Origin of the sequence: Dactylosporangium siamense (genome assembly GCF_016862795.1) — a bacterium.
Classification (GTDB): Bacteria; Actinomycetota; Actinomycetes; order Mycobacteriales; family Micromonosporaceae; genus Dactylosporangium; species Dactylosporangium siamense.
This window is the reverse complement of the sequence record NZ_BONQ01000155.1, coordinates 56242-113912: the sequence shown is the minus strand read 5'-3', so window position 1 is coordinate 113912 and position 57671 is coordinate 56242. Positions and strand designations below refer to the sequence as shown.

Annotated in this window: 32 protein-coding genes (2 of these 32 only partly in view); 11 read left to right on the top strand and 21 right to left on the bottom strand. The window is 75.0% G+C overall.

Annotation, left to right across the window (positions count from 1 at the left end; genetic code table 11):
- Both Dsi01nite_RS47645 and Dsi01nite_RS47640 read right to left on the bottom strand, forming a co-directional pair.
- A protein-coding gene (locus Dsi01nite_RS47645; RefSeq protein ID WP_239136822.1) for an ABC transporter permease crosses the window boundary here: on the bottom strand, positions 1-369 show its 5' portion. It extends 2016 nt beyond the left edge of the window; 369 of the gene's 2385 nt are visible here — the first part of the coding sequence; the start codon lies at positions 367-369; the stop codon falls past the left edge of the window.
- Entirely contained in the window at positions 366-1085 is a 720-nt protein-coding gene (locus tag Dsi01nite_RS47640; RefSeq protein WP_203853104.1) for an ABC transporter ATP-binding protein, read from the bottom strand. The genes Dsi01nite_RS47645 and Dsi01nite_RS47640 overlap by 4 nt, the downstream gene beginning before the upstream one ends.
- Positions 1086-1270: 185 nt before the next feature.
- Between Dsi01nite_RS47640 and Dsi01nite_RS47635 the strand changes: the two genes are divergently transcribed.
- The gene (locus Dsi01nite_RS47635) at positions 1271-2560 is read left to right on the top strand and encodes a sensor histidine kinase (protein ID WP_203853103.1); all 1290 of its coding nucleotides are present in this window, start codon (positions 1271-1273) and stop codon (positions 2558-2560) included.
- Entirely contained in the window at positions 2557-3234 is a 678-nt protein-coding gene (locus Dsi01nite_RS47630) for a response regulator (RefSeq protein ID WP_203853102.1), read from the top strand. The genes Dsi01nite_RS47635 and Dsi01nite_RS47630 overlap by 4 nt, the downstream gene beginning before the upstream one ends.
- 6 nt (positions 3235-3240) lie before the next feature.
- Here the strand turns inward: Dsi01nite_RS47630 and Dsi01nite_RS47625 are convergent, their stop codons facing one another.
- Positions 3241-3927 (bottom strand): SDR family NAD(P)-dependent oxidoreductase, encoded by a 687-nt coding sequence (locus Dsi01nite_RS47625; RefSeq protein ID WP_203853101.1) that lies wholly within the window; start codon positions 3925-3927, stop codon positions 3241-3243.
- A 110-nt stretch (positions 3928-4037) separates the two neighbouring features.
- Between Dsi01nite_RS47625 and Dsi01nite_RS47620 the strand changes: the two genes are divergently transcribed.
- Together Dsi01nite_RS47620 and Dsi01nite_RS47615 are read left to right on the top strand one after the other, a co-directional pair.
- Entirely contained in the window at positions 4038-4646 is a 609-nt protein-coding gene (locus tag Dsi01nite_RS47620) for a TetR/AcrR family transcriptional regulator (RefSeq protein ID WP_203853100.1), read from the top strand.
- Positions 4647-4807: 161 nt separating this feature from the next.
- Positions 4808-5071: a hypothetical protein gene (locus Dsi01nite_RS47615; protein ID WP_203853099.1), complete on the top strand. Its 264-nt coding sequence runs from the start codon at positions 4808-4810 to the stop codon at positions 5069-5071.
- 64 nt (positions 5072-5135) lie between these two features.
- Here the strand turns inward: Dsi01nite_RS47615 and Dsi01nite_RS47610 are convergent, their stop codons facing one another.
- The 3 genes from Dsi01nite_RS47610 to Dsi01nite_RS47600 all read right to left on the bottom strand — a co-directional run bounded on the left by Dsi01nite_RS47610 (position 5136) and on the right by Dsi01nite_RS47600 (position 9192).
- The gene (locus tag Dsi01nite_RS47610) at positions 5136-7220 is read right to left on the bottom strand and encodes an AbeC-like domain-containing protein (RefSeq protein ID WP_203853098.1); all 2085 of its coding nucleotides are present in this window, start codon (positions 7218-7220) and stop codon (positions 5136-5138) included.
- On the bottom strand, positions 7210-7647 hold the full coding sequence (locus Dsi01nite_RS47605) for a hypothetical protein (RefSeq protein ID WP_203853097.1): 438 nt from the start codon (positions 7645-7647) through the stop codon (positions 7210-7212). The genes Dsi01nite_RS47610 and Dsi01nite_RS47605 overlap by 11 nt, the downstream gene beginning before the upstream one ends.
- Positions 7648-7725: 78 nt before the next feature.
- Positions 7726-9192 carry a ketol-acid reductoisomerase gene (locus tag Dsi01nite_RS47600; RefSeq protein ID WP_203853096.1) on the bottom strand — a complete coding sequence of 489 codons (1467 nt, stop codon included), beginning with the start codon at positions 9190-9192 and terminating at the stop codon, positions 7726-7728.
- 74 nt (positions 9193-9266) lie between these two features.
- Here Dsi01nite_RS47600 and ilvY point away from each other — a divergent pair, with 74 nt between their 5' ends.
- Positions 9267-10160, top strand: a complete 894-nt coding sequence (gene ilvY / locus Dsi01nite_RS47595) for an HTH-type transcriptional activator IlvY (protein WP_203853095.1) — start codon at positions 9267-9269, stop codon at positions 10158-10160.
- 64 nt (positions 10161-10224) lie between these two features.
- Here ilvY and Dsi01nite_RS47590 read toward each other — a convergent pair whose 3' ends face one another.
- From Dsi01nite_RS47590 to panD, 4 genes are all read right to left on the bottom strand, one after another.
- Positions 10225-14958, bottom strand: coding sequence for a HEAT repeat domain-containing protein (locus Dsi01nite_RS47590; RefSeq protein ID WP_203853094.1), 4734 nt, complete (start codon positions 14956-14958; stop codon positions 10225-10227).
- A 212-nt stretch (positions 14959-15170) separates the two neighbouring features.
- Positions 15171-16058 carry an alpha/beta fold hydrolase gene (locus Dsi01nite_RS47585; RefSeq protein WP_239136820.1) on the bottom strand — a complete coding sequence of 296 codons (888 nt, stop codon included), beginning with the start codon at positions 16056-16058 and terminating at the stop codon, positions 15171-15173.
- A gap of 82 nt (positions 16059-16140) precedes the next feature.
- Positions 16141-16518, bottom strand: a complete 378-nt coding sequence (locus Dsi01nite_RS47580; RefSeq protein ID WP_203853093.1) for a hypothetical protein — start codon at positions 16516-16518, stop codon at positions 16141-16143.
- Between the two features lie 4 nt (positions 16519-16522).
- On the bottom strand, positions 16523-16957 hold the full coding sequence (panD, locus tag Dsi01nite_RS47575; RefSeq protein WP_203853092.1) for an aspartate 1-decarboxylase: 435 nt from the start codon (positions 16955-16957) through the stop codon (positions 16523-16525).
- A gap of 152 nt (positions 16958-17109) precedes the next feature.
- Here panD and Dsi01nite_RS47570 point away from each other — a divergent pair, with 152 nt between their 5' ends.
- On the top strand, positions 17110-18129 hold the full coding sequence (locus Dsi01nite_RS47570) for an ABC transporter substrate-binding protein (RefSeq protein WP_203853091.1): 1020 nt from the start codon (positions 17110-17112) through the stop codon (positions 18127-18129).
- A gap of 53 nt (positions 18130-18182) precedes the next feature.
- On the opposite strand, the gene Dsi01nite_RS47565 is transcribed toward Dsi01nite_RS47570, so the two are convergent.
- The 8 genes from Dsi01nite_RS47565 to Dsi01nite_RS47530 form a co-directional block, all read right to left on the bottom strand.
- Entirely contained in the window at positions 18183-41063 is a 22881-nt protein-coding gene (locus Dsi01nite_RS47565; protein ID WP_203853090.1) for a non-ribosomal peptide synthetase, read from the bottom strand.
- A 37-nt stretch (positions 41064-41100) separates the two neighbouring features.
- Positions 41101-42867: an ABC transporter ATP-binding protein gene (locus Dsi01nite_RS47560; RefSeq protein ID WP_203853089.1), complete on the bottom strand. Its 1767-nt coding sequence runs from the start codon at positions 42865-42867 to the stop codon at positions 41101-41103.
- Positions 42864-44555: an ABC transporter transmembrane domain-containing protein gene (locus tag Dsi01nite_RS47555; protein ID WP_203853088.1), complete on the bottom strand. Its 1692-nt coding sequence runs from the start codon at positions 44553-44555 to the stop codon at positions 42864-42866. Before Dsi01nite_RS47555 ends, Dsi01nite_RS47560 begins: the two co-directional genes overlap by 4 nt.
- 1 nt (position 44556) lies before the next feature.
- Positions 44557-44796: an MbtH family protein gene (locus tag Dsi01nite_RS47550; RefSeq protein WP_203853114.1), complete on the bottom strand. Its 240-nt coding sequence runs from the start codon at positions 44794-44796 to the stop codon at positions 44557-44559.
- Between the two features lie 32 nt (positions 44797-44828).
- Positions 44829-45638 (bottom strand): ABC transporter ATP-binding protein, encoded by an 810-nt coding sequence (locus Dsi01nite_RS47545; protein WP_239136818.1) that lies wholly within the window; start codon positions 45636-45638, stop codon positions 44829-44831.
- A complete protein-coding gene (locus Dsi01nite_RS47540; protein WP_239136816.1) occupies positions 45635-46732 on the bottom strand; it encodes a FecCD family ABC transporter permease in 1098 nt (365 codons plus the stop codon). Before Dsi01nite_RS47540 ends, Dsi01nite_RS47545 begins: the two co-directional genes overlap by 4 nt.
- A 62-nt stretch (positions 46733-46794) precedes the next feature.
- Positions 46795-47799 carry a FecCD family ABC transporter permease gene (locus Dsi01nite_RS47535; RefSeq protein WP_444542525.1) on the bottom strand — a complete coding sequence of 335 codons (1005 nt, stop codon included), beginning with the start codon at positions 47797-47799 and terminating at the stop codon, positions 46795-46797.
- 173 nt (positions 47800-47972) lie between these two features.
- Positions 47973-49325 (bottom strand): lysine N(6)-hydroxylase/L-ornithine N(5)-oxygenase family protein, encoded by a 1353-nt coding sequence (locus tag Dsi01nite_RS47530; RefSeq protein ID WP_203853086.1) that lies wholly within the window; start codon positions 49323-49325, stop codon positions 47973-47975.
- Between the two features lie 200 nt (positions 49326-49525).
- Here Dsi01nite_RS47530 and Dsi01nite_RS47525 point away from each other — a divergent pair, with 200 nt between their 5' ends.
- A complete protein-coding gene (locus tag Dsi01nite_RS47525; protein ID WP_203853085.1) occupies positions 49526-50473 on the top strand; it encodes a methionyl-tRNA formyltransferase in 948 nt (315 codons plus the stop codon).
- Positions 50474-50483: 10 nt separating this feature from the next.
- Here Dsi01nite_RS47525 and Dsi01nite_RS47520 read toward each other — a convergent pair whose 3' ends face one another.
- Positions 50484-51383, bottom strand: coding sequence for an expansin EXLX1 family cellulose-binding protein (locus Dsi01nite_RS47520; RefSeq protein WP_239136812.1), 900 nt, complete (start codon positions 51381-51383; stop codon positions 50484-50486).
- Positions 51384-51449: 66 nt separating this feature from the next.
- A complete protein-coding gene (locus Dsi01nite_RS47515) occupies positions 51450-52283 on the bottom strand; it encodes a PIG-L family deacetylase (protein ID WP_203853084.1) in 834 nt (277 codons plus the stop codon).
- Between the two features lie 61 nt (positions 52284-52344).
- On the opposite strand from Dsi01nite_RS47515, the gene Dsi01nite_RS47510 reads away from it, so the two are divergent.
- Complete coding sequence (locus tag Dsi01nite_RS47510) at positions 52345-55248, top strand: ATP-binding protein (RefSeq protein ID WP_203853083.1); 2904 nt, start codon at positions 52345-52347, stop codon at positions 55246-55248.
- Positions 55249-55495: 247 nt separating this feature from the next.
- On the top strand, positions 55496-55702 hold the full coding sequence (locus Dsi01nite_RS47505; RefSeq protein WP_203853082.1) for a hypothetical protein: 207 nt from the start codon (positions 55496-55498) through the stop codon (positions 55700-55702).
- Between the two features lie 5 nt (positions 55703-55707).
- Here Dsi01nite_RS47505 and Dsi01nite_RS47500 read toward each other — a convergent pair whose 3' ends face one another.
- Positions 55708-56685: an NAD(P)-dependent alcohol dehydrogenase gene (locus tag Dsi01nite_RS47500; RefSeq protein ID WP_203853081.1), complete on the bottom strand. Its 978-nt coding sequence runs from the start codon at positions 56683-56685 to the stop codon at positions 55708-55710.
- Between the two features lie 91 nt (positions 56686-56776).
- Here Dsi01nite_RS47500 and Dsi01nite_RS47495 point away from each other — a divergent pair, with 91 nt between their 5' ends.
- Positions 56777-57466 (top strand): TetR/AcrR family transcriptional regulator, encoded by a 690-nt coding sequence (locus Dsi01nite_RS47495; protein ID WP_203853080.1) that lies wholly within the window; start codon positions 56777-56779, stop codon positions 57464-57466.
- A gap of 37 nt (positions 57467-57503) precedes the next feature.
- On the top strand, positions 57504-57671 hold the 5' portion of the coding sequence (locus Dsi01nite_RS47490; RefSeq protein WP_203853079.1) for a maleylpyruvate isomerase N-terminal domain-containing protein. The gene runs 471 nt beyond the window's last position; only the first 168 of its 639 coding nucleotides appear in the window; the start codon lies at positions 57504-57506; its stop codon lies off the right edge, out of view.

The following is a 57671-nucleotide window of genomic DNA, read 5'->3' as shown; positions in this document are numbered from 1 at the left end:
CCGGCCGACGAGCGCCGCGGGTGGCAGCGTGATGCCGGCCGGGGGGCGGTTGCCGCCGCCGGTGTTCGCGCCCTCGGCGGTCGTCGGGCGCAGCGACACGGCCCGGAACGGCCCGGCGCTGGCGGTCGCCCCGGCCGCGCCGGCGGTGGCGGCCACGGCGTACGACGTCGTCAGGCCGGCGTCGAACGCGGCGGCCAGGTGCGCGCCCTGCTGCTTGGCGAACCCCTTGTCGAACGGCGCCTGCGACGCGACCAGCAGCCCGGCCGCGAGCACCGACGCGGAGACCGCGAGGCACGTCGTCAGCGCCATCACCACCGACTGGACCCGGCGCCGGCCGCCGGCCCGCACGATCCGGCCGACGCCGCTCACCGGGCACCGCCGACCGTGCTCGCCTTTTCAGCAAGTCCGTGCCGGACGTCCCGGCTCAGCCGGCCGTCGACCAGTTCGAGGGTCCGCGTGGCACACTCCTGCGCCAGGGTGACGTCGTGGGTGACCAGGACCAGCGTCTGCCCCTCGCGGTGCAGGGCGGTCAGCAGGTCGCGGACCTCCCGGCCGGAGGCGGTGTCCAGGGCGCCGGTCGGTTCGTCGGCCAGCAACAGCGACGGCCGGTTCATCAGCGCCCGCGCCACCGCGACCCGCTGCCGCTCCCCGCCGGACAGCCGCCCCGGGAACGCCTTGGCGTGCCGCCGCACACCGAGCCGCTCCAGTAGCTCATCCGCCCGCGCGGTGGCCTCGCTGCGGGGTACCCCGGCGAGCTGGGCGGGCAGCAGCACGTTGTCGTGGACGGTCAGGTCGTCGACGAGGTTGAAGAACTGGAAGACCATGCCGATGCGGGCGCGGCGGTACTTCGCCGACGCGGCCTCGCCCAGCCCGTCGACCCGGACCCCGTCGACAGTGACGCTGCCGGCGGTCGGCCGGTCCAGCCCGGCGATCAGGTTGAGCAGCGTCGACTTGCCGCTGCCGGAGGCGCCGAGCACGGCGACGGCCTCACCGGTGTCGATGCGCAGCGTCAGGCTGTCGAGCGCCGGGGGCCCGTCGTCGTAGCGTTTGCTCACGTCGCTGATCTGGATGAGTGGCGCGGTCATCGGGTACCTCCACGGCAGCGGAAACGAATTCGACGCTCCGACCGTATGAACCGGGCGTGCACCGGCACGTCGCCCGTGGTGACGCAATCCGGGCACCGGGTCATCACTTTGGACTACGCCGCGTGGCACCGCGTGGTCACCGAAGCCGATGCCGCCGGACTGGGGTCCTTGGCAGACTGGTCCACATGGACACCGGGCTCGTCAAGCGGCGACTGCGCGCCTTCGGCGCCGAGCTGTGGCGCGTGGTCGGCCCTCCGCCGAAGCTGAGCCGGTGGGCGTGGGCCGCCGACGCGGTGCTGGCGCTCGTGCTCACCATCGCCACCGTCGACTCGGCCAGGAACCGCGGCGACGAGCACGCACCGATCTACATCCCGCCCGAGCGCTTCCCGGTGGGGCCGGAGGTGCCGCAGCCGCCCGAATTCCGGCATCAGGTGCCGTTCGGTCCGGACAACCTTCCCGCCGGCGCCACCGGCTGGCAGCTGGTGCTGGTGGCGTTCACCGCGCTGCCGCTGCTGACCCGCCGCAGGTACCCGCTCGCATCGCTGTGGATCATCGTCCTCGTCGCCGTGTCGCTGCCCTCGTGGCCCGGGTACGACCCGACCCCGACGCTGGTCTGCTTCGGGGTCGCCGCCTACAGCGCCGCCCTCTACAGCCGCCGCCGGATCCTGGCCATCGGCAGCATCGTCGTGGCGGCGGCCGCGCTGGTCTCCGTCGACCAGGAGAACGCGCCGGCGCCGGGGTACGCGACGTTTCTGCTGCTGTGCGCGGTCAGCCTCACCGCCAACGCGATCCACACCTGGAAGCAGCGGGCCCTCGCCCTGCAACGCGAGCAGGCCACGGCGACCAGCCTCGCCGTGCAGCAGGAGCGGGCCCGGCTCGCCGGTGAGCTGCACGACGTCGTCAGCCACAACGTGAGCATGATGGTGGTGCAGGCCGGCGCCGCCCGCACGGTCCTGGACACCGAGCCGCAGCTGGCGAAGGAGGCGCTGCTCGCGGTCGAGTCCAGCGGCCGGGCCGCGATGGTCGAGCTGCGCCACGTCATGGGCCTGCTGACGATGGACGGCGACGGGTTCGACCTCGCCCCGACCCCGGGCCTCGACCAGCTCGGCGTCCTCGCCGACGGGGTCCGGCGGACCGGTGTGCCCGTCGACGTGGTCCAGACCGGCACCCGGGTGCCGCTGCCGGCCGGGATCGAGCTGGCCGCCTACCGCGTCGTGCAGGAGGCGCTCACCAACGCCGTCAAGCACGCCGCGGGCGCCTCGGTGACCGTGACCATCGAGCACGCTCCGGACGCGCTGCGCATCGAGGTCACCGACACCGGCGGCACGGCCGACCTCGCCGCGGACCCCGGCAGCGGCCGGGGCCTGGCCGGGTTGCACGACCGCCTCGACGTGCACGGCGGTAGCCTGTCCGCCGGCCCGACCGGAGCCGGCGGGTTCCGGGTCCGCGCCGTCCTACCGATCGGGGAGCTGTGACCTCTCTTCGTGTGGTCGTCGCCGACGACCAGGCGCTCGTGCGCACCGGGTTCAGGATGATCCTGACCGCCGGCGGGATCGAGGTCGTCGCGGACGCCGCCGACGGCGCCGAGGCGGTCGACGCGGTCCGCCGCACCCGGCCGGACGTGGTGCTGATGGACGTCCGGATGCCCCGGATGGACGGCCTCGAGGCGACCCGCCGGATCCTGGGCGGCCCGGTCAACGCCGCCGCGCCGCGGGTCATCATCCTCACCACGTTCGACCTCGACCAGTACGTCTACGCGGCCCTGTCCGCGGGCGCCAGCGGCTTCCTGCTCAAGGACGTCAGCCCCGAGCAGCTGGTCGCCGCGGTGCGGCTGGTGCGGGCCGGGGACGCGCTGCTCGCCCCGTCGATCACGCGGCGGCTCATCGAGCGCTACGCCGCCCGCGACGGGCGCACGGCCACCCTGCACCGCGACCTGTCCGGGCTGACCCCCCGCGAGGTGGAGGTGCTGCGGCTGCTCGCGCGCGGGCTGAGCAACGCCGAGCTGGCCGCCCGCCTGCAGCTCAGCGACGCCACCGTGAAGACCCACATCGCCCGGATCCTGTCGAAGCTGCAGCTGCGCGACCGTGCCCAGGCGATCGTCGCGGCCTACGAGACCGGCCTGGTCACCCCCGGCTCCGCACCGCCCTGAACACGGCTACCAGGGCAGTTCCCCGTGATCGTCCTGGAAGGTGCCGGTCGGGCCGTCCGGGCCGAGCGTGGCCAGGCGCACGACGCTCCTGGCGCTCTCCACCACTGATCTGCCGATCCCGAAGGCGGCGGTCATGTCGGTGGCGGTGGTGCCGGGCTCCAGTGCGTTGAACTTGATCCCGGGTTGCGACTTGGCGTATTGGACGGTGAGCATGGTTGCCGCCGCTTTGGACGCCGCGTAGAGCGCGAGCGGCATGGTGGACTCCGGCCGCTCGGGATTGGTCACCGCCCAGAACGATCCCATGCTGCTCGAAACGGTGACCACCGTGGGGTTCGACGACTTGCGGAGCAGGGGCAGGGCCGCCTCCGTGACCCGGACGATCCCCACCGCGTTGGTGTCGAACGCCCGCAGGGCCGACGGTCCGTCGACGACGCCGTCGGCGAGGATACCCGCGTTGTGCACCAGGACGTCGAGCCTGCCCTCGGCCGCCTCGACGGTTGCCAGCGCGTCGTGCACCGACGCGTCGTCGGTGACGTCGAGCTGCACGAATCGCACGTCCAGGGCCGCCGCGGCCTTCCTGCCCCGCTCGACGTCGCGGGCGCCGAGATAGACGGTGTGGCCCGCGTCGGTGAGCTGCTTCGCTGTCTCGAAACCGATGCCCTTGTTCGCGCCGGTGATCAGTGTGACGGTCATGCGGAGCCCCCTCTTTTTGTACCGATCGGTTACAGGGCCACCGTAGCAAGTTTTGTACCGTTCGGTCGGTGGTCTGGATCACGATTTGTACCGAGCGGTACGATGGGCTCATGAGCGCCGAGACGCCCACCGTCGGACGACCACGGGCCTTCGACGAGGAGACCGTCCTCGACCGGGCCGCCGAGGTCTTCTGGCGACACGGCTACGAGGGTGCGTCACTGACCGCCCTCACCGGTGCGATGGGCATCAACCGGCCGAGCCTGTACGCGACGTTCGGCAGCAAGCAGGAGCTGTTCCAGCGCGCCTTCGCCCGCTACCACGAGACCCAGGTGGCCAGGGCCCGCGCCGCGCTCGAACAGCCCACCGCCTACACCGCGATAGAAGCGTTCCTACGATCCAGCGCCGACGGCCTCACCGCCGGCGATCACCCCCCGGGCTGCCTCTCCGTCCAGGGAGGCCTGGCCTGCTCGCCGGAGAACGCCGGCATCGCCGAGATCCTGGCCGCCGGCCGGGCTGCCACCGAGTCCGTCCTCGAAGCACGGCTGTCCCGCGCGGCGGACGAGGGAGACCTGCCGCCCGGCATGGATGCCCGGGCGTTGGCACGGTTCGTGATGGCGCTCAGCGAGGGACACGCCGTCCATGCCGCGGCCGGCGCGCGCCGCGAAGACCTCCAGGCCTCCGTCGACATCGCACTGCAAGCCGTCCTGCCCCATTCCTGACGGCGCCCCGCCTGGTGAAAAGGGCGTGTCCGCAAGGAGACTGTCGGCAAGGCGAACGGATCCGGTGCGGCCTCCGGGAGAGCTTCTACGCTGCGCCCATGCGTACGAGTCGCCGTTGTGCGAAGTGTCAATGCCCTCGGCTTTGGCACGTCGACCCCGTCATGGTCCCCGACACCGAGTCCATCAACGGCCTCACGCTGCTGCCCGGAGTCACCCGGTCGTCCTCCGGCGCGGCGAACAGCGGGGGGTCCGGCAGGCGCGTCGAGTCGGGGCGCTTCGAGGTCTGGATCTGCGCGGCGTGCGGCTACACGGAGTGGTACGCGCACGAGGTCAACGAGGCACTCGCGTGGCTCACGCAGCATCCCCACTCCGGCGTGCGCTACTACGACGCCGACGCGGTGGCCCGGCCGGCCTCGGCCGACTGACCCCGGCCGCGTCAGCGGGTGGTCGGCACCTCAGCGGCGTCAGCGGGTCGGCACCTCAGCCGCGTCAGCGGGTGGTCGGCACCTCGGCGCGGAACGTGGTGGCGTCCAGGTCGTAGCGTTCCAGGAAGTCCGCGACCGCCTCGACGACGACGCGCTCCACGATCTGCACGTGCTTCGTCGCCTCCAGCGCGGCCAATCCGGCGGCGGGGCCGTTGGCGATCTCCCGCACGCCGAGGCGCGCGCTGTGGTCGTGCCAGCCCTCCCGGTGCACGCGTCGCGTCATCGCCCGCAGCGATCCGGCCGCCGTCCGGGCGAGCCGCCACGGCGCACCGGTCAGTCGCGTCAGCGTTTCCAGGTGTACGGCCGGCGCCTGCGACCCGTAGTACGCGGCCTGCACCGGCGGCAGGACGTGCGCCGACAGCTCGACGTACACCACGGACGCCTCGATCGACGTGTGCACGAACACCGACACGAGCCCGTCACCGTCGTCGGACGGCACGACGGGCCGGCCCTCCGCCGTGGTGACGCCACGGGCCCGCGGCACGATCACCACCCGGTCGTAGTGGCGCAGCCCCTCCTGCGGCCCACGGACCACGGCGTCCAGGACCTCCCGGGACGCGAGCGGCAACGGCGTGCCGTCGTCGAGCAGCTGGTCACCGGCGCAGCGGACACCGTCGGCGGCGAGGTACGGCGTCACGGCCAGCCCCGGCACCCCGGCGTGACCGGCGCCGCCGTCGCCGAGGCCCTGCAACGCCTGCCCGACGTGCCGGCGCAGCAGGACCGGGTCGAGGGTCGCGGGGCTGCGCGGCCGGTAGACGCCGGAGTCGGTGGCCCGCAACGCCACCGCGACCGACCAGCCCCGCACCCGCGGCCCGGCGCCCACGAACGGATCGGCGCGGCTGAAGGCGACGTTGCCCCGCTGGGCGGCGGCAACGGTTCGCACCCGCCGGGCCGTCGCAGCCCGCAGCGGGGCCGGATTCGCGGCGGCGGTCAGGGTGGCCGCGGTCCACGACAGGTGGGCGAGGTGCCCGGCGACCGCCCCGACGAGCAGGACGGCGACCGCCACCCACACCCGCGGGCCGGGCGCGGCACCGACGGCGGCGGCGAGCCGGTCGAGCTCACCGGTCCCGGGCGGCGCGGGGGCGGCGGCACCGAGCACGGTCAGCGCCGCGCCGACGGCGGTCACGAGACCGAAGACGAGCGCGGCGACGAACAGGGCCCGGCCGGCCGGCGGCACCGCCCGCACCGGGGCGGCCCGGCCCAGCCCGGCGGCGGCGCCGAGGAGCAGCACCGCGGCGGTCGTGCGGGGCGCGAGGACCAGCGCGGTGAGCACGGCCACGGTGAGGAACCCGTCGCGGGCGGTGGCCAGGAGCCTGGCCCGCAGCGCGTGGCACAGCACCGGCTCCAGGTCGAACCCGACCGACGGCGGGACGGCCCGGCGCGGGTCGTCGGTGAGCTCCGCGACGACGCGCCGGGCGAGGTCGGCGTCGAGGTGCACGGCCGCGCACAACCGCCGGGTCGTCGTCGACGGCATGCGGCGCGGCGGGGTGCCGTCCGGCATCGAGAACAGCGGCGGCGGCCCGGGCTCCCGTCTCGCCTGCCGCGGCGGCCCGCTGTCGGTGGCCGGTCGCTGGGCAACGCCGTCGGTGCCGTGCCGATGGTCGCCGTTGCCGTGCCGTTGGGCGCCGTCACCGCTTCCGTGCCGTAGGCCGACGTCACCGCTTCCGTGCCGTAGGCCGACGTCGTTGGTGCCGTGCCGTAGGCCATCGTCGTTCGTGCCGTGCCGTGGGCCATCTTCGTTCGTGCCGCGCCGTTGGGCGCCGTCGTTGGTGCCGTGCCGTGGGGCGCCGTCGTCGTTGGCGTGGCGCGGGGGTTCGGCGCCGGTGGCCTGCCTTGGTGGGCCGTCGGTGTGGCCGGGTCGGTCCAGCGGCCGCTCCGGCTGGTGCTCGGCCGGCGGGGCGGCGCGGCGCAGCAGGGCGGCCGGGAGCGTCCAGCGCGGCCCGGTCCCTCGCGTGGCCACGGCGGTCGCGCCGCCGAACGCGGGGGTGTCCCGGCTCAGCGCGGCAAGCAGCGGATCCCGGGCCCGGCCGTCGTGGTCGTCGCGGGCGAGGGCGGCCAGGACCCGCGCGGCGAGGCGGTCAATCCGCACGGTGGTCGTCGCCGGTCTTCTTCCGGGCCGCGGGAAGCTTGACCCGCAGCCGGGACGGGCGGGCCGAGGCGAGCAGCGTCGACCCGGGGCTACCAGTGGGCGCCGCGGCCGGGGTACCGGCGGAAACCCCCGCACCCACGACCGGCCGGGCGAGCCGGACCAGGTGCGTCAGGAGCAGCGGCGCCGCGAGCCCGACGGCGGCCGCCCCGCCCGCCGTCGTCACCTGCCCGGCGGCGGCCACCGCGGCGGCGAGACCGGCGCCGGTGAGGCAACGGACGGCGGCGGAGATCGCGTACGGCACCACGCCCGGCTCTCCCGCACCCCGCCACGGCGGTCGACCTGCCCGGCGCAGCGCACCGAGCAGGTCGAGGCATTCGAGCGCGAGCGCCGCGAACAGACCCCACATGGCCGCACCGGCTGCGCTCATCGGACCACCATAGGGACGGCCGGGGCGGCGTTCCACGGGATCGACGGGTCATCACCCGGTCGGGTCTGGTCCTTTGGGTCAGACGGAGATGTCGACCGGTGGGCGCAGCGGGGCGAGCGTCGCGAGCGCCTCGTGCATCGGGTTCTTCCGGAACGCGTCCACCAAACGGTGGTCCGGGTCACCGGGGCCGTCGAAGGCGGGGAACGCGAGCTGTTCGCACGCCGCCTGGAAGCGCGGGCCCCACTTGCGGGCGCCGAGCCGGGCCGTGACCGAGCAGTTGTCCACCATGTACGCGACGTCGCGGGCGTGCATGTAGGGCAACAGCGAGTCCACCGCCTCGATGACCGACTCGTTGATGACCTCCGACCACGGGTGGCCACGCTCGGCAAGCAGGTCCACCTGGGCGGTCAGGACGGCGAGGAAGGCGCCCGCGGTGAACGGCTCGACCGCCAGGTCACGCTCGGCGCGCCGGGCCCGCACCGCCGGGCCGGCCGCCCACATCGGCGACCCGCTGATCGGTGCCATCGGCCGGCTGGCCAGCCGCTGGGCGGCCAGCACCACGCTGCGCAGCTCGTTGCCCGAGTCGACCTCGTCGTAGATCTCCGCGATCACGTCGAAGGCCGGCTGGTACGTGGCCGCGTACGCCCGGTCGAAGACGTCCTGCCCCGCCGGGTCGAGCCGGTCACGCACCGCGGCCGGCCCGTCGGCCGAGATCGTCCGCGCGATGGGTCCGGTCACGTTCTCGCAGGACCGCTCGTAGGCCGTCTGCGGGTCGTCGCCGGCGAGCCGGAACCGCTGGTAGAGGCTCTCGACCAGGCCGTGCACGGCGCCGAGGAGGACGGCCCGCTCGCCGACGATGTCGGACCGGTACTCGCTGTCCAGCGTGGTGCCGAACGTGTACGGCGAGCCCAGCCCGATCGACCAGGCCAGGGCGCGCTCGACGGCCCGCCCGTCGTGGTCGCGGTGGACCGCCACGCTGCTGTTGATGCCGGCGCCGTTGATGTGCGCGCCCTGCAGGTACAGCCGCCGCACCGAGTCGCCCATCCCCTTCGGGCAGACCGCGACGACGCTGATGCCGGCCGGGAAGTCACCACCGGTCTGGCTCAGGTGCCCGACGAGGAAGCCGTGCGACAGCCCGAGCGTCGTGCCGGGCCGAAGCGCCGCGAACAGCTCCTGGTGGTGGGCGGCGAGCGCCGCGTCGGAGACGAGCGCGATGACCAGGTCGCTGCTGGCCGCCACGGCCAGCCAGTCGCCCAGCGTGCCGTCCTCGGTCCGGAACCCCTCGCTGCGGGCCGCGTCCGCCGAGGCGGAGCCGGCCCGCAGCCCCACCGCGACCTGGATGCCGCTGCCCTGCAGCGAATCGCGCAGGTTCAGCGCCTGCGCCCGGCCCTGCGGCCCCCAACCGAGCACGCCGATCTTCCGCACCCCGTCGAGGGCGGCGGGAAGCAACGGGAACAGGTGCCGCCCGCCGGGCACGATCGGCTCGGCGCCACCGGGCAGGTCGACGGTCTGGACGGGGAACAACTGCGAGGTGAGAGCGGCCATGACCCCGTTCTATCGGCGACAATCGTCTTGCGGCAAGCGCAATCATCGCAACGACACGTTGCAGGAGCTGAAACATGGACACACTGGAACCGCTGCGGGTGTTCCTCCACCTGGCCGACACGCTCAACTTCGGCCGCACCAGCGTGGAGCGGCACCTCAGCCCGGCCACCCTGACCCGGACCGTCCAACGGCTGGAGACCCAGGTCGGCGCGCGCCTGCTCGACCGCGGCCCGCGCGGCGTCGCGCTCACCGAGGAGGGCCGGCGCTTCGCCGAGTACGCCCGGCAGGCCCTCACCCTGTGGACCGACTACCGCGAACACGGCCGGGACGCGGCGGGCCTCAGCGGCACCTTGCGGATCTTCTCCTCCGTGACGGCGGGGCAGGCGATCCTGCCCGATCTCCTCGCGCCGTTCCGCCGGGCCCATCCACAGGTCCGGCTGGAGCTGCAGACCGGCGACGCGGCCGGCGCGATCGGCCGCCTCGACGAGGGCGCGGTCGACGTCACCGTCGCCGCACTGCCGGACCGCGTGCCCGAGCACCTGGCCAGCGCCCCGGTGGCCGACACGCCGCTGGTGTGCGTCATGGCCCGCACCGCCCGCCCGCTGCGGACCGCCGCCCGCACCGGCGACTGGGCCGCGGTGCCCTTCGTCCTGCCCCGCGGCGGCCTCGCCCGCGACGCCGCCCGCCGCTGGTTCCGCCGCCGGCGGCTCGACCCGACGATCGCCGCCGAGGTGGACGGCCACGAGGCGCTACTCACCCTCGTCGCGCTGGGCATCGGCGCCGGCGTCGTCCCCCACCTGGTCCTGGACACCAGCGCCGTCAAGAACCGGCTCACCGTCGTGCCCACCGACCCACCGATCGGCACGTTCACCATCGGCCTCTGCGCCCGCCGCACCGACCTGCGCCGCCCGATCCTCTCGGCCCTGTGGGCCTCGGTCGCCGCCACCAGACCCCACCAGCCGGCCTGACAGCTCGCCGTGCTTCGTTCCGTGCCGGCGGGCTGTGCAGGACGGGCACTTCGGGAGGGTGAGGTCAGGATGGCGGGTCGGCTGTGGCGGCGAGGACGGCCAGGACGGTGGTGTAGACGGCGCGGCGGTCCGGGCGGGCGCGGGCGGCGGCCTTCGTGACCGCGGGCACGGCGGCCTGGCCGAAGCGGGCCAGGCCGGCCTCGGCGGTCCGCCGGACGGTCGGGTCGGGGTGCAGCAGGAGCCCGGCGACGGCGGCGATCGCCGGGGTCCAGGCGGCGCCGCTGACGGCCCGGATCGCGGCGCGGACGATGTCCGGCTGCGGGTCGGCGAGGAGGATCTCGCTGTGTCGCAGGTACGCCGGGCGGTCCAGCACCTGCCGCGACACCCGGTGCGCATGCAGGCGGACCTTCGGCTCGGGGTGCCGCAGCAGGTGTTCGAGCAGCTCGGCGACGTCGGCGTCACCGTCGCCGCTGGTCTCGGCGAGGGCCGCCAGGGCGACCCGGATCTGCCCGGTGTCGCCGTCCCGGGCCCGGTCGAGCAGGTCCTGGCGGGTCGGCGGGCCGGCGCCGGCGGGTCGCGCCGGGTGCTCCAGCAGCGCGGCCGGCAGCCGTGGCTCGACCGGCGCGGGCACGAGCAGGGGGTCGAGCGGCTCGCCGAGCACGGCCGCGCGGATGCGACCCGGGAGCTGGCGCAGCACCGCGTCGGCGGCGGTCCGGACGTCCGGCGTGCCGTGCTCCCGGAGCCGTTGCAGGGCCGGGATGAGCGGCGCCAGCCCCGCCTGGTCGAGGTGCGCGGCGAGCCGCACCGCCCGGACCAGCACCGCCTCGCCCGTGCCGACCCCATCGGGATCGACGCCGGCCGGACCTGACCGGGCACCGTCGACGGCGGGCAGGCCGGCCGCACCGAGGTCAGCGGCGGCCGGATCGAACCCCGCCACGTCGGCAGCGGGCACAACACTCCCACCGAGAACAGCCGCGGCCCCACCAGTGGCGGCAAGGCCGGCGGCGGTGAGGTCGGCGATGGTGAGGGTGCGAGCCAGGGCGGCGGTGGGTGGCACGTCGGCGTCGCCGCGCAGGTACGCCATCAGCAACCGGCGCTGGATGTCCGGTTCGGGCCAGGACCGCAGCGCCTCGACCGCCCGGCGGCGCTGGGTCGTGCCGGAGGCGGGGTGCTCGAGCAGGTCGAGGAGCCGGGCGCGATGGTTGGCCGAGCGCGGCTGGTCGAGGTCGCCGTCGTGCGGCGTCCGGGGCGGCGGGACGGGACGGTGCGCCTCCTCGTCGATGGTCCACGGTGGGGCGTCGATCGGCTGGAGGTCGGCCATGCGGTCCAGCAGCCGCGGCCGGTCAGCGGGATCGGTCGCCGGCCACGCCTCCACCAGCGCCGCCAGCCGCTCCCGCGAGCCACCTGCGGCAAGCGGCCCACCAGCCGAAGCAGACGACGGCGAACCGGCCCGACCAGCCACCCGCGAACCAGCCGAAGCGGACGACGGCGAACCGGTTCGAGCAGCCACCCGCGAACCGGCCGAAGCCGACGACGGCGGACCCGCCGCCGCTGGTGCCCGCGAACCGGTGGCGGCGGGGACCGAGGGGTCGGGCACGGTGAACGCCTCGCGCAGGACCCGGACCTCGCCCAGCCAGGGGTCGGCGCCCAGCGCGGCGTCGGCGAGGGCCCGCTCGACGTCGGCGCGGGTGAGCACCGCGCCGCACAGCCGGAGCAGGGGCAGCGTGCTGCGGCGCCCGGCCGGTGCCGCCGGCGCCCGCCGCAGCCCGGTGGCAACGTCGAAGGCGGCCGTCGCGGTGAGGTGCGGGGCCAGGTCCTCGAGGACGGCGAGCAGCCGGTCCCGGTCGGCGGGCGGCAGCTCGCCGAGGCCGGCGACGAGGACCTGACGCGATCGGGTGAACCCGGCCCGCTCCGAGTCGGTCCAGGGTGCCGGGCAGCAGCGCAGGACGAGGCGCAGCACCGGCGGGCGGATCGCCGGGCCGGTCGCGGCGAGCCGGAGCCAGTCGGGCAGCAGCCGCCGCAGTGCGGGCAGCAGCGCCCCGGGCAGGTCCGCGGGGTCGTGTCCCGACGCCACCCGGCGGGCGACGCGGTCGTGCCAGCCGTCGCGGGTGAGCGTGACGAGGTCGGGGTGCGGGGCGGTGGCCGGGGAGACGGGCCGTGGGGTCACGCCGTGGGCCGCCATGCGGGTCGCGAGGTCGGCCACGGTGCCGGCGCTGAGGCGTACCCGACCGGCGGCGACGAGGCGCAGCAACCCGGGGCCGGCCGGTGAGCCCTGATCGGCCAGCGCCGCGACCGCTCGGGCCGGCAGGGCGCGGTCGAGGGCCTCCAGGAGCAGGTCGCGGGTCCGGCCCGGGTCGGCCTGCTCGGCCGCCGCGAGGACCGTCGCGGTGGTGGCGTCGGCGAGCAGCTCCCGCAGCGCGGCCAGCAGCGCGGTGCGCAGTCCGGGGTTGTCGTGCCGGCCGAGCCAGCCGAGCAGGTGCGGGACGGTGGTGGGGGTGCCGGCGGTGCGCAACGCCTCGGCGGCCGCCTTCTTCACGTTCATGTTCGGGTGCTCGAGGCAGGCGGCGACGGCGTGGGCGGCCCACCGGGCGCCGACCTGGCCGAGCGCGGTGAGTGCCTGGCGGGCCGTCTGCACGTCGGCGGCGGCGGTCAGCACCGTCAGGGTCGCGGCCAGCGCCTCGGCGCCGCCGCCGTCGTGGGCGAGCAGCCCGATGGTGTGCTTGCGCACGCGCGGGTCGCGGTGGCGCAGCAGGCGGTGGACGCGGGCGCGGGTCGGTTCGTAGGGTGCCCGCCGCAGCACCTCCAGCAGCACGGCGAGTTCGGTCGGGGTGGTGTTCGGCCGGTCCAGCAGGTCCAGCGCCAAGCTCGCGACGAGCGCGTCGCCGGCCTCCGCCGCGGACCCGGCGTCGAGCAGGCAGACCGGACGGATCCGGCCGAGGCGGTGCAGGCGTCCGCCGAGGGCGCTGATCGCGTCGACGACCCGTTGCGGCACGACGGGCATGGGTTGGGTGGCGTCCGCCGGCCGGTCCGGGTCCGCGACCGCGTCGGCCAGGTCGGCGGGGAGCGTGTGCCGCTGCCCCGGCGGGTTACCGCGGGTGTCCCAGGCGGTGGCGAGCTCGGCGACGATGCGGCCGAGGACCTCGGTGAGCGCGGGCACGGTGCCGGTGTCGGCGGTGCGGGCCAGCTCGACGAGGGCGTCGACCGGCCGGTCCGCGGCGACGCGGGCGCGCAGCACCACCAGCTCCCGCTCGTCGGGCCGCCCGAGGTCCGCGGCGACGGCGGCGGGCAGCGTGGCCGGGTTGAGCCGGCGCAGCAGCGCGGCCCGGCGGCCAGGGTCGACGGCGAGCCGCCAGCACAGTTCGAGTGCCTGGTGTCGCCACGGTCGCAGGTACGCCACCCCGTCGCCCTCCAGCGCACCGGCGAGCACGGCGACCGTCCTGGCGCCGCCGATCGCCTCCAGCGCGTGCAACGCGGCGGCGGGCGCCCTGGGCAGGGTCGCGAGGACGGCGTCCTCGGCGGGGGCGTGGCGCAGGTCCCGGAGCGCGGCGAGGAACGGCTCCGGCGCGGCGGCGACCGCCAGCAGGCCCGCGACGGCCGCGCCGACGTCGAGGTCCGGTGGGCCCTGGCGGGCGAGCTCCACCAGCAGTGCCAGCCGCCGCGGCCAGCTCGGGTCGGCCGGCGAGGCGTCCAGCAGGGTGGCCTGGACGGGGTGGCGGGCCGTGTACAGCAGCATCGCCACCGTCGCGGCGCAGATCGTGTGGTCGGCGAGGGCCAGGCCGACGATGCCGGTGGCCGCCTCGCCGGTGGGGAACAGCCCGCGGTGGTGCATGGCGGCGAGGCAGACGACGGCGGGTGGGCCGAGCAGCAGCGGGTCGGCGGCGGCGAGTTCGACGACGGCGGGGATGTCCTCGCGGTCGAGGAGGTCGCCGAGGGCCGCGAGGGCGCGCCGCCGGGCGCGGGGCGGCCGGCCGGTGCCGGTGGCCGTGTCGAGCAGCGCGTCCCGCAGGCCGTGCCGGGCGGCGGCGGCCACAGCGGCATCGATGACGGCCGCGCCCCGGTCGGCACCGGCAAGGAGGCCGCGCAGGCGGTGCGGGGCGGCCGGGTCGACGGCGGCCCACGGCTGCGCCAGCTCGGTCAGGGCGCCGGCCAGGACCGCCGGGTCGGTGCTGTCCAGGAGCCGGACCAGGAGATGGCGGGCGGGCGCCGGGGCGAGGACTGCGGCGTGCAGCGCCTCCCGGCACAGTCGCAGCGCGGCGGCCCGCAGGATGGGGTCGTCGCGGCCGGCGAGTTCCTGGACGAGCCGGGCCGGGTCGGGTCCGTCGGTGCACCGCAGCCCGGCCACGGCCTGATACAGCGCCTCGCCGCGTGGCTCGGCCGGGAGCCGGCCGGGCAGGTGCAGCAGCTCGGCCCGCAGCCACGCGACCCGCACCACCGCCGGGACGGCGGCGGCCCGCCAGTGCGGCCAGGCGGCGGCCGGCAGGTGCCGGCCGTGCCGCTCGAACAGCTCGGCGGCGGCGAGAGCGACCTCCGGTGTCCCGTCGACGCGGCCCGGGTCGTCCGGAAGGAGCAAGCCTGGTTCCTCCGCCAGGACCCGCATGACCTCGTCGCCGGGGTCGGGTCCACCCGCCAGGCGCTCGCCGAGCCAGCGCACCGCGAGGAGCCGCAGCCGCGGGTCGGCGTGCCGGGCGAGGCGGGCCAGCAGGTCGGGCGGGCAGGCGGTGCTGTCGATGTTGGCGGTGAGCCAGTCCACGTCCCCCCGCCCGATGGCGGCGGTCACGGGCTCCGTCGACTGGGTCACGCCACCGATCCTAGGCACGCAACCGCATTCGGGCAGCCTGAGGGACGGCTGACCCAGTCAGCCGGGCGGACGGCCGACCCGGTCAGGCCGGTGGACGGCCCGGTCAGCTGCGGCAGGCGGTCAGCGGTCGGCCGGGCGGGCGACGCCGGGCGGGCCGGTGGGCGGCCAGCCCGGCCAGGCCGGTAGACGGCCCGCTCAGCTGCGGCAGGCGGTCAGCGGTCAGCCGGGCGGGCGACGCCAGCGAGGTCGCTGATCTGGTCGATCATGTCCGACCACAGCGGGTGTGGCAGGTCGTGGCCCATGCCCGGGTAGACGACGAGGCGGGCGCCGGGCACGGCGGCAGCGGTGGCCCGGCCGCCGGACGGGCGGACGAGGGGGTCCGCGTCGCCGTGCAGGACCAGAGTCGGCACCCGGACCCCGGCGAGGGCCGCCCGGCGGTCGCCGGAGGCGCGGATCGCGGCGAGCTGGCGGCGGCCGCCGGCGGGGTCGTGCCCCCGGTCGTACGCGCGGCGGCCCACGTCGCGCAGCCACTCCTCGTTGTGCGGGTACCCGGGAGAGCCGATCACCCGGAACACCCGGACCATGCGTTCGCCGGCCTCGTCCCGGTTGGTGGCGGGGCGTTCACCGAGGGCGGCGAGGGCGCCCGGGCGGGGCCGGCCGATCCGCGGCGACGGCGTCGACATGACCGAGGTGAGGGTCCGCACCCGGTCGGGGTGGCCGATGGCGAGGGCCTGGGCGATCATGCCGCCGAGCGAGGCGCCGACCACGTGCGCGGAGGGCCAGCCGACGGCGTCGAGAACCGCGGCGGCGTCGCCGGCCATGTCGGCGAGGCGGTACGGCGCGACGGCCCGCGGCCGGGCCAACAGTTGCAGGATGCCGGGGTTGCCGGCGTGCGAGAAGTGGGTGGACTGCCCGGCGTCGCGGTTGTCGAACCGCACGACGCTGAAGCCACGGTCGACGAGCATCGCGCAGAGCTCGTCGGGCCACGACACCAGCTGCATGCCCAGGCCCATGATGAGCAGCAGCGGCTCGCCGTCGACGGGGCCGAGCCGCTCGTAGGCGATGGTGACGTCGTCGTGCCGCGCGAGTCCGGTGACCATCGGGCCAGCATCCGCCATGAGAGCGATCTGGCGAAAGGGCCCGGAGCCGGCCGCTCCCGAAGGAGCGGCCGGAGCAGCGGCGTCAGCCGACCTCGGCTGACGCCGCGGAACGGTCGAACAGGTGGCCGTCGAGCCGGCCGGGCATCGCCGCGACGCCGGGCCCGCCCGCGGTGAGCCAGGACGTCACCGCGTCCAGCGCGTCGTCGTCGAGGACGTCGCCCAGGTAGACGGGTCGGGCCCCGCGGCGGCGGGCGGACGGGCACGGCTGCACCACCACGACGTTGGAGCGTTCGCAGACCGAGAGGCACTCGCTGACCCGCACCCGGTGCCTGCCGGCACCGGCCCGCAGCGCGGCGAGGTGCCCGTCGTGATCGACGTCGGGGTGCTTGTCGAGGCTGCCGCAGCAGCAGTCCCGGCACACCGTGAGCGTGCAGATGTCGTCCCTCGACGGCGGGGCCATGGGGTCAGCGGCTCGGCGTCAGGACGGCCGCGTCGCGCCCGGAGCGCTGGTCGGGGGCGCCGGGGACGGGGGCGGCGGGGTCGGCGCCGAGCTCGACGATGCGGTTGGCCTTGTCGACGTGCACGACGCGGGAGCGGTGCCGCGCGATCTCGGTGTCGTCGACGAGCTCGAACGACATGATGATCACGAGGTCGCCGGGTGAGACGAGCCGGGCAGCGGCACCGTTGATGCCGATGACGCCGCTGTCGCGGGCGCCCTCGATCACGTACGTGGTCAGGCGCGCGCCGGTGTCGATGTCGACGACCTGCACCTGTTCCCCCTCGACCAGGCCGGCCGCCTCCAGCAGCGCGATGTCGATGGTGATCGATCCGACGTAGTGCAGATCCGCCTGGGTCACCGTCGCGCGATGGATCTTGCCGCCGAGCAGGGTGCGCTGCATTGAGTCGTCCTCTCCAAAGGGGTGGACACGAGTCCAAAGGGGTGGACACGAGAAGCCCAACCGAAGTTAGGCAATGCTAACCTACATTCCTGCTTCGTCGCGCCGCCCTCCGGCGCGTCGGCTGCGAACCCGAACCCCTCCAAGGAGCCTTGATGATCCGCGCCCCCCGATCCAGGAACTGGCTGCGCCATACGGCGCTCGCCGCCACGGCACTGCTCGCCGCGGCCTCCCTCGCCGCCTGTGGCAGCGACGAGAAGGAGACCGCCGCCCCGGCGAGCGCGTCCGCCGCACCCGCCGCCTTCCCCGTGACGATCGAGCACAAGTTCGGATCGACGAAGATCGAGTCCGAGCCGAAGCGCGTCCTCACCGTCGGCTGGAACGACCAGGACTTCGCGATCGCCCTCGGCGTCACGCCGGTCAGCACCCGCGAGTGGTTCACCGAGTACCCGAACTACCCGTGGGTCAAGTCAGCGCTGGGTGGCAAGGCCCTGCCGACGTTCTCCGCCGAGATCAACTTCGAGGCGATCCTCAAGGAGAAGCCGGACCTGATCCTGGCCATCTACGAGACGATCAACCAGGAGACGTACGACCGGCTCAGCCAGATCGCACCGACCGTCGTGCAGTCGAAGGACTACGCCGACGAGCAGACCCCGTGGGACGTGCAGACCCTGACCACCGGCAAGGCCCTGGGCAAGTCGGCCGAGGCCAAGGCGCTCGTCGACAAGGTCAACGCGAAGCTCGCCGAGATCAAGAAGGCGCACCCGGAGTTCGCCGGCAAGGTGCTCGTCGAGGACTTCGGCCCGGAGAACGGCACGCACTGGCTGATCGCCGCCAAGGACCCGCGCCGCGCGCTGTTCGACGCCCTCGGCTTCGCCGCCCAGACGGACAAGGACGAGATCAGCGAGGAGCGGCTGGACCTGGTCGACAAGGACATCCTCTTCGTCAACGGCGCGACCAAGGCGACGATGACCGCCTCGCCGGTCTTCGCCAAGCTGAAGGTCGTCACCACCGACCGCACCCTCTACACCACGTTCGAGACGCCGCTGTCGGGTGCGCTGTCCTACAGCGGCCCCAACGCGCTGCTCTTCGCGCTGGACATCCTGGTGCCGGCCCTCGCCGCCGCCGCCGACAACGACCCGGCCACCAAGGTCCCGGACCTGGCCGCCGCGTAACCACGGGCACCACACGAGAAAAGGGGGCGTCGCCGCCCCCTTTTCTCGTGCGTTCAGAGCACCCGCGCGAGGATCGGGCCGAGCCGGCCCAGCACGTGCGGGTCGAGCAGTTCCGAGTGCCCGCAGGCGAGCTCGACCGTCTGGAACCGTCCGTCCACAAGGGAGCGCCAGCCGTCCGAGGCGGTGCCGGTGAACCCGGGCTCCGGGACGGTGGCGTCGACGAACAGCACGTCCGCGGCGAGGACGTCGGGCCGCGCGCCGGCCATCATCCGGTCGCTGTCGAGGTAGTTCTCCACGACCCGGGTGATCTGCGCGTCGGAGAGTGCGGCCACGCCGCCGCCGGCCGTCCGCACGAGCTGCACCGCGTCGGCCACGGTCGGTGCCGTGTCGGCCGGCGCGTCGAAGCCGAACTCCTGCAACAGCGCCGCGATCGCCGCCGGACCGTCCCAATCACCGGTGGCCGCCGGCGGCGGAGACAGGTGCGAGTCGAGCATGCCGACGAACGTCACGTCCCGGCCGGCCGGCACCAGCCGCGCCGCCACGGCGTGCGCCACCGCACCCCCGAAGGACCAGCCGAGCAACCGCACCGGCCCGTCCGGGGCGATCTGCGTCACCAACCCGGCATACTCGTCCGCGAGGTCGTCCAGGGTCGCCGGCAGGTCCACGGTCCGGCTCAGCCGCGGCGACTGCAGCCCGATCAGCGGGATCCCCTCGGGCAGGTGCCGCTTCAGCCCGGCGAACTGCCACGCCAGGCCGCTGGCCGGCGGCAGGCAGAACAGCGGCGGCTCGGCCCCGCCCGGGTGCAGCGTGACGACCGGTGCAAGGGCGTCGCCGGGCGGCAGGTCACCGGCGAGCCGGCGGGCCAGCCCTTCCACGGTCGGCGCCGTGAACAGGTCCGCGACGGCGAGGCCGACCCCGAACTCGCGGCGGACCGCGGCGGCGAGCCGGACCAGCAGCAGCGAGTGCGCGCCCAGGGCGAAGAAGTCGTCGTTCACCCCTGCCGCGGCCACCCCCAGCACCTCCGCGGCGAGCTCGCACAGCCGCTCCTCGGTCCGGCTGCGCGGCCGATCCGCAGGACCCGAGGTGAACGCCGGGTCGGGCAGCGCGGCCCGGTCGACCTTGCCGTTCGGGGTCTGCGGGATCGCGCCGAGCACCACGAACGCCGCCGGCACCAGGTAGGCGGGCAGCCGGTCGGCGAGGTACCGCCCGAGGTCCGGGGCACCGGAGGTGGTCACGTAGCCGATGAGCCGGTCGTCGCGGGCGATGACCACGGCCCGGGTCACCTCCGGGTGCCCGGCGAGGACGGCCTCGATCTCGCCCAGCTCGATGCGGTGTCCGCGGACCTTCACCTGGAAGTCCGTGCGGCCGAGGAACTCCAGCGACCCGTCCGGCAGCCGGCGCACCAGGTCGCCGGTGCGGTAGAGGCGGCCGCCGCCGGCCGCGGCGACGAACCGGCCTGCGGTCAGCGCGGCCCGGCCGAGGTAGCCCCGGGTCACCTGGGCGCCGCCGAGGTACAGCTCACCGGCCACACCCGGGGGCACCGGCCGCAGCGCGGCGTCCAGCACCAGCGCCGTAGTGCCGGGCAGCGGACCACCGATGGTGGGCCGGTCCGAGCCGACGGCCGCCGCGGTCGCCCACACGGTGACCTCGGTGGGGCCGTAGAGGTTCGTCACGGACCGGGCCCGCCGGGACAGTGCCGCGGCGAGCGACGGCGGCAGCGCCTCGCCGCCGACCAGGGCACGCACGCCGGTGAGGTCCACATCGGACGCTTCCAGCAGCGCCGCCCACAGCGACGGCGTGGCCTGCATGACGGTCGCGGTGGCGGCCAGGGGCGCCAGCAGCGCCGGGTCGCGGACCTGGGCGGCGGACGCGAGGACGACGCAGCCGCCGGTGCGCAGCGGCTGCAGCAGCTCCAGCACCGAGATGTCGAAGGACAGGGTGGTGACGGCGAGCAGCCGGTCGGCGGCGGTCATCGGCGCGACCTCGTCGACGGCGGCGAGGAACGCCTCCAGGTCCCGGTGCGTGACCACGACGCCCTTCGGCCGCCCGGTCGAGCCGGACGTGTAGATGACGTAGGCCGCGCTCAGGGGATCCGGCGATACCAACGAAACGCCGGAAGGCGGGAACAGCTCCGTCGAGGAGTCCATGACCGTCACGGGCCGGGCATCCTCGACCATGTACGCGAGCCGGTCCGCCGGGAACCCGGGATCCAGCGGCAGGTAGGCCGCGCCGGTCTTGTGCACCGCGAGGACCGCGACGACCAGCTCGGCGGTGCGCGGCAGCGCGATCCCGACGAGCCGCTCCGGGCCGGCGCCCCTGGCGGCCAGCGCGGCGGCGAGCCGGTCGGAGGCGGCGTCGAGCTCCGCGTAGCTCCAGGTCCGTCCATCGTGGACGAGCGCGTCGGCGTGCGGCGCGCGGGCGGCGTGGCCAAGGAACGCCGCGACCCACGAGCCGGTCGGCGGCAGCGGGCCACCGCTCGACCACCGGTCCAGGTCGGCCTCGTCGTCCGCGGTCAGCAGCGCCGCGTCCCGGACCGCCGCGCCGGGGTGGGCGGCCAGGTGCGTAAGGAGCCGGACGAGGCGGGAAACCAGGCGGGCGGCGGTGCCGGCGGTGAAACGGGCCGTGTCGTATTCGAGCGTCACGTCGACGGTGGCGCCGGCGTCGACGAAGGTCACGTTGAGGTCGACCTTCGGGTCGGCGGCGAAGCCGGGCTCGGGGCCGAGCGGCAGGCCGAGGACCGTGCCGCCGGAAGCGGAGGCGGCCGGCCGGTGGTGGTAGCCGATCATCACCTGGAACAGCGGGTTGCGGCCCGGCCCGCGAGCCGGGTTGACCGCCTCGACGACCTGCTGGAACGGCAGCTCGGCGTGCTCGAACGCGGCGAGGTCGGCGGCGCGGACCCGGCGCAGCAGGTCCGTGAACGTCGGCGCGCCGGACAGGTCGGTGCGCAGCACGACGGTGTTGACGAAGAACCCGACGAGGTCGGCGAGCGCCGGGTCGCCGCGGCCGGAGGTGGGCGTGCCGATCGGGACGTCCTCCCCCGCGCCGTGCCGGGACAGCAGGACCGCGAGACCCGCGTGCAGGGCCATGAACAGGCTCGCCGACTGCTCGCCGGCGAGGGCCCGCAGCCGGGTGACGAGCTCGGCGGGCAGCGTCGCGCCGACCTGCCCGGCCGGTCCGGGTGCGGTCCGCGGCAGCGCGCCGGGCAGCTGGATCTCCTCCGGCAGCCCGCGCAGCTGCTCCTGCCAGAACCGCCGGGACGTCGCGTGCCCGCTCGCCGGGTCGGCCGGGTCGCCGAGCAGGTCGGCCTGCCAGGCGGCGTAGTCGGCGTACTGCACCGGCAGCGGCGTCCACGACGGTGCCCGGCCGGCGAGGCGGGCCATGTAGGCGTCCGTGAGGTCCCGCAGCAGCGGCTGGTCGGACCACTCGTCCATCGCGATGTGGTGCAGGACCAGGGCGAGCAGCGTGTCGCCGGCCGGCTCGGCGACGACCGCGGCCCGGATCGGCGCCTCGGCCGCGAGGTCGAACGGCCGGGACAGGGCGGCGTCCAGCTGGTCGTACACCGGGACCTCCACGGATGGCAGCACCCGCTGGCCGTCCAGGGTGACCAGCGTGCGCAGCACCTCGTGGCGGGCGGTCACGTCACCCAGCGCCAACCGCAGGGCGGCCCCGTCGACGCGGCCCCGCAGTCGCATCACGAGGGGGTAGTTGTACGCCGTGGAGGCGGGGTCGAGGTGCTGCAACAGCAGCAGCCGCTCCTGCGCCGGCGACAGTGGGACCCGGTCGGGGCGCGGGCGGGCGGCCAGCGCCGGCCGTCCATCAGACAAAAAAGCAGACAGGCGCAGCGCGAGCCGCTCCGGGGTCGGCGCGTCGAACAGGGCCCGCAGCGGCAGGTCGGCGCCGAGCTCGGTGCGCAGCCGGCCGAGGAGCCGCATCGCGATCAGGGAGTGCCCGCCGCGGTCGAAGAAGTCGTCCTCGACGCCGTAGCCGGGCACGCCGAGGACCTCGCCGAAGACGGTGCACAGCCGCCGTTCGGTGTCGGTGGCGGCGGCCCGACCGCCGGCGGCGACGGACTGCGGCTCCGGCAGCGCCGCCACGTCGAGCTTGCCGTTGACGGTCAGCGGCAGCTCGGGCACGGCGGCGTACGCGGTGGGGACCATGTACGCCGGCATCGTCGCCTTCAAGGCGTTGCGCAGCGCGGCGACATCCAGGGAAGCGTCGGGCACCAGGTAGGTGACGAGCCGCTTGCCACCCGTACCATCGGCGACGGCGAGGACCGCGCACTGCCGGACCCCTGGCTGCGCCGCGATCGCGGCCTGGACCTCGCCGAGCTCGATGCGGTAGCCGCGGATCTTCACCTGGTCGTCGGTGCGGCCCAGGAAGTCCAGCAGGCCGTCGGCGCGGACCCGGACCAGGTCGCCGGTGCGGTACATGCGGCCGCCGGGGACCGCGGGGTCCGCGACGAACCGGTCGGCGGTGAGCGCGGGCCGGTTGAGGTAGCCGCGGGCCAGCCCGGCGCCGGTGATGTACAGCTCGCCGGGGACCCCGGGCGGGACGGGACGCAGCCAGTCGTCCAGGACGTAGCCGCTGGTGTTCCAGATCGGGGTGCCCACAGTGGACGTCGCGCTGTCGGTGGTGCCGCCGCCGAGGGTGTTGATGGTGTACTCGGTGGGGCCGTACAGGTTGTAGCCGAGCACCCCGTCGGTGTCCCGCAGCGTGGCCCACAGCCCCTCGGGCACGTGTTCGCCGCCGAGCAGGACCAGCGCCGGCCGGTGCGCGCCGGTCAGCAGGCCGGCGTCGAGCAGGTGCTGGGCGTAGGTGGGGGTGACGTTGACGACGTCGACGCCGTGCCGGGCGCAGTAGGCCGCGAGGGCGACCGCGTCGCGGCGCAGGTGCTCGTCGCACACGTGCACGTGGTGGCCCTCGACCAGCCACAGCAGCTCCTCCCACGACATGTCGAAGGAGAACGACACGGTGTGGGCGATGGTGAGGGTCCGGCCGCCCTGCGCGGCGATCGTCGGGGCGAAGATGGCCTCGCGGTGGTTCTGTTGCATGTTCGTGAGGCCGCGGTACGGGGTGACGACGCCCTTCGGCCTGCCCGTCGAGCCCGACGTGTAGATGACGTAGGCGGGATGGTCCATGCGCCCCGGGGTCCCCGGCGCGAACGCGCCGAGCTCCGCGGCGGTGAGCGACGAACCGTCCTCCGTGGACACGTCCAACGTGTCCAGACGGATCCCGTCGAGCCGCCCGGCGGTCAGCACCAGCGCGGGCCGCGCGTCGTCCAGCATCGCCTGGAGCCGGTCGTCGGGGTGGTCGAGCTCGAGCGGCAGGTACGCCGATCCGGTGCGCAGCACGGCGAACAGCGCGACGACCATGTCGATCGAGCGGGGCAGGGCGAGGGCCACGATGCGTTCCGGGCCGGCGCCGAGGCGCAGCAGGTGCCGGGCCAGGCGGTTGACCCGCGCGTCGAGGTCGGCGTACGTGACGGTGGTCGCGCCGAAGGTGAGCGCCGGCGCGTCCGGGGTCCGCACCGCCTGCGCCGCCATCAGTTCCGCGATGGTCTCCGGCAGGATCTCGCCCTGGACGCCTTGCAGCACCGCGGTGGAGGCGACCGGCAGCGCGGCGACCGGCGTCGAGACGTCGTCGGCCAGGGCCAGCAGCACCCGTTCCAGGCGGGCCAGCAGCGCCTCGGCGTCCTCGGCCGGGACGACGTCGGCGCGGTATTCGAGGCGGACCCGCAGCCGCCGGCCCGGGGTGGCGACCCACGTCAGCGGGTAGTGGGTGGCGTCGACCGCGGTCACCCCGACGATCCCGTGCTCGGTCTCCAGGTCGGTGAACGTGTCGTCGTCGAGGAAGTTCTGCAGCACGTAGAGGTTGTCGAACAGCGTGGTGCGGCCGGCGGCACGCTGGATCTCGCCGAGGCCGAGGTACTCGTGCGGCATCAGGTCGATCCGGTCGGCCTGGACGCGGCGCAGCACCTCGGCGACCGGCTCGCCGGGCGCGAGGGTGACCCGGGCCGGGACGGTGTTGAGGAAGACCCCGACGACCTCGTCGATGCCGGGCAGTTCGGTGGGGCGGCCGGCGACGGTGATGCCGAACACGGCCTCCTTGCGGCCGGCGGCGTGCGCGAGGACGACGCCGAGCGCGGCGCTGAGCACCGCGTTGAGGGTGACGCCCTGGGCGCGGGCCTGGGCGGTGAGCCGGGCCGTCTGCTCCTCGGTGAGCTGCCGGGCGATGCTGGTCGCGAGCACCGGCCGGGTGCCGGCGGCTGCCGGGTAGAGGATCGTCGGCTCGTCCAGGTCCCGCAGCGACTCCGCCCACGCCCGCGCCGAGGCGCCGGCGTCCTGGGCGGCGACCCAGCCGAGGTAGTCGATGAAGCGGGCCGCCGGCGGCGCCGGGGTCTGCCCGGCGTAGTGGGCGAACAGGTCCCGCAGGACGAGCTCGCGGGACCAGCCGTCCCACAGCAGCAGGTGGTAGGTGAACAGCAGCCGGTCGGTGCCGTCGGGCCGGCGCACCACGGTGAGCCGCGCGAGGGGCGGCGCGGCCAGGTCGAAGGGCCTGGTCCGGTCCTCGGCCATGATCGTGTCCGGGTCGCCCTCGACCACCGCGACCCGCCCTTCCACGGCGGCGGCGAGCACCGCGACGGGCCGCGGCCCGTCGCCGGCGGTGAAGCCGAGCCGGATCGCCGGGTGCCGGTCCAGGACCTCCGTCCAGGCGGCGGCGAGCCGGTCGGGGTCGAGGCGCCCGGCGAAGTCGAACGCGTTCTGGGCGATGTACACGTCCGCGTCACCGGCGAGGCCGGCCTGGACGTACAGGCCTTCCTGCAGCGGCGACAGCGGCCACACCTCGTCGGTGGGCGCGCACAGCTCGCGCATCGCGTCCGCCCAGTGCGCGGCGAGGCCGGGGATGTCGAGGCCTTCGTCGGCGTAGGTGAGCACGGCCCGCAGTTCGGGCCCGTCCGGGGTGGTGTGGCAGGCGGCGTTGATCTCCAGGAGGTACGGCGTGCCGAGGTCCGGGTCGGGTGCGGTGCGCATCGCGTCCGCCTCCGGGGCGGTGTCCCAGTCCGCTTCGGACACCGCCGGGAACCGGCCCAGGTAGTTGAACAGGACCTGCGGCGTGCCGAGCCGGGCGAGCGCGGGCGCGGTGCGGGCGTTGGCGTAGCGCAGCAGCCCGAAGCCGAGCCCGTTGTCGGGTGCGGCGCTCACGAGCCGGTGCACCTCCGCCAGTGCCCGCGGCCCGTCCGGCACCGCCGGCAGCCGGACCGGGGCGATCGTGGTGAACCAGCCGACGGTGCGGGACAGGTCGGTGCCGTCGAGCTCCTCCCGGCCGTGCCGTTCCAGGTCCAGGGTCAGCGGTGCGCCCGGGTCGGCGTCGCGCCCGGCCCGCCAGCGGCCCACCGCGATGCGCAGCGCGGCGACGAGGGTCGCGGTGACGTCGGCGCCGCCGGTGGCCGGGACCGTGGTGAGCAGCGGCCCGGTCACCTCCGGCGGCAGGCGCAGCTCGTGCTCGCGGGTCTGCCCCACGGTCAACCCGCTGGTGTCCTGAGCAGCGTCGAGCTCACCGCCGGGGGCGAGGGTGGCGGCCCAGTGCTCGAACTCGCCGAGCCGCGCCGCCTGGCCGGCCCGCTCCTGCAGGAGCCGGGCGTAGGCACGCAGCGACGTGCCGCCGGGCGCCTCGGTGGAGCCGTCGCGGAGGTCGTCGGTGAGGATCCGCCAGGACACGCCGTCGACGACGAGATGGTGGGCGACCAGCAGCAGCCGGCCCCGCTCCCCCGGGCCGCGGTCGAACCAGACGGCCTGCAGCACCGTGCCGGCGTCGGGGTCGAGCCGGTCCGCCGCGGCGTCGGACTCGACGCCGATCAGCTCGCGCAGGACGGCGTCGCCGAGCCCGGCCGCGTCGACCCGCCGCACGTCCACGGTGGACGCCTCCGAGGAGGGCCGGGCCTCGAGGGACCACAGCATCGGCGACGGGCGGTGCAGCCGGAGGCGCAGGGCGTCGTGGCGGCGCACCAGCCTCTCGACCAGGGCGATGATCCGCTCGTGGGTGCTGCCGGCCGGGGTGATCAGCAGCTCCGCCTGGTTGTGCCGGTGGATCCGCCCGCCCAGCTCGGCGAGGCGCTGCACGATCGGCAGCAGCGGCACTTCACCCACCCCGTCGGACGGCTGTTCCCGCGGCTGCGGCCTTTTCTGCAACGCGGCGAGGGCAGCGGCGGTGCGGTGCACGAACACGTCGCGCGGGGTCAGGGACAGCCCGGCCCGGCGGGCCCGGTTGGCCAGCTGGATCGCGATGATGCTGTCCCCGCCGACGGCGAAGAAGTCCTCGCCGGCGCCGACCTCGGAGACCCCGACGACCTCGGCGATCAGCGCGCGCAGCAGCCGCTGCGGCTCGGACTCGTCGGCCGCGACCTCCACCGGCGCGGCCCGCTCGCCGGTCGGCGCCGGCAGCGCGGCCCGGTCCAGCTTGCCGTTGACGGTCAACGGGAGCGCCGGCAGCGGCAGGTACACGGCCGGCACCAGGTAGGACGGCAGCCGCCGCTCCAGGTCCGCCCGGACCGCCTCGACGTCCACCGTGGACGGACCGACCAGGTAGGCGACGAGCCGGCCGTCGTGCAGGTTGACGGCGGCGTTGGTGACGCCGCCGACGTCCAGCAGCGCGGCCTCGACCTCGCCGAGCTCGACGCGGTGGCCGCGGACCTTCACCTGCTGGTCGGAGCGGCCGGCGTAGACCAGGTCGCCGCCGGCGGTCCAGGTGGCGAGGTCGCCGCTGCGATACAGCCGTCCGGGCCCGAACGGGTTGGCCACGAACCGGGCCGCGGTCAGGCCGGGACGGTCGAGGTAGCCGCGGGCGAGCTGGTCGCCGGCGATGTACAGCTCGCCGGTGACGCCGGCCGGGACCGGCTGCAGCCGGTGGTCGAGCACGTACGCGCGCAGGCTCGGCAGCGCGGCGCCGATGACGCTGCCGGCGGCCGCGTCCTCCCGCCGCAACGCCCGGAACGTCACGTGCACCGTCGTCTCGGTGATGCCGTACATGTTGACCAGCACCGGCGCGTCGTCGGCGTGCGTGGCGTACCAGGGCCGCAGCCGGCCCGGGTCGAGCGCCTCGCCGCCGAAGACGACGTAGCGCAGGGCCAGCCCGGACGTGTCCTCGGCGACGAGCGGGTAGAACGCCGACGGGGTCTGGTTGAGCACGGTGACACGTTCGGCGCGCAGCAGCTCGACGAAGCGGCCCGGGTCGCGGGCGACGTCGTTGCCCACGACGACCAGGCGGCCGCCGTACCGCAGCGCGCCCCACAGCTCCCAGACGGAGAAGTCGAACGCGTAGGAGTGGAACATCGTCCACACGTCGCTCGGGCCGAACGTGAACACCTGGTCGGCGGCGGCGAACAGGGTCAGCACGTTGCGGTGGGTGACCGCGACGCCCTTCGGCTGCCCGGTCGAGCCGGACGTGTAGATGATGTAGGCGGTGTTGTCCGGCCGCAGCCCGGTGCCTTCTAGGGGCCCGTGGTCGTGCGCCGGCAGCGGGCCGTCGAGCAGGATCGCGGGGACCTCCGGGCCGAGCGCGGCCGCGGTCGCGGCGTCGGTGAGCAGGCACACGGGTGCCGCGTCGGCAAGGACGTAGGCGCTGCGGCTGACCGGCGCGCCGGTGTCGACGGGCACGTAGCAGCCGCCGGACCGGATGACGGCGAGCAGCGCCACGACCAGGTCGACGCCGCGGGGCAGCGCGACGGCGACCCGCGACTCGGGCCGCACGCCGCGGGCGATCAGCTCCCGGGCGAGACGGTTGGCGCGGGCGTCGAGCTCGGCGTAGGTGAGCCGGTCGGCGCCGTGGCTGACCGCCACCGCGGCCGGGTCCACCTCGCCGCGGCGCTCCGCGAGGGTGCCGTCCACAGTGTTCGATGCGGCCGGCACCGGGGCGTCCAGGTCGGTCGCGAACCCGCGCAGGATCGTCTCGACGGCATCCAGCAGCTCGGCCGCCCGGGCCGCGCCGACCAGGTCCACGTCGTACTTGATCTCCAGGGTCAGCTCGTCGCCGGGGAACGCGACCAGCGCGACCGGGTAGTGCGGCGAGTCGGTCCCGGTGAAACCGTCCACGGTGAGCGCCGAGTCCACAGTGGACCGAACAGCCGGGAAGTTCTCCACGACCACCATCGAGTCGAACAGCTCGCGGACCCCGGCGAGGCGGGCCAGCTCGGCCAGGCCGATGTGCTGCGCGTCGAGGACCTCGCTCTGCTGGTCCTGCAGGCGGGTGAGGACCGCGCCGAGCGGCTCGTCCGGCCGCCACGCCATCGGTAGCGGCAACGTGTTGATGAGCAGGCCGACGACCGTCTCGACGCCGGGCAGGTCGCCGCCGCGGCCGGAGACGGTCGAGCCGAACACCACCCGGTCCCGGCCGAGGAGCCGGCCGAGGAGCAGACCCCAGGCGGCGTGGACGGCGGTGCTGAGGGTGACGCCGTGCGCGCGGACCGCCGCGGTGAGCGCCGCAGTATCCCGCGTGGACAGTGCCCGGTGGACGCTGTCGTGCGCGGCGACGGGGCTGCCGGACGGGAACAGCAGCGCCGGCACCACCCCGTCCAGGGTGCGGGTCCAGACGGCGCGGGCCGCGTCCCGGTCGCGGGCCGTGACGGCCTCGACGTGGTCGCGGAATGTGGTCGCGGGCGCGGGCAGGTCCGTGCCGAGCTCGTACGCGGCGATGATGTCGCTGAACACGAGCGGGTAGGACCAGCCGTCGGCGAGGACGTGGTGCATCGTCTCGACGAGCCGGTGGTCGGTGGCGCCGAGCGAGACGAGGGCATACCGCAGCGCGGGCGGCCGGGCCAGGTCGAACGGCTCCGCGAGCTCCGACGCGCACACGGCGTCCAGGTCGGAATCCGTCACCACCCGCCAGGGCACCTCGACCGACGGCGCGATCGCCTGCACGATCCGGCCGTCCCGCAGCTCCCGGAAGCCGGCGCGCAGGGCGGCGTGCCGGCGCACGGCCGCCTCGACCGCGGCCCGCAGCCGCACCGGGTCGACCGGGCCGGACAGCCGCGCGACCTGCTGCACCCGGTACGTGTCGGCGCCGGGGTCCGACATGGCCTGGTGGACGTACATGCCCTCCTGCAACGGCAGCAGCGGCAGGATGTCCTCGGCGTCGGCGAGGTCGTCGACGTCGCCCTGGGCGAGGCGGACCAGCGGGAAGTCCGACGGGGTGTGCCCGGCGAGGCCCGCGCAGCGGCCGAGGGCGGCGAGCGCGGCGAGCCAGCGCCGCGCGAGCCCGGCCACGTCGGCCTCGGTGAACAGGCCGGTGGGGAACGACAGCGCCGCGGTGAACGTGACACCGTCGGGCCCGTCGGCGGCGTACGCGTTGACCTCGAGCGTCATCGCCGGGTTCGCCGGGTCGACGCCCTCCTCGAGGGGTCCGGTCGGCGCCCAGTCGGCGGCGGAGCCGGTCGGGAACCGGCCGAGGTAGTTGAACAGGATCTGCGGCACCGGGCCGGTCAGCTCCTGCCGGAGGTGGCGCAGGACGCCGTAGCCGAGGCCCCTGGCGGGCACGGCCCGCAGCTGTTCCTTGACCGCGCGGGCCGCGCCGGCCAGGGCAGGCCCGGCGGCGAGGACGTCGTCCCAGGCGACCGCGCCGGGGTCGAGGCGGACCGGGTGGATGGCGGTGAACCAGCCGACGGTGCGGGACAGGTCCAGGTCGGTGCCGTAGACCTCGCCCTCGCGGCCGTGGCCTTCGAGGCTGACCACGACCGCCGGGTCGGCCGCCGGCCGCCAGGCGCGCACGGCCAGGGCGAACGCGGTCAGCAGGACGTCGTTGACGGTGCCGTGCAGGGCGGCCGGCGCCTGGGTCAGCACGGCGCCGCTGTCGGCGGCCGGCAGCGTGACGGTGACGGTCCGCACGGTGGCGGCGGTGTCGACGGCCGGGTCCGCCGCGCGGGAGCCGAGCAGCGGGTCGGGGGTGGCCAGGACGGCCCGCCAGTGCCCGAGCTCGGCGGTGAACCGCTCCGAATGCGCGGTGGTGAGCCGGGACCAGCCGCGGAAGGAGGTCGGCGCCGGCTCCAGCGCGGCCGGATCGCGCCAGGCGCGGGCCAGGTCGGCGCCGATGATCCGCCAGGAGACGCCGTCGATGACCAGGTGGTGCACGACCAGCAGCAGCTCCCGGGTGCCGGGCGACCAGACGGCCTGGAGCATGACGCCGCGGTGCGGGTCGAGCCGGGCCGCCGCGGCGGCGACGTCGAGCGGGCCCTCGGTGACGGGCACCGGCGTCCCCGGCGGCGGGACGGTGATCGTCCAGTCCCGGTCGACGACGGCCCGCAGCAGGTGATGGGTGTCGACCAGGGCCCGCAGGACCGCGTCGAGCGCGGGCCGGGTCAGCCCGGCCGGGGTGCGGAATGTCATCGCCTGGTAGAACCGCGACAGCGGGGTCGCCGCCGCGCGGGTCTCGGCGAGCATCGGGGTCAGCGTCACCGGCCCGGCGCCGTCGTCAGTGGTGACAGCGGTGGCCGCCGGGGCGGCCGGCAGGGCGGCGACGACCGCCTGGACGCTGCGCCGGCGGAAGATGTCGCGGGGCGTGACGGGCAGCCCCTCGCGGCGGGCCCGGCCGGCGACCGCGATCGAGGCGATGCTGTCGCCGCCGGCGACGAAGAAGTCCTCGTCGATGCCGATGGCGGGCAGGCCCAGGACGTCGGCGTAGATCGCGCACAGCACGCGTTCGCGCTCGTTGCGCGGGCCCTGCAGCGCACCGCCGGCGCCGCCCGGGGCGGACGGCTCCGGCAGGGCGGCGACGTCGAGCTTGCCGTTGACGGTCAGCGGCAGCGACGCCACGACGCCGTACAGGGACGGCACCATGTAGGACGGCAGCCGCTCGGCCAGGGCCGCCCGGACCGTGCCGGCCAGGTCGGTCCCGTCGCCGGCCGGCACCAGGTAGGCCACCAGCTTCTTCAGCCCCGGCACGACCGCGTCGGCCCGGGCGATCACGGCGGCCTGCCGGACCTGCGGCAGCGCGGCGACGGCGGCCTCGACCTCGCCGAGCTCGACCCGGTAGCCGCGGATCTTCACCTGGTCGTCGCTGCGGCCGAGGAAGTCCAGGTTCCCGTCGGCGCGCTCCCGGACCAGGTCGCCGGTGCGGTACATGCGACCGCCGGCCGTGAACGGGTCCGCCACGAACCGCACCGCGCTGAGCCCGGCGGCGTGCAGGTAGCCGCGGGCCAGGCCGGCGCCGGCGATGTACAGCTCGCCGACCGTGCCCGGCAGCACCGGCCGCAGGAACTGGTCCAGCACGTAGCCGCGGGTGTTCCAGATGGGCCGGCCGACGGTGGGCGTCTCGCTGTCGTCGGTGCCGGCGCCGAGGGTGTTGATGGTGTACTCGGTGGGCCCGTACAGGTTGTAGCCGGTCGATCCTGCTGGAGATTCGCCCGAGGTGCGCAGCCTCGACCAGACCGCGTCGGAGACGGCCTCGCCGCCCAGCAGGACCAGGCACGGCGGGTGCCCGGCCGGGTCCAGCAGCCCCTCGTCGAAGAGGTGATGCGCGTAGGTCGGGGTCACGTTGATCACGTCGACGCGTTGCGCCCGGCAGTAGGCGACGAGCGCGACCGCGTCGCGGCGAAGCTCCTCGTCGCACACGTGCACCTCGTGGCCCTCCACCAGCCACAGCAGCTCCTCCCACGACATGTCGAAGGAGAACGAGACGGTGTGCGCGATCCGCAACCGGTCCCGGCCGGCCGCGCGGGCCCGGGCGACCGCCGGGGCGAAGATCTCGGCCCGGTGGTTGAGTTGCATGTTGGTGAGGCCGCGGTACGGGGTGACGACGCCCTTCGGTCTGCCGGTGGACCCCGACGTGTAGATGACGTAGGCGGGCCGGTCGAGGCGGTGCGGGTCGTCGTCGCGGGGCGGCGGGTCCGACGGGAACGGCGCCGCGTCGGCGGGGCTGACGACGGTGCCCTCGTGCCGGTCCGCGACCGCGGTGCCGGGCAGTGCGACCAGCAGCACCGGGCGGGCGTCGGCGAGCATGTCGGCCAGCCGGTCGACGGGGTGGTCCAGCTCCAGGGGCAGGTATGCGGCGCCGGCCCGCAGCACCGCGAACAGCGCCACGACCATGTCGACGCCGCGCGGCAGCGCCAGCGCGACGATCTGCTCCGGCCCGGCGCCATGGGCGAGGAGCAGCCGGGCGGTGCGGTTCACCCGGGCGTCGAGCTCGGCGTAGGTCAGCACCTCGGCGCCATCAACGAGCGCCGTGTCGGCCGGGCAGGCGGCGGCCCGCTCGGCGAGCAGGTCGGCGATCGTCGCGTCGCCGATCGGGTGCTCGGTGGCCCGCCACGCCGCGTGCAGCGTGTCCGTCTCGGCCGCCGACAGCAGGTCCACGGCGCCGACCGGGACGTCGAGGCCGCCGGCCAGGATCGTGAGGAGCCTGATGAGGCGGTCGGTCATCGCCGTCGCCCGCGCCTCGGTGAACACGTCGGGCCGGAATTCGAGCTTCAGCCGCAGGTTCGCGCCCGGGGTGAGCACCCACGTCAGCGGGTAGTGGGTGGTGTCGGTGTAGTCGACGCCGACGATGCCCTGCTCGCGTTCCAGGTCGGCGAACGTGTCGTCGGCGAGGAAGTTCTGCAGCACGTAGAGGGCGTCGAAGAGCTGCTCCCCGGCGACTGACCCGGCCGCCCGCTGGATCTCGCCGAGCCCGAGGTGCTCGTGCGGGCCGAGGTCGAGGCGGTCCGCCTGGGCCCGGCGGGCAAGGTCGAGCACGGTGGTGCCGGCGGTCGCGGTGACCCGGGCCGGCACGGTGTTGAGGAAGAGCCCGACGACCTGGTCGATGCCGGGCAGGTCGGTGGGGCGGCCGGCGACGGTGGTGCCGAAGACCACGTCGGTGCGGCCGGTCTCGTAGCCGATGACGAGGCCGAGCGCGGCGGTCAGCAGCGAGTTGAGGGTGACACCGGCGTGCCGGAGCCGCTCGGTGAGCCGGGCGGTGACCCCGGCGGGCAGGACGGCGAGGACCCGCTCCGACAGCATCGGCGCGCGGCCCGCCGCCTCCGGCGCCACCAGGGTCGCCTCGGTGACGTCGCCGAGCGCGCGGCGCCAGGCGGCGGCCGACGCGGCGGTGTCGCGGGCGGCGAGCCAGCCGAGGTAGTCGGTGAACGACGCCGCGGGCGCGGCGGGGGTGCGCCCCGCGTACAGGGCGAACAGGTCACGCAGCACCAGCTCCCGCGACCACCCGTCCCAGAGCAGGAAGTGGCTGGTCAGCAGCAGCGTGTCGCGGCCGCCGGGCCGCCGGGCGACGGTGAGCCGGACCAGCGGCGGCGTGGCCAGGTCGAAGGGCTCGGTCCGGTCCCGGGCCGCGAGGGCCGCGAAGCCGTCCTCGTCGGGCACCTCGACCACGGCGACGGCCGCGGCGACCTCGGGCGCGATCACCTGGACGGGGGCCGGGACACCGTCGCCGACGAACGCGGCCCGCAGCGTCGGGTGCCGGCGCAGCAGCTCGCCGAGCGCGCGGGTCAGCGCGTCGACGTCGACGCGCCGGTCGAGCTCGAAGACGTTCTGCGCGATGTACGTGTTGGCGACCTGGTCGAACGTGGCCTGGTAGTACACGCCGCGCTGCAGCGGGGACAGGTCCCACACCTCGGCGGCGGGCGGGGTCGCCTGCCGCGACAGGGTCTCCAGGGCGTGCCACCACCGCTCGGCGAGCGCGGCACCGTCCACTTCGGACACGTGCCGCAGGGTCGCCTCGACCCGGCCGTCGCCGGTGAGGGCGAGCTCGCACTGCACCGCGTACCGGGAACCGAGCAGCGGGTCGGCGGGTGTTTCGATCGCCAGCCGGGGCCAGCCGCCCGGGGTGCCGAATCCGGTGGTGCGGCTGAGGATCCGGGGCTCGGCGGCGCGTTCCAGGCCCTCCAGGGCCCGCCCGACCCGCGGGTTGCCGTGCCGCAGCAGGCCGTGCCCGGCGCCGTTGTCGGGTGCGGCGCCGAGCGCGACGGCGGCGTGCACGAGCGCGGCCGCGCCGTCGGCCGCGGCGGCGAGCCGCACCGGCACGACGGTGGCGCACAGTCCGGCGGTGCGGGTGAGGTCCTCGTCAGGTGCGACCCGCACGAGGTGGCGGGCGGTGCGTTCGACCTCGACGACCAGGTCCGCGGGGTCCTGCACGGCGACGCGGAGCGCGGCGACGGCGGCCAGCTCGGGCGCGGCGGCGAGCTTCGCGGCGACGGGCCCGGCGAAGACGCGGGCGTGCCGGCCGGTGACGGCGCCGCCGCGGAAGCCGGGCGCCGGGTCCGCGCCGGGCCGCAGCACGTCCTGCCAGTGCGCGAACTCGGCGACCCGGCCGGGCCGGCCGGCGTCCTCCTGCGCGGCGCGGGCGTGGGCGCGCAGCGACGTGCCGACCGGTGCCAGGTGCGGCGTCCGGCCGTCGGCGACGGCGGCGCAGGCGGCGGCGAGGTCGGCGGCGACGAGGGTGAGGGTGACGTCGTCGGCGGCGAGAGGGTGGGCGGCGAGCAGCACCTGCCCGGCGCGGTCCGCGCCGGCGTCGAGCCACACGACGGTCAGCGGCGCGGACGGGTCCAGGGCGGCGGTCTCCCGTTCGAGGGCGCCGCCGGACAGCGGGGCCCGGCGCAGCAGGTTCGCGGCGTCGACGGTGCCGGGTGCGGTGATCTCCAGGGTGAGGAACAGTCCGGACTCGCGGGTGATCCGCAGGCGCAGCCCGTCGTGGTGGTCGAGGACCGCCTGCAGGGCCCGCCGGAGCACCGGTTCGGTGAGTCCGGCCGGCGCCTCGAACAGGGCGAGCCGGGCGGGGGCGCCGTCCGGGACGTCGGTGAGCCGCTCCACGGCGGGCAGCAGCGGCAGCGGGCCGGACGCCTCGGGGTCGCCCGCGACGGCGGTGGCCGGCGCGGCGGCGAGGTGCGCGTCGAGGGCGCCGGGGGTCCGGTGGTCGAAGATGTCGCGGGTGGTGAGCACGATGCCGTCCTGGGCCAGCCGGTTGATGACGCGGATGGCGGCGATGCTGTCGCCGCCGAGGGCGAAGAAGTCGTCGTCGGGCCCGGCCTCGGTGCCGAGCACGGCGGTGTAGCAGGCGCTGATCCGGGCCTGGCGTTCGGTGCGCGGCGCGCCGCCCCGCGCCCGCGTCGTGACGGGCTCCGGCAGTGCGGCCCGGTCGCGTTTGCCGTTGGGCAGCAACGGGATCGCGTCCAGGACGGTGATGGTCGCGGGGACGAGGTGCGCGGGCAGTTCGGCCAGGAGCGCGTCGCGGACCGCGACGGGGTCGACGGCGGTGCCGACGACGTAGCCGGCGAGGGCGTTGCCACGCCGCACGGCGGCGGCGTCGGTCACGCCGGGCCGGCTGGTCAGGGCCGCCTCGACCTCGGCGAGCTCCACCCGGAAGCCGTTGATCTTGACCTGGTCGTCGGCCCGGCCGAAGAACTCGATCCGGCCGGCGCTGTCGCGGCGCCCGAGGTCGCCGGTGCGGTAGAGCCGGTCCCCCGGCGCGCCGAACGGATCGGCGACGAACCTGCCGGCGGTGATCCCGGCCCGGCCCAGGTAGCCGCGGGCGTTCTGCACGCCACCGACGTAGATCTCTCCGACGGCACCGTCCGGGACCAGGGTCAGGGCCGCGTCGAGCAGGTGCACCTGCACGCCAGGGACGGGCGCGCCCAGCGGCACCGGGCCGCCGGACGGGGTGACCACGGCGGTGAGCACGTCGCCGGCGACCTCGGAGGAGCCGTACGAGTTGACCAGCTCGGCGGCCGGTGCGGCGGCGGCGAGGGCCCGCACGACGGCGGGGGTCAGCGCCTCGCCGCTGGTGATCCAGCGGCGCAGCCCGCGCACGCGGGACGGGGCGGACTCGGCCAGGGCCGCGGCCAGGCTCGGCACGGCCAGCAGCTGCTCGGCGCCGCTGCTCTCGACGAGCCGCCCGAGGGCGGCGCCGTCCGCGGCGGTGGCGTCGTCGGCCAGGACGGTCGTGGCGCCGGCGACGAGCCCGCCGAGCAGCTCGGTGGTGCCGTCGACAAAGCTCAGCGAGCTCTTCGCGATGCGGACCCGACCGGCGCTGCCGGGCCCGGCCGGCCAGGCGTCGCGGGCCCAGGCCAGCCGGTTGGCGAGTGCGGCGTGGGTGCCGACGACGGCCTTCGGCACGCCGGTCGAGCCCGACGTGAACAGCACGGTGGCGGCGTCCGCGCCGGTGAGCCCGCGCACCTGCAGGTGCCCGGTGGCGGCGGCGATCGCCGGGCCGGTCCGCAGCACCGGCAGCCCGTGCGCGGGCAACCCACCGGTGGTGTCGTCGGTGAGGACGCAGACCGGGGCGGCGTCGCGGAGCATGAGCTCGATGCGGGCGGCCGGATACGCGGGGTCGACAGGCAGGACGGCGGCGCCGGCACGCAGGACGCCGAGGACCGCGACGGGCAGGTCGGCGGACCGGCCGGTGGCGACGGCGACGACGTCACCGCGGCGGACCCCGGCGGCCGCGAGGGCGTGCGCGAGCCGGCCGGAGCGCCGGTCCAGCTCGGCGTAGCTCAGCTCCCGGTCGCCGCAGACGACGGCGGTCCGGTCGGGGAAGGTCAGCAGATCCAGGACGGTCCCGTCGTGTGCTGCCGGCCGGGCGGGCGCGGCGACCACCCCGGCGAGGGGCGCGGCACAGGTGGCGTCCAGGGCCGACAGGAGCGCCACGTACTGCTCCAGCAGGCGCGCCGCGGTGGCGGTGTCGACGTGCCGGCGGTCGTGGGTGACGGCGACCGTGAACAGGTCGCCGGGCCGGACCATGAGTGTCACGGGGTAGTGCGGCGCCTCGACCACGTCGATGCCGGTCACCCGCAGGTCGCCGCCGGCGACGGCGACGTCCGGGTAGTTCTCCACGACGACGAGGGTGTCGAACAGCTCCGGGATGCCGAGCCGCCGGTGCAGCCCGGTGAGCGGCACGTGCTCGTGGTCCATGATCTCGCGCTGGTCGGCGGCGAACGCGCCGACGGCGGCGGCGAGCCGCTGTCCCGGTGCCCAGCGCACCCGCGCCGGGACGGTGTTGATGAGCAGGCCGGCGATGCGTTCGATGCCGGGCACGGCGAGCCCGCGGCCGGCGACGGTCGAGCCGAACGTGACGTCGGCGCGGCCGGTGAGGCGGCCGAGCAGCACGCCCCAGACGCCGCCGACGACGTTGCCGACGGTGAGGCCGTGCGCGGTGGCGAAGGCCCGCACGGACGCGGTGAGCGCGGCGGGCAGTTCGCGGGTGACCCGCCCGTGCCCGTCGGCGCCGGCCGGGGCCGGGGGCAGCGCGCCGAGCAGCCGGGTCGGTTCGTGCACGCCGTCCAGGAGCCGGTCCCACACGGCGTGGTCGGGCTGCTGGGCGCCGGCCGCGGCGAGGAAGTCGCGGAACGGCACGGCCGGTGGCAGCGGGTCGCCGGCGTAGAGCGCCAGGAGGTCGTTGAACATGATCGGCACCGACCAGCCGTCGGCGGCGATGTGGTGGATCGTGTGGATGAGGACGTGCCGGTCGGCGGCGAGGCGCACCAGCGTGAACCGCATCGCCGGCGGCTCGGCGAGGTCGAACGGCCGGGAGCGGTCCACGGCCGCGACACCGTCGAGGTCCCGCGGGTCGGTGACGGTCACCGTCCGCCACGGTGCGGCGGTGCCGGCGGCGTGCACGGCCACGATGTCGCCGGCGCCGGTCGGGCGGAACGCGGCGGCGAGGTTCGGGTGCCGGTCCAGGAGGCGGTCGGCGGCCGCGTGCAGCCGGTCCGGGTCGAGCGGCCCGGCCAGCTCGACCCGCTGCTGCACCACATACGGGTCGGCGCCGGTCGTGTACGTCGCGTGGAAGTACAGCCCGGCCTGCAGCGGCGTGAGCGGCAGGACGTCGAGCAGCCCGCCGTCGTCGAACCGGTCGACGTCGGCCTGGTCGATCGCGGCGAGCGGGAAGTCCGAGGGGGTGTGCCCGGCGACCCCGGGGTCGGCGGCGATCGCGTCCAGCAGGCTGGTCCAGTGCCCGGCGAAGGTCCGCACGGCGTCCTCGTCGAGGACCCCGACCGGCCAGCTGAACGTCGCGGACAGCACCGGTCCGTCGGCGGTGTCGAAGGTGACCGCGTTGAGCTCCAGGACCCGTGGCAGCGGCATCCGCGGGTCACGGTCCTCGGCGACGCCTGCCGCCTCGGTCCAGGGGCGGCCGTCGCCGGCGCCGAACCGGCCGAGGTAGTGCACGAGGACCTGCGGGGTGGCCGCGAGGCCGGCCCGCCCGGCGAGGTGGTGCAGCACGCCGTGGCTCAGGCCGTGCGACGGCACCGCGCGCAGCTGGTCCTTGACGGCCTTGACCGACGCCCCGAGGTCGGTGCCGTCGCCGGCGTCGACCGCGACCGGGAACAGGGTGGTGAACCAGCCGACGGTGCGGGACAGGTCGAGGTCACCGGCGAGCTCTTCCTCCCGGCCGTGCCCTTCCAGCTCCAGCAGGACGGGGCCGGGGGTGCCGCCGCGCCAGCGGTGCACGGCGAGGGCGGCGGCGGTGACGAGCGCGGCGTCGACGCCGCCGTGGATCGCGGCCGGGACGGCGCCGAGCAGCCGCGCCGTCGTGGCGGTGGACAGGCTGACGGTGAGCCGCCGTTCGGTGCCGACGACGTCGCGGGCCGGGTCCAGGGGCCGGTGGCCGAGCGGCGGGTCGGCGACGGCGGCGACGGCCTGCCAGTGCGCGGCGTCGGCGGCGAACCGCCCGTCACGGGCGGCGGCGGTGAGGGCGTCGGCCCATTGCCGCGGCGACGTGGCGGCCGGTGCCAGCGTGGCGGGGCGGCCGGCGGCGACGGCGTCCCACAGGGCGCGCAGGTCCTCGGCGATGATGCGCAGGGACACCCCGTCCACGACGATGTGGTGCACGGCGACGATGAGCCGGCCGGGTGCGTCGGGTCCGGCGTCGAGCCAGGTGAACGCGGCCATCACGCCGGCGGCCGGGTCGAGGCGGGCAACGGCGCCGTCCAGTGCCGCACCGTCGGCGGCGGCCGGGACCCGCACCACGGCGGGCACCAGCGCGGGGTCGTAGGGCGGGATGGTGAGGCTGCCGCCGGCGACCCGGGCGCGCAGCGCGTCGTGGGTGGACAGCAGCGCCGCGACCATCCGCCGCAGGGTTTCGAGGGTGAGCCCGGCCGGGGTGTGCAGGGTGACCGCCTGGTAGAACCCGTCGAGGGCGGGCCCGTGCTCGCGCAGCCACGCCACGATCGGCGTGTCCGGGACGTCGCCGGTGCGGTCGACCTCGGACGTGGGCGCGGCGGCGGTGGCCGCGACGGCCGCGACGCCGGCCGGGGTGCGGTGGGTCAGCAGGTCCCTGGGGCGCATCGCGATCCCGGCGCGGCGGGCCTCGCGGACCACCCCGATGGCGACGATGCTGTCCCCGCCGAGGGCGAAGAAGTCGTCGTCGGCGGCGACGGGTACGCCCAGCACGGCGGCGAACACGTCGCACAGCGCCCGCTCCATGGCGGTCCGCGGGGCCCGGCCGGTGCCGGTGCCGCCGGGCAGGACGGGCGCGGGCAGCGCGGCCCGGTCGACCTTGCCGTTGGCGTTGACGGGCAGCGCGTCCAGGCGCACGACGACGCTCGGCACGGCGTACTCGGGCAGCCGACCGGCGCACCAGCCGGTGAAGTCGGCATCTTCCGCCGCGATGACGTAGCCGACGAGGTGGCTCGCCCCGGCGGGGTTGCGCCGCACGGCGACGGCCGCGTGCCGCACCGCCGGGTGCGCGGCCAGGACCGCCTCGACCTCTTCCAGTTCGAGGCGCATCCCGCGGATCTTCACCTGGTTGTCGGCCCGGCCGACGAACTCCAGGGCGCCGTCCGGGGTCCAGCGGGCCAGGTCGCCGGTGCGGTAGAGGCGGCCGCCGAGGGCGTCGAAGGGGTTGGCGACGAACCGCGCGGCGGTCAGCCCGGGTGCGTTGACGTAGCCGCGGCCGAGCAGGAAGCCGGCGGCGTAGAGCTCCCCGGTCGCGCCCGGCGGCAGCGGGGTGAGCGCGTCGTCCAGCACGTAGAGCTGGGTGTGCGGGTTGGGCCGGCCGATCGAGGTGGCGATGCGTTCGGCGGCGTCGCGGTAGATGACGTGGGAGACGCCGATGGTCGCCTCGGCCGGTCCGTAGCCGTGGTAGAGGGTGGTGCCGAGCTGGGTGCGGAACCGGTCGAACAGCTCCGGGGTGAGCACCTCGCCGCCGCACCAGACGTGCTTGAGCCCGCCCAGCCGGCCGTGCCCGCGATCCATCTCCAGCAGCACGTCCAGCATCGAGGAGACCAGGTACACGAACGTGACCCGCTCCCCGGCGATGAGGTCGAGCAGGTACTGCGGGTCGCGTTCGCCGCCGGGTTCGGCGACGACGACAGTGCCGCCGGACACCAGCGGCAGCAGGATCTCGTTGACCGAGATGTCGAACGCCAGGGGCGCCTTGAACAGGCTGGCGTCGCCGGCGCCGAACCCGAGGATCTCCTCCACCTGCCAGCGCAGGCGCTCGCAGATCGCCTCGTGCCGGATCATCGCGCCCTTCGGCCGCCCGGTCGAGCCGGACGTGAAGATGACGTAGGCGAGGCGGCCCGGCGCCAGGTCCAGGTCGAGCGGCTCCGGCGACTCGTCCGCGTGCGCCCCGTCGCCGAACTCGGCCTCGTCCAGGACGATGCGGACGGCGGCGTCGGCGAGCACCTGCCGGCGCCGCTGCGCCGGCCAGGCCGGGTCGACGGGCACGAACGCGCCGCCGGCGACCATCGCGGCGAGGACCCCGACGACCATCTCCGCGGACCGCGGCACGGCGATGCCGACGATCTCCTCGTCGGCGAGCCCGCGGGCGCGCAGCGAGCGGGCCAGCCGGAAGACGCGGGCACCAAGCTCGGCGTAGCTGAGCCGGGTGTCGCCCGCGACCAGGGCCAACGCCTCCGGCGAACGCCGGACCTGGGCGGTGAACAACGCGGCGACGGTGCTGCGGTGGCCGGGCTCCGTCGGGTTGTTCCAGTCGTCCAGCTGCCGCAGCACGTCCACTGTGGACACGGTTGTTCCCTGCCTTTGTCTACGTTCGGGGGGTTGGTTACGGGAAGGTCGGCGTGCGGGACTCCCACGCCGCCCAGAGCTGTGCGTACCGGCCGCCGGCGAGGACCAGCTCGTCGTGGCCGCCCTCCTCGGCGACCCGGCCGTCCTCCAGGACGACGACCCGGTCCGCGGATCTGGCCTGGGTGAGCCGGTGCGCCACGATGAGCGTGGTCCGGCCGGCGGTCGCCGCGAGGGCGGAGTCCTCGAGGTCGCGGGCGCCGAAGCTGCCCGCCTCGGCGGTGGCCTCGTCGAGGATCGCGACCGCCGGGTCGGCCAGGACCAGCCGGGCGAGGGCGACCTGCTGGGCGCGGGCGGCGGTCAGCTCGTGCCCGCCCTCCCCGACGACGGTCCGCACCCCGTCGGGGAGCGCCTGGACCCAGCCGGTGGCGCCGACCGTCGCCAGGGCCGCGTCGATGTCGGCGTCGGAAGCGCCGGGCCGGGCCAGGCGCAGGTCCTCGATGAGCGGGCCGGCGAAGACGTGCGTCTCCTGGCTGATGATGGCGACCTGCGAGCGCAGCAGGACCGGGTCCATCAGCCCGACCGGCATCCCGCCGATGCTGGCGGACCCGGCGGCCGGCTGGAGGATCCCGGCGGCGACGGCGGCGAGGGTCGACTTGCCGGCGCCGGTGGAGCCGACGAGCGCGACCCGCTGGCCGGCCTCGATCCGCAGGCTGACGCCGTGCAGCACCTCGGCGCCGCCCGGGTAGCCGAACCGGACCCCGGTCACCTCGAGGGTGCTGTCCACCGGGGACCGACCGTCGGCGGCCGCCTCCCGCGGTTCGTCGGGGATGCTGACGACGCCGACCAGCCGGGCCAGTCCGGCGCCGCCCGCCTGCAGCTCGTCGAACGTGTACAGCAGCATCGACACCGGGTTGAACAGCCGGTGGAACAGCACGGCCGCGGCCGCGGTCCCGCCGACGGTGACCGCGCCGTCCCGCACGAGCAGGAAGCCGGTGACGACGATGACGGCGAGCCCGACGAACTCGGCCCGGTTGACCCTGCCGACGAACCTGATGAAGAGCCCGAACACGTTCACCGACACGTCGCGGGCCCGGGCGGACGCGGCGTCGATGCCCTGCAGGTGCGGGGTTTCGAGGCGGTACGCGTGCACGGTCCGCAGCCCCTGCACGCTCTCCAGCAGCAGCTGGGACCGTTCGCCGACGGCGGCGCGCTCGACGGCGTAGCCGGGTGCGGATCGCGGCAGGTACCAGCGCAGCGCCACGACGTACATCGGCACGGTGACGAGCCCGGCGAGGCCGAGCCGCCAGTCGATGCCGACCATCGCGGCGACGCTGAGCGCCGCGAGCAGCGCCGAGGACGTCATCGTCGGCAGCACGTCGGTGACGGCCTTGTTGACGGCGGCGACGTCGGGCCCGACCCGGGACATGAGCTCGCCCTTGCCGGCCCGTTCGAGGCGGGTCGCCGGCAGCGTGATGGCGCGGGCGACGACGTCCTCGCGCAGCGTCGCGAGGATCCGGCCGCCGAGCCCGGCGATCAGGTAGGTCGACACGGCGGTCGTGACCCCGGCGACGAGCGCCGCGACCACGATGACGACGGTGATCCCGACGATGTCGGAGGACGGCGCGCCGGCCCGGACCCGGTCGACGAGGACGCCGAGGGCGTAGACGGGGGTGACCCCGGCCGCGGCGGCGAGCAGGCCGACCGCGAACGCGCCGGCCGCCCGCCCCCACCTGGCCCGCAGCTCGCCGCGCAGCCAGCGCAGCGTCTCGCGCCGGTCCGCGATCGGGAGGTGTTCGGTGCTCACCGTAGTACGACCTTCCGGTAGTCGTCGTGGGTCGCGCCCAGGTCGGCGTGCCCGCCCTCGACCGTGACCCGCCCGTCGTCGACGACGACGACCCGGTCGGCGACGGCGAGGATGGCGGGACTGCTGGTGACGACGACGGTCGTGCGCTCCTGACGCAGCGCGCGGACGGCCCGCGCGATCGACTGCTCGGTGACGGCGTCGACGGCGGTGGTCGGGTCGTGCAGCACCAGGATCGGCGGGTGGGCCAGCAGCGCGCGGGCGAGCGCGAGCCGCTGCCGCTGCCCGCCGGACAGGGTGGCGCCGCGCTCGGCGACGTGCCGGTCGATGCCGTCGGGGTGGCCGTCGACGACCTCGTCGGCCGCCGAGGCGGCGAGCGCCGCCAGCAGCCGCGTCCGGTCGGCCGGGGACGGGCCCGCGACGTTGGCGGCGACGGTGCCGGTGAACAGGTCCGTCTGGTGGGGTTCGACGAGCATGACGGCCCGGGCCTGGGCGGGCTCCAGGTCGTGCAGAGCGACGCCGCCGAGCAGGATGGAGCCTTCGAACTCCCCGGGCGGGACACCGCCGGCGAGGAGCCGGACGATGGCCTCGCCGTCGGCGGAGCGGGGGGTGACCACGCCGACGAACTCGCCGGGGTGCACGGTCAGGTCGAGGCCCTCGAGGGTGCCGTGGCGCAGCGCGGTCAGTACCAGATCCGGCTCTGGCTTTTGCTCCTGCACTGCCCCTGGCGGCAGAAGCAGCTCCGCGCCCAGGACGAGCGCGGCCCGGTCCGCGGAGGCGCGCGCCTCGGCGACCCAGCTCGGCACGATCGCGAGGAGCCCGATCGGCTCGAGCAAGAACTGGGCCAGGCCGATGACCATGATGAACTCGCCGACGCTGATGCGGCCGTCGAGGGCGAACCAGCCCGCGAGCACGGCGACCCCGCACGCGAGCAGCGCGCTGCCGGCGGTGGAGAACGCGAGGTAGCGGCTCTGGGTGCCGGCCGCCCGCAGCGCGGCGCGCAGCGAGGCCTGGCTGACGTCGTGATACCGGCGGGCGGCGGCCCGCTCGGCGCCGAGCCCGCGCAACGGCCGGACCCCGCTGACCAGGTCGGTGGCCAGGGCGGTGGCCTTCCCGGCCAGCTCCTGCTGCTCGGTGACCCGCCGCGTGATGAGCGGCCCGGCGAACTGCATGCCGACCAGCACCAGCGGGGTGCCGACGAGCACGACCAGGCCGAGCCGCCAGTCGACGACGAGCAGCACCGCGGCGCTGACGGCGGTCGCGGTGATCGCGCCGGCGATGCGCGGCACGTAGTCCAGCAGGTAGGAGACGTTGTCGGCGTCGGTGCTGGACACCGTCAGCAGCTCGCCGGCCCGCAGGTCCGTGCGCAGCCGCCGCGGGTGGACGATCTTCGCGGCCAGCTCGCCGCGCAGCAGGTACGCCTCGTTCGCGATGGCGAGCATCAGCTGGCGGGCGCCGAAGCGATAGCACAGGTGCAGCCCGACGAACAGCGTGCCGAGCGCCGCCACCCAGAGCAGCAGGGCCGTGCCGTCGCCGGGCGCGACGGCACGGTCGATGCCGACGCCGATGAGGACCGGCACGGTCGCCTCGGCGAGCTGGTGCAGGCTGATCAGGCCGGTGCCGCGGGCGAGGCGGCCCCGGTTGCGGGTGATGGAGCGCCGCAGGATGCGCGATCCGGTGGTCGGCGGCATCTCAGGCGGCCGGGGCCGTGTCCCGCGCCATGCTCTCCCGCAGGCTCCTGGGCCGCAGGTCGGTCCAGTTGCGGTCGACGTAGTCCACGCACTCCTGGCGGGAGGTCTGGCCGCTCTCGCCGAAGACGATCCGCCAGCCCGCCGGCACCGCGGCGAACGTCGGCCACAGCGAGTGCTGGTCCTCGTCGTTGACGAGCACGAAGAACGTGCCGCTCTCGTCGTCGAACGGGTTGCTGGACATGGTCGTTCCCATCTGTCGGAGGGTTGCGGGGGTCAGAGCGGCAGGGCGGCGTGCAGGGCGCCGGCGCGCGGGATGACCAGCGGGGTGCCGGTCTCCGGGTCGGGGATGATGCGGCACGGCAGGCCGAAGACGTCCTCGACGAGCTCGCCGGTGACGACGTGCCGCGGGTCGCCCTCGGCGACGATGACGCCCGCCTTCATCACCACGATGTGATCGGCGTAGCGGCAGGCGTGGTTGAGGTCGTGCAGGACGGCGACCATCGTGGTGCCCTGCTCGCGGTTGAGCCGCAGGCACAGTTCGAGCAGCTCGACCTGGTGGGCGATGTCCAGGAACGTGGTCGGCTCGTCGAGCAGCACGATCGGGGTCTGCTGGGCGAGGACCATCGCGACCCACACCCGTTGCCGCTGGCCGCCGGACAGCGTGTCGACGAGGTCCGCGGACAGTTCGGTGACGCCGGTCGCGTCCATCGCGGCGGCGACCGCGGCCTCGTCGTCGGCGGACCACTGGCGCAGCAGCCGTTGGTGCGGGAACCGGCCGCGGGCGACGAGCTCGGCGACGGAGATGCCGTCCGGCGCGACGGAGGACTGCGGCAGCAGCCCGAGCCGCCGGGCCACCTCCTTCGCCGGGTAGGCGTGGATCGACCTGCCGTCCAGCAGCACCTGGCCCTTGGCCGGGGCGAGCAGCCGCGACAGCGCCCGCAGCAGCGTCGACTTGCCGCAGGCGTTGGGGCCGACGATCACGGTGAACCGGCCGTCGGGGACCGTCAGGTCCAGGTCGGCGCTGATCGTCTTGCGGTCGTAGCCGACGGTGATGCCGTCCGCGCGCAACCGGGTCATGCTCATCTCCTCGCCTGTCTGGCCAGTAGCCACACGAAGTACAGGCCGCCGATCGACACGGTGACGACACCGACCGGCAGCTGGGTCGGCGCGAACACCCGCTGCGCGGCGAAGTCGCTGCCCATGAGCAGCAGCGCGCCCATGGCGGCGGACGGCGCCAGGGCGATCCCGGCGGTGCGGGCCACCCGGTGCGCGAGCTGCGGCGCGGCCAGGGCCACGAACGAGATCGGTCCGGCGACGGCGGTCGCGGCGGCGATCAGCGCCACGCCGAGCGCGAGGTAGGCCAGGCGGGTCCGTTCGACGCCGACGCCGACGGCGGCCGCGGCGTCGTCGCCGAGCTCCAGCACCTGCAGCCGCCGGCCGAGCGCGAGGACCAGCAGGGTCAGGCCGCCGATGGCGACGGCGGCGGGCGTGACCTGGGCCCAGCCGAGGCCGTTCAGCGTGCCCTTGCCCCAGATCGTGGCGGAGATGGCGGTCTGCAGGTCGACCTTGATGATGAACCACTCGTTGACCGAGCTGAGCACGGCGCTGATCGCGATGCCGACGATGATGAGCCGGAAACCCTGCACGCCGCGCCGCAGCGACAGCAGGTAGACCGCGGCGGCGGTGGCGATGCCGCCGATGAGGGCGGCGGTGACGGTCTGCGGGTAGCCGCGGCCGACGAACACGACGCAGATCAGGACACCCGTGTAGGCGCCGGTGCTGAACCCGAGCACGTCGGGGCTGCCGAGCGGGTTGCGGGTCAGCGCCTGGAAGATGGCGCCGGACAGACCCATCGCGGCGCCGACCAGCAGGGCGAGCAGGACCCGGGGCAGGCGCCACTCGACGACGACGAGCCGCACGGCGCGGGAGCCCTCGCCGGTGAGGGCCTGCAGCACCTCGGCCGGGGTCGCGGTGAACTCGCCGGTGCCGAGCGCGAGGACCGCCACGGCGGCGGCGAGCAGCAGCAGCACGAGGCAGGTGACGGTGGTGCGGACGCCGAGGCGCACCGAGGTGAGCGGGCCGATCCGCAGCACGAGCGCCGACCGTCCGAAGTCGACGGTGGTCCTGGTCTTCGTGGCGTTCACAGCGCGCTCGCCGAGCGCCTTCACTGGGTTCACAGCGCGCTCGCCGGGCGCCTTCACGGGGTTCACAGCGCGCTCGCCGGGCGCCTTCACGGGGTTCACAGCGCGCTCGCCGAGCGGCGGCGGACCAGCCAGATGAGCACGGGCGCGCCCACGAACGCGGTCACGATCCCGGCCTGCAGCTCGCCGGGGCGCAGCACGAGCCGGCCGAGGACGTCGGCGGCGAGCAGCAGCACCGGCCCGCCGACGAGGGTGTACGCGAAGATCCACCGCTGGTCGGGTCCGGTGATCCACCGCGCGACGTGCGGCACCATCAGCCCGACGAAGCCGATCGGCCCGACCGCCGCGGTCGCCGCGCCGGCGAGCAGCGTCACCGACAGCACCGCGCCGGCCCGGGTGCGGCCGAGGCTCGCGCCCAGGGACCGGGCCAGGTCCTCGCCGAGCGCGACCGTGTTCAGGGACCGCGCCACCAGCAGCGCGAGGACGAGTCCGGCGACGACGAACGGGGCGACCGCGCGGATGACGTCCCAGCCACGGCCGGTGAGCGCGCCCACGTCCCAGAAGCGCAGGTAGTAGAAGGCCCGCGGGCGGATCAGGCGGACGCCGGAGGCGATCCCTTCCAGGACGGCGCCGAGCGCGACGCCGGCGAGCAGCAGCCGCACCGGTGTGGCGGGTCCGCGGCCGACGGCGGCGAGGGCGTAGACGAGCACCATCGCCACGACGACGCCGGCGAAGGCGAACCAGACGTAGGCGGTGATGCTGGACAGGCCGAGCAGCCCGATCGCGATCACGACGAACAGCCCCGCGCCCGCGTTGATCCCGAGGACCTGCGTGTCCGCCAGGGGGTTGCGGGTGACGGCCTGGATGACGGCGCCGGAGATGCCGAGCGCGGCGCCGACGAGCACCGCCAGGACGGTGCGCGGCACCCGCAGGTCCCGCACGATCGACTGATCGGTGGTGCCGGTGTAGTGCGCGAACGCGTCCCAGATCGTGGCCGGGGACAGGTTCTTGGTGCCCACGGCGATGCTCAGCAGGCAGCACACCGCGAGGATCCCGACGGACACGGCGAGCCACAGCCCGCGCCGGGCGTTCGTGGCGGCCAGGCCCGCCGGCCGCAACGCCCTCGCCTGCTTGACCACGACGGCGCCGCGCACCGCAGCGCCGGACACCGCAGCGCCGGGCACCGCAGTGCCGGAGACCGCGGCCGGTTCGGCGCGGGCCGTGGTGAGCAGTGCCGCGGCGGCCTGCGGCGGTGGCTGCGGTGGGGTGGACCCGCTCACGCGTAGGAGCTGGCTCGGCCCGAGCCGGACAGTGCGGGCAGGGCGGGCTCGGCGCGCCGCCGGCCGCAGACCGACTCGAGGATCTCGGCGGAGCGGATCGCGGTGTTGGACAGCAGCGAGGAGCTGATGCCGTGGGTGTGTTCGGTGCCGCCCTGCAGGTAGATCCCGGCGTGCACGGCGGCGTCGGTGCGGATGCGGTAGTCGCGGTCGACGACGGCGCGGCCCTGCCCGTCGTAGTGGCAGCGGCCGGCGAGCTCACCGAGCAGCGGGAACGGGTCGGCGGGCGCGTAGCCGGTGGCGCAGACGAGCACGTCGGCGTCCAGGACGGTGCGGGCGCCGGTGAGCATCGACTCGACGGTGACCGCGACCCGGCCGGCGGTCTCCTCGGCGGCGGTGAGCCGGGACACGTTGAGCAGGCGGAGCCGTTGCGAGCCGAGCACCTTCTCCCGGTACACGCGGCGGTAGAGCGTCTCGATGAGGTCGGTGTCGACCACGGAGTAGTTGGTGTTGGCGTGGTAGCCCAGCAGCATCGACTTCACCTGCGCGGAGGCGTCGAAGTAGTCGTCGACGGCGAGGGGGTCGAAGATGCGGTTGGCGAAGGGGCTGTCGTCGGCGGGGCTGTAGCCGTAGCGGGACAGCACGCCGCACACCTCGGCCGACGGGAAGCGTTCGTGCAGGAACGCGGTCACCTCGGCGGCGCTCTGCCCGGCGCCCACGACGACGAACCGGGACGGGTCGGTGCCGGCCAGAGCGTCCACATTGGTCAGCAGGTCCCGGCTGTGCCAGACCCGCTGCGACGCCTCGATGCCCGGGGGCAGGGCGGGACGCAGCCCGCTGGCGAGCACGACGTTGCGGGTGCGCACGGTGTACGGCGCACCGGCGGCGTCGCGTGCCTCCACGTCGTACGCCGTCACGACGTCGTCGGTGACGACGGGACGCACGGCGGTGACGTCGGCGCCGTAGCGGACCAGGTCGTCGACCCGGACGGCGGCCCACTCGAGGTAGTCGTGGAACTCGATGCGCAGCGGGAACAGGCTCTTGTGGTTGACGAAGTCGATGAGCCGGCCACGCTCGTGCAGGTAGCACAGGAAGCTGAAGGAGCTGGTCGGGTTCCGCATCGTGACGAGGTCCTTGAGGAAGGACACCTGCATCGTCGCGTCCTCGATCAGCATGCCCCGGTGCCAGCCGAAGGCGGCCTGCCGCTCCAGGAACACCGCGCTCACGGGCGCCGAGCCGGCGGTGGCGTTGCGCTCGTGCACCGCGATCGCGAGCGCCAGGTTCGAAGGGCCGAAGCCGACCCCGACGAGGTCGTAGACCGGCACGGCGTCCTCCTGGCGCAACTGTGGCATCGCAGTCCCATCGTTCACGTCGAGACCCGGCTCGACCGTTCCGGCTCCGCCACCCGCTGATGTGGAGTTAGGCAAGCCTAACCTTAGTTAGCGCCCTTGTCACGATCGCCCTGCGGCTTCCACGTAAATGAAGGGTAGACTAACCTAACTTCCGATCGAAGGCTATGGCATCGAACGTTGTCACTCATCTGGGAGGCCCAATGCGCGTCGTCATGTTCGGATATCAGACCTGGGGGCATCGCACGCTCCAGGCGCTGCTGGCCTCCGAGCACGAGGTCGCGCTGGTCGTGACCCACCCGGTGAGCGACCACCCGTACGAGCGGATCTGGAGCGACTCCGTCGCCGATCTCGCCACCGAACACGGCGTCGAGGTCATCATCCGCGACCGGCCTGACGATGCCGAGCTGCTCGACCGGCTCAAGCAGGCCGACCCGGACGTGATCGTCGCCACCAACTGGCGCACCTGGATCCCGCCGGAGATCTTCGAGCTCCCCCGGTTCGGCACCCTCAACGTGCACGACTCGCTGCTGCCGTCCTACGGCGGCTTCGCCCCGCTGATCTGGGCCCTCATCAACGGCGAGAAGGAGGTCGGGGTCACCGCGCACATGATGGACGCCGGGCTGGACGCCGGTGACATCGTGCTGCAGCGGGCGGTCCCCGTCGGCGACCGGGACACCACCACCGACCTGTTCCACAAGACCCTGGAGCTGTTCGGCCCGATCACCGTGGACGGCCTGGACCTGATCGCGTCCGGCCGCGCCGACTGGACCCCGCAGGACCGCTCCAGGGCGAGCTTCTTCCACAAGCGGGCCGAGGAGGACAGCCGCATCGACTGGACCTGGCCGGCGGAGGACCTGGACCGGCTCGTGCGGGCGCAGTCCGACCCGTACCCGAACGCGTTCACCTATCACCGCGGCCAGCGCATCCGCATCGTCGCCGCGTCGGTGTCCAAGGGCATCTACGGCGGCACCCCCGGCCGGATCTTCATCCGCGAGGGCGACGCCGTGGTCATCGTGGCCGGCGCCGAGGCCCGCCGCGGCCGCAGCCACGGCCTGGCCGTCGAGCGGATCCGCACCGAAGACGGCACCGAGCTGGCGGCCACCGACTACTTCACGACGATGGGCGGTTACCTGACCGGCCGGCGCTGACCGGGGCCACTCAGCCGCATCTCGCGGGTGGCTGGGCGGCCGCGGCGGTGACCTCGGTGCCGGCCTCGGTGGCGGCTGCACCGGCCGGTTCGCCGGTGGGCGGCGGCGACACCGGCGCCGACTCGGCCGCGGCGGTGCCCGGCCTGCTGGCCGCCGGGGTCTTCGGCGCGGAGGCGGCGGTGGTGGCGGTGGCTCCCGGGCGCTGCACGGTGCCGACGGTCAGCGTCACCCCGGTCAGGGTCGTGCGCCGCCCGGCGGTGTCGGTCGCCCGGATCGTGAACGGGCCGGTGCCGGCACCGTTCTGGGCGATCCAGTAGTTGTAGTCGGTGTGGCTCAACGCCTTCCAGCCGCCGCCGGACTGCAGCTCCACCGCGGACAGCGGGTTGCCGGTGTTGTCCAGGCGCAGCGCCAGCCAGTACCGCGACGAGCCCTCCTTCACCCGCACCGTCATCGGGCCGGGCGCCGGCGGGCTGGTCACCTTGCTGTACGTCACCTTGATGATCCCGGCGACCGGGTCACCGATCTTCGCGAACGCCTGCCTGCTGAGATCCAGGTGGCCGGCGGCGCACTCCGGGCAGCGGTCGGTGACCTTCACCCGCACCGTGCCCTTCGGACCCTTGACGTCCAGGTAACCGCCGCACGCGGCACCGGCGGCGTACTCGGCGTTGCCGAGGGCCACGACGAGCGGGTTCGACACCGGGTCGAACGAGCAGTTGCCGCCGCCGTCGGCCGCGTAGTACGTCGCCTGGCCGGCCGAGGCGGCGGCCGCGGCGCAGGCGGCCCCGGACGACTGCGCGACGAGCGCGACGGTCGCGGTGCCTGCCACGACGGCGCCGGCGGCCGCGACCACCCAGGTCCGGCGGCGCATCCACCACGGCGAGGGTTCCGGGTTGTCCAGCACGAACGGCATGGTAGCCGCACCCCGGACAACCCCACCCGTACCAAAGGAACGCTTAAGGTCCCCCCAAACCGTGGCTCAGCGCAGCCCGGCGAACAGGTCGTCCTCCGGCAGCGGCGCACCCGTGGTGTCGCGCACCCGCACGAAGGTCTCCATCCCCATCAGCTCGGTGAACTTCTCCTTGCCCATGCGCAGGAAGAAGATGTTCTCGCCCTGGCTGGCGTGCGCGGCGAGCGCGTCGAACTTCTGCGCCCCGAACGCCCTGGTGTCCACCCACGTCGAGATCTCCTCGTCGGGCAGGCCCATCGGCGGACCGGCCGGCGGCGCGTCGGGATCCGGCTCGGGGAACTCGACGCCCAGCTCGCGCAGCGTCTCGCCGAACTTCTCCATGCCGGAGCGCGGGACCGTCGTCCAGTACACCTTGGCCGGGCTGCCGGTCAGCTCGACCGCGGCCATCGTGATCCGGTGCGCCTGGATGTGGTCCGGGTGCCCGTAGAAGCCGTTCTCGTCGTAGGTGACGATCACGTCCGGCTGATACCTGTCGATGAGCGCGGCGAGGCGCTGCGCGGCGTCCGGCACGGGCGTGGTCCAGAACGAGCCGGCCACGTCGTTGGTCGGCCAGCCCATCATCCCGGAGTCCGGGTAGCCGAGCACCTCCAGGTGCGCGACCTTCAGCGCGGCGCAGCTGGCCTCGAGCTCCACGAGGCGCATCGCGGCCACCGCCTCGGGGTCGTGGCCCGGCTCTCCCGGTTTGACCCCGCCGGGTCCGTCCCCGCAGCGCCCGTCGGTGCAGGTCACCAGCACCGTCGTGATCCCTTCCGAGGCGTATCTGGCCAGCACGCCACCGGTGCCGGTCGCCTCGTCGTCGGGGTGCGCGTGCACTGCCATCAGTGTCAGGGGTCGTTGAGCCATGCGACCCACCCTATCCAGCGCGCCGGGCTCAGGTCGGTCGCCGTGGCGCCGATAACAGGGTGTGCGGGGTCGTGGGTCACGATCGGCGGGTGCGACGCCCGCGGGGCGCGCCGGTGATCCGGCGCGCCTGGAGTCGCTGCACGCCACCGGGCTGCTGCAGGCCGCCGGGGTGCCCTCGCTGGACCGCCTGACCCGCCTCGCCCGGCGGGCGGTCGGCGTGCCCTCCGCCCTGGTGTCCCTGCTCGACGCCCACCGGCAGGTGTTCGTCAGTGTGGCCGGGCCCGCCATCGGGCTGGACTCGCCGGTGGCCGACCTCTGCCGGAGCGTGGTGGACGACGACGCGCCGGCGGCCGTGACCGGCGGCCGCCTGGACCCGGCCGGCGCCCGGCTGGGACCCGCCTGCGCCGGGCACCCGCTGCGCACGCCGGACGGGCAGGTGCTCGGCGCGTTCTGTGTCGTCGACGACGGGCCGCGGCAGTGGACCGCCGAGGAGCTCGACACGGTCGCGGACCTGGCCGGCGCCGCCGAGGTCGAGCTGGCCCTGCGGCTGGCCAACAGCGAGCTGATGCTTGCCTCGACGCGCACCCAGGCGGTGCTGGACAGCGCCGCGGACGCGTTCCTGTCGCTCGACGCCGCCGGCGCCGTGCTGGCCTGGAACCTCGCCGCGGAGCGGATGTTCGGCCGGTCCGCGGCGGAGACCCTCGGCCGGCCGGCCGGCGTGGTCGTCGCCGACGAGAGCCGCGACGCCTTCGCCGCCTGGCTGGCCGGTGCGGCCGGCCGCGGATCCGCCGCGACCCTCGAGGTCACGGCGGTGGACCGGGCCGGCCGGAGGTTCCCGATCGAGGTCGTCGCCCAGGTGTACGTCGAACGCGACCGGGCGGTCGTGCACGCGTTCGTGCACGACCTGAGCAACCGGCAGGCGGCGCGGCGGCAGCTGGAGGCCGAGCGCACGTTCCAGCGGGCGCTGCTGGACAGCCTCGACACGGCCGTGGTCGCCTGCGACAGCGAGGGCCGGCTCGCCACGGTCAACCGCGCGTTCCACGACGCGCACCAGGGCGTGCCGGTGGAACCGACCACGGGGCAGACCTGGGCGGAGCGGTTTCAGCTGTTCGCCGCGGACGGCCGGCGGCTGCTGCGACCCGACCAGGTGCCGCTCGCCCGCGCGTTCGCCGGGGAGCACGTCCACGGCGAGGAACTGGTCGTCGGCGGCCCGGGCGGCGTGCAGCGGCGGTTCCTGTGCAACGGCCAGCCGATCGACGCCCCGGACGGCCAGCGGCTCGGCGCGGTCGTGGCGATGCACGACATCACCGAGGCGCACCAGGCCGAGCGGCTCAGGGACGCGCAGCTCGCCGTGGCGGAGGCGTTGACGACCGCGGGCGGCGCGGCGCAGGCGGCGGAGGCCGTCATCGAGGCGGTCACGGTCGCGCTGGACTGGGCGTTCGGCGAGTACTGGCACGTCGACCCGGACACCGACACGGCGATCCGGCTCGGCGTCTGGGCCAGCCCCGGCCGGGCCCGGCCGGACTTCCTCCACGATCCGCCGCCGGTCACCCGTGACGGCGGGATGATCGGCCAGGTCTGGCGCACCGGGCGGCCGCAGTGGATCGCCGACGTCAACCGGCTGCCGTACGCCTCGAAACGCACGGCCGCCGCCGTCGCCGCGGGGCTGCACGCCGTGATCGGGTTGCCGGTCCTCAGCGGCGGGACCGTGCTCGGTGTCCTCGTCTTCGCCACCGAGCGGCTCGTCCCGCCGGACCCGGACGTCGTGGCGATGCTCGACGGCGTCTGCGCGCACATCGCCCGGCAGATCGAGCGGCTGCGCGCCGACGACCTCACCACCGCCCTCGCGGCCGCGCGCCTGGACTTCGACCGCGTCATCGCCCGGGTCAACGACTACGTCTGGACCGTCGAGGTGCTGCCGGACCAGACGGTCCGGTCGGTGTACGCCAGCCCCGACGGCGCCGGGGTGTTCGGCTCGCCGATGCCCAGCGGCACCGACCTGGCCATGGTCCTCGCCGAGCGGGTGCACCCGGACGACATCAAGGAGTTCCGCGGGTTCAACGCGTCCATCGCCGCGGACCAGCCGGCGGAGATGGAGGTCCGGGTCCTCGGCTTCGACGGCGTCACACGCTGGGTGTGGACCCGCGCGCTGGCCCGGCGGGAGGACGGCCGGCTGTTCCTGGACGGGATGAGCAGCAACGTCACCGAGCGCCGCGTCCTCGCCGAGCACCGTGAGGAGCTCCTCGCCGAGCAGCGGCAGCAGGTGGAGCGGCTGCGGGAGCTGGACCGGATGAAGGACGACCTCGTCGCCCTCGTCTCGCACGAGCTGCGCAACCCGATCGGCACGATCCTCGGCTACGCGGAGATCATCGGCGACGAGCCCGGCGTCACCGACGAGGTGCGCCGCTACGGCGAGGTCATCTTCCGGCACAGCAGCCACATGCAGCAGCTCGTCGACGACCTGCTGGACCTGGCCCGGCTCGGCAGCGCGAGCCTCGCGGTCAACCCGCGGCCGCTGTCACTGACCAGGGCGTTGCGGGAGGCGATCGAGGATCACCGGCCGGCCGCGGACGCCAAGGGTCTCACGGTCCGGCTCGAACCCGGCGCGAACCTGACGGTGCGGGCCGACCCGGCGCGGCTGCGGCAGGTGCTGGACAACCTGCTCTCCAACGCCGTCAAGTACACCCCGGCCGGCGGGACGGTCACGGTCGCCGCCGTGGGCACCGGCGACGACGCCGCCGTCAGCGTCAGCGACACCGGCATCGGCGTCCCGCCCGAGCAGTACCAGCAGCTGTTCACCCGGTTCTTCCGCGCCTCGACCGCGCTCGCGCACGGCATCAAGGGCACCGGCCTCGGCCTGGCCGTCACCAAGGCCATCGTCGACGCGCACCACGGCACGATCACCGCCACCCCGACCGAGCCGACCGGGACTACGTTCACCTTCACCCTGCCGACCGCCCCCTGAGGCAATGGTGAACAGAAGGTGTACGCAAGGTGAACGATCCTCCTGTGCGTAGCCCCGCCGGCCACTAGGCTAAACATCAGATCCGCGGGTACAACCAGCAGGAATCGGAGGTGGGTCGGATGGCTAAGAAGTCGAAGAAGGACAAGAAGAAGAACAAGAAGAACAAGAAGAAGAAGTAGCCCGGCCGTGCCGCCGTTCCGCTCCGGTAACGGCGGCAACGCCACCCGACGTCGAGGGGTCAGGGGTCATGCACCACGACATTCTCGCGCTCCTTGACGCGCACCTGGCGCACCTGCGCGCGGCGCGGGATCAGCTCGCCGCCACCCGTAGGGTCACCCCGGGCGAGCGCCGCGCCGCCGTGCTGCACACCGTCGAGGTCAGCGAGCGCTACGCGGCACACGCCCGGTTCCTGCTGGCCGAGCTCGACGCGGAGGAGCCGAGGGTGCCGGCGTAGCCGGTTCACACGGTGATGACGACCTTCGCCCGCGCGTGGTCCATCTCGAGATACCGGACGGCCTCCGCGCCGTCGCTGAGCGGAAACGTGCGGTCGATGACCGGGGTGACCGCGCCGGACTCGAAGAGTTCCCCCAGCGTCTCGAGGTTCTTCCGGCTCGGCACCGCGACGAGGGCGAGCACCCGGTGGCGGACGAACCTCGACACCACCCGGGCCCGGGCGATGAGACGGACCGGCCCGAAGAGGCTGCCGCCCTCGGACACGCCGCCGCCGGACAGCACCAGGGCCCCCGCGGGCGTCAGCACCCGCCGACAGTCGGCCAGTGCGTGGTTGCCGACGAGGTCGAACACGACGTCGTACCGGTCGGCGCCGAGGGTGAAGTCCTCCCGGGTGTAGTCGATCACCCGGTCCGCGCCGAGGGACCGGACGAGGTCGAGGTTCCTGGTGCTGCACACGGCGGTGACCCGCGCCCCGAAGGCCTTGGCGATCTGCACGGCGAACGTGCCGACGCCGCCGGACGCGCCGTTGATCAGGACGTGCTGCCCGGCGGTGACCCGCGCCGCGTCGCGCAGGCCCATGAGGGCGGTGTTCGCGGCCGTGGGCAGCGCGGCGGCCTGCTCGAACGTGAGGTTGGCCGGCTTGATCGCCAGCGGACCGGTGGCCGGGATCCGGACGTACTCGGCGAACGCGGCGTCGATCTCGCCGAACACCTCGTCGCCGGGGCGGAAGCCGGTGACCCCCGCGCCGACGGCCTCGACCCGGCCGGCGAAGTCCGTGCCGCGGACCCGCACCTTCGGCGCGCCGAGCCCGAAGGCCATCCGGGCGACGTACGGGTCGCCGCGCATGACGTGCCAGTCGCGGGCGTTGACCGAGGCCGCGTGGACCCGGACGAGCACCTCGCCGGCGGCGGCCACCGGCGGGTCGACCTCGCCGAGCCGCAACACATCGGACGGGCCGTAGCGGTCCTGGACGATCGCCTTCATCGCGTTCTCCTCGGATTCGGAAGGTGTACGGCGTACACCAGCACGCTTCGACGGTAAGGTGTACGGCGTACACCAGTCAAGGGGGGATAGGGTGCGGCAGGTGGACACCCTTCGGCGCGCACCCCTGACCAGGGACCGCGTGCTGCGCGCCGCCGTGGACCTCGCCGACGGCACGGGGATCGACGCGCTCAGCATGCGCAACCTCGCGCAGACCCTGGGCGTCGTGCCGATGGCGCTCTACAAGCACGTCGCCAACAAGGAGGAGCTCCTCGACGGCATGCTCGACGTCGTCGTCGGCGAGATCGACCCGCCGGTCGCCGGCACCGACTGGCAGGCCGCCGTCCGCGAGCGGATCCTCTCCGCCCGCCGGGCGCTGCTGCGGCACCCCTGGGCGTCCCGGGTGCTCGAGACCCGCACGGCCGCCACGCCGGTGGTCCTGCAGTACATGGACTCGATGATCGGCATGTTCCGGGCCGGCGGCTTCTCCGTCGACCTCACCCACCACGTGATGCACGCGATGGGCAGCCGCATCCTCGGCTTCTCGCAGGAGCTGTTCGGCACTCCCCCGCCGAGTGACGCGCCCATCGATCCGGAACTGGGCCGGCAGATGGCCGAGCGGTACCCGTACATCACCGAAATCACGACCAAGGTCGCGCATGACGACGCTTCCGTGGTCGGCAGCGGCTGCGACGACCAGTTCGAGTTCGAGTTCTCCCTGGACCTGATCCTGGACGGCCTCGAACGGCTCCGGGCGCGCGGCTGGACCTCGCGGCCGGATTGATCGGAATGCGTCCCGCCGGTCGGGCGTTGCCGCAGGCATGACGCAGATCAGGGAGCTCTATCTCACCGCCGCGGCGACCGCCGCCCGGCTGCTCGCCGCGCCCGAGGTGGCCGCCGCGTGGCACGAGCCGAGCGCCCTGCCCGAGCTCAGCGTCCGGGGGCTCGCCGGGCACCTGGCGGGGCAGATCTTCTTCATCCCCAAGGTC

Excerpts from the sequence above, each read along its gene's own strand:
- Dsi01nite_RS47640 (WP_203853104.1), bottom strand. The coding sequence starts at position 1,085 with ATGACCGCGCCACTCATCCAGATCAGCGACGTGAGCAAACGCTACGAC.
- Dsi01nite_RS47635 (WP_203853103.1), top strand. The coding sequence starts at position 1,271 with ATGGACACCGGGCTCGTCAAGCGGCGACTGCGCGCCTTCGGCGCCGAG.
- Dsi01nite_RS47625 (WP_203853101.1), bottom strand. The coding sequence starts at position 3,927 with ATGACCGTCACACTGATCACCGGCGCGAACAAGGGCATCGGTTTCGAG.
- Dsi01nite_RS47620 (WP_203853100.1), top strand. The coding sequence starts at position 4,038 with ATGAGCGCCGAGACGCCCACCGTCGGACGACCACGGGCCTTCGACGAG.
- Dsi01nite_RS47615 (WP_203853099.1), top strand. The coding sequence starts at position 4,808 with ATGGTCCCCGACACCGAGTCCATCAACGGCCTCACGCTGCTGCCCGGA.
- Dsi01nite_RS47605 (WP_203853097.1), bottom strand. The coding sequence starts at position 7,647 with ATGAGCGCAGCCGGTGCGGCCATGTGGGGTCTGTTCGCGGCGCTCGCG.
- Dsi01nite_RS47600 (WP_203853096.1), bottom strand. The coding sequence starts at position 9,192 with ATGGCCGCTCTCACCTCGCAGTTGTTCCCCGTCCAGACCGTCGACCTG.
- ilvY (WP_203853095.1), top strand. The coding sequence starts at position 9,267 with ATGGACACACTGGAACCGCTGCGGGTGTTCCTCCACCTGGCCGACACG.
- Dsi01nite_RS47585 (WP_239136820.1), bottom strand. The coding sequence starts at position 16,058 with ATGGTCACCGGACTCGCGCGGCACGACGACGTCACCATCGCCTACGAG.
- Dsi01nite_RS47580 (WP_203853093.1), bottom strand. The coding sequence starts at position 16,518 with ATGGCCCCGCCGTCGAGGGACGACATCTGCACGCTCACGGTGTGCCGG.
- panD (WP_203853092.1), bottom strand. The coding sequence starts at position 16,957 with ATGCAGCGCACCCTGCTCGGCGGCAAGATCCATCGCGCGACGGTGACC.
- Dsi01nite_RS47570 (WP_203853091.1), top strand. The coding sequence starts at position 17,110 with ATGATCCGCGCCCCCCGATCCAGGAACTGGCTGCGCCATACGGCGCTC.
- Dsi01nite_RS47555 (WP_203853088.1), bottom strand. The coding sequence starts at position 44,555 with ATGCCGCCGACCACCGGATCGCGCATCCTGCGGCGCTCCATCACCCGC.
- Dsi01nite_RS47550 (WP_203853114.1), bottom strand. The coding sequence starts at position 44,796 with ATGTCCAGCAACCCGTTCGACGACGAGAGCGGCACGTTCTTCGTGCTC.
- Dsi01nite_RS47545 (WP_239136818.1), bottom strand. The coding sequence starts at position 45,638 with ATGAGCATGACCCGGTTGCGCGCGGACGGCATCACCGTCGGCTACGAC.
- Dsi01nite_RS47530 (WP_203853086.1), bottom strand. The coding sequence starts at position 49,325 with ATGCCACAGTTGCGCCAGGAGGACGCCGTGCCGGTCTACGACCTCGTC.
- Dsi01nite_RS47525 (WP_203853085.1), top strand. The coding sequence starts at position 49,526 with ATGCGCGTCGTCATGTTCGGATATCAGACCTGGGGGCATCGCACGCTC.
- Dsi01nite_RS47520 (WP_239136812.1), bottom strand. The coding sequence starts at position 51,383 with ATGCCGTTCGTGCTGGACAACCCGGAACCCTCGCCGTGGTGGATGCGC.
- Dsi01nite_RS47515 (WP_203853084.1), bottom strand. The coding sequence starts at position 52,283 with ATGGCTCAACGACCCCTGACACTGATGGCAGTGCACGCGCACCCCGAC.
- Dsi01nite_RS47505 (WP_203853082.1), top strand. The coding sequence starts at position 55,496 with ATGCACCACGACATTCTCGCGCTCCTTGACGCGCACCTGGCGCACCTG.
- Dsi01nite_RS47500 (WP_203853081.1), bottom strand. The coding sequence starts at position 56,685 with ATGAAGGCGATCGTCCAGGACCGCTACGGCCCGTCCGATGTGTTGCGG.